Source organism: Streptomyces populi (genome assembly GCF_002911015.1).
Taxonomy (GTDB): domain Bacteria; phylum Actinomycetota; class Actinomycetes; order Streptomycetales; family Streptomycetaceae; genus Streptomyces; species Streptomyces populi.
In genome coordinates this window covers 1-51,233 of the sequence record NZ_KZ626897.1, presented here as the reverse complement: position 1 = coordinate 51,233, position 51,233 = coordinate 1, and the positions used below count along the sequence as shown (strand labels likewise).

At 73.5% G+C, this 51,233-nt stretch carries 50 protein-coding genes and 1 pseudogene; 25 read left to right on the top strand and 26 right to left on the bottom strand.

What is annotated here, in order from left to right:
- Nucleotides 1-126: 126 nt before the first annotated feature.
- Both CW362_RS26335 and CW362_RS26330 read left to right on the top strand, forming a co-directional pair.
- Nucleotides 127-810: a uracil-DNA glycosylase gene (locus CW362_RS26335; protein WP_103552022.1), complete on the top strand. Its 684-nt coding sequence runs from the start codon at nt 127-129 to the stop codon at nt 808-810.
- Nucleotides 811-932: 122 nt separating this feature from the next.
- Entirely contained in the window at nt 933-1,490 is a 558-nt protein-coding gene (locus CW362_RS26330; RefSeq protein WP_103552029.1) for a tetratricopeptide repeat protein, read from the top strand.
- A 62-nt stretch (nt 1,491-1,552) separates the two neighbouring features.
- Here the strand turns inward: CW362_RS26330 and CW362_RS26325 are convergent, their stop codons facing one another.
- A complete protein-coding gene (locus CW362_RS26325) occupies nt 1,553-2,002 on the bottom strand; it encodes a hypothetical protein (protein WP_240658057.1) in 450 nt (149 codons plus the stop codon).
- A 261-nt stretch (nt 2,003-2,263) separates the two neighbouring features.
- On the opposite strand from CW362_RS26325, the gene CW362_RS26320 reads away from it, so the two are divergent.
- Nucleotides 2,264-3,175 (top strand): Gfo/Idh/MocA family protein, encoded by a 912-nt coding sequence (locus CW362_RS26320; RefSeq protein WP_103552020.1) that lies wholly within the window; start codon nt 2,264-2,266, stop codon nt 3,173-3,175.
- On the opposite strand, the gene lnt is transcribed toward CW362_RS26320, so the two are convergent.
- Complete coding sequence (lnt, locus tag CW362_RS26315; RefSeq protein WP_103552019.1) at nt 3,093-4,679, bottom strand: apolipoprotein N-acyltransferase; 1,587 nt, start codon at nt 4,677-4,679, stop codon at nt 3,093-3,095. The two genes, CW362_RS26320 and lnt, sit on opposite strands and share 83 nt — an antisense overlap.
- Nucleotides 4,680-4,868: 189 nt before the next feature.
- Complete coding sequence (locus CW362_RS26310; RefSeq protein ID WP_103552018.1) at nt 4,869-5,354, bottom strand: nuclear transport factor 2 family protein; 486 nt, start codon at nt 5,352-5,354, stop codon at nt 4,869-4,871.
- Between the two features lie 213 nt (nt 5,355-5,567).
- Between CW362_RS26310 and CW362_RS26305 the strand changes: the two genes are divergently transcribed.
- Entirely contained in the window at nt 5,568-6,308 is a 741-nt protein-coding gene (locus CW362_RS26305; protein ID WP_103552017.1) for an SDR family NAD(P)-dependent oxidoreductase, read from the top strand.
- Between the two features lie 29 nt (nt 6,309-6,337).
- Here CW362_RS26305 and CW362_RS26300 read toward each other — a convergent pair whose 3' ends face one another.
- The 4 genes from CW362_RS26300 to CW362_RS26290 all read right to left on the bottom strand — a co-directional run bounded on the left by CW362_RS26300 (nt 6,338) and on the right by CW362_RS26290 (nt 8,815).
- Nucleotides 6,338-6,517: a hypothetical protein gene (locus CW362_RS26300; protein WP_103552016.1), complete on the bottom strand. Its 180-nt coding sequence runs from the start codon at nt 6,515-6,517 to the stop codon at nt 6,338-6,340.
- Between the two features lie 350 nt (nt 6,518-6,867).
- Nucleotides 6,868-7,041 carry a hypothetical protein gene (locus CW362_RS43855; RefSeq protein WP_167455639.1) on the bottom strand — a complete coding sequence of 58 codons (174 nt, stop codon included), beginning with the start codon at nt 7,039-7,041 and terminating at the stop codon, nt 6,868-6,870.
- A gap of 139 nt (nt 7,042-7,180) precedes the next feature.
- A complete protein-coding gene (locus CW362_RS26295; RefSeq protein ID WP_103552015.1) occupies nt 7,181-8,056 on the bottom strand; it encodes an undecaprenyl-diphosphate phosphatase in 876 nt (291 codons plus the stop codon).
- Between the two features lie 297 nt (nt 8,057-8,353).
- On the bottom strand, nt 8,354-8,815 hold the full coding sequence (locus CW362_RS26290; RefSeq protein ID WP_103552014.1) for a winged helix-turn-helix transcriptional regulator: 462 nt from the start codon (nt 8,813-8,815) through the stop codon (nt 8,354-8,356).
- A gap of 159 nt (nt 8,816-8,974) precedes the next feature.
- Here CW362_RS26290 and CW362_RS26285 point away from each other — a divergent pair, with 159 nt between their 5' ends.
- Entirely contained in the window at nt 8,975-10,150 is a 1,176-nt protein-coding gene (locus CW362_RS26285; RefSeq protein ID WP_103552013.1) for a thiolase family protein, read from the top strand.
- Between the two features lie 52 nt (nt 10,151-10,202).
- Here the strand turns inward: CW362_RS26285 and CW362_RS26280 are convergent, their stop codons facing one another.
- Nucleotides 10,203-11,021, bottom strand: a complete 819-nt coding sequence (locus CW362_RS26280) for a TVP38/TMEM64 family protein (RefSeq protein ID WP_103552012.1) — start codon at nt 11,019-11,021, stop codon at nt 10,203-10,205.
- Between the two features lie 49 nt (nt 11,022-11,070).
- Here CW362_RS26280 and CW362_RS26275 point away from each other — a divergent pair, with 49 nt between their 5' ends.
- From CW362_RS26275 to CW362_RS26265, 3 genes are all read left to right on the top strand, one after another.
- Nucleotides 11,071-11,805 (top strand): DNA alkylation repair protein, encoded by a 735-nt coding sequence (locus CW362_RS26275; RefSeq protein ID WP_103552011.1) that lies wholly within the window; start codon nt 11,071-11,073, stop codon nt 11,803-11,805.
- A 464-nt stretch (nt 11,806-12,269) separates the two neighbouring features.
- Nucleotides 12,270-13,439 (top strand): elongation factor Tu, encoded by a 1,170-nt coding sequence (gene tuf / locus CW362_RS26270; protein ID WP_103552010.1) that lies wholly within the window; start codon nt 12,270-12,272, stop codon nt 13,437-13,439.
- A 157-nt stretch (nt 13,440-13,596) separates the two neighbouring features.
- Nucleotides 13,597-14,442 (top strand): spermidine synthase, encoded by an 846-nt coding sequence (locus CW362_RS26265; RefSeq protein ID WP_103552009.1) that lies wholly within the window; start codon nt 13,597-13,599, stop codon nt 14,440-14,442.
- Here the strand turns inward: CW362_RS26265 and CW362_RS26260 are convergent.
- Both CW362_RS26260 and CW362_RS26255 read right to left on the bottom strand, forming a co-directional pair.
- The gene (locus CW362_RS26260; protein ID WP_103552008.1) at nt 14,404-15,726 is read right to left on the bottom strand and encodes an MFS transporter; all 1,323 of its coding nucleotides are present in this window, start codon (nt 15,724-15,726) and stop codon (nt 14,404-14,406) included. The two genes, CW362_RS26265 and CW362_RS26260, sit on opposite strands and share 39 nt — an antisense overlap.
- 268 nt (nt 15,727-15,994) lie before the next feature.
- The gene (locus tag CW362_RS26255; protein WP_103552007.1) at nt 15,995-17,032 is read right to left on the bottom strand and encodes a DUF8017 domain-containing protein; all 1,038 of its coding nucleotides are present in this window, start codon (nt 17,030-17,032) and stop codon (nt 15,995-15,997) included.
- 246 nt (nt 17,033-17,278) lie between these two features.
- Here CW362_RS26255 and CW362_RS26250 point away from each other — a divergent pair, with 246 nt between their 5' ends.
- Nucleotides 17,279-17,809 carry a gamma carbonic anhydrase family protein gene (locus tag CW362_RS26250; protein WP_240658056.1) on the top strand — a complete coding sequence of 177 codons (531 nt, stop codon included), beginning with the start codon at nt 17,279-17,281 and terminating at the stop codon, nt 17,807-17,809.
- 58 nt (nt 17,810-17,867) lie between these two features.
- Here CW362_RS26250 and CW362_RS26245 read toward each other — a convergent pair whose 3' ends face one another.
- Both CW362_RS26245 and CW362_RS26240 read right to left on the bottom strand, forming a co-directional pair.
- Nucleotides 17,868-18,518: a DedA family protein gene (locus CW362_RS26245; RefSeq protein ID WP_103552005.1), complete on the bottom strand. Its 651-nt coding sequence runs from the start codon at nt 18,516-18,518 to the stop codon at nt 17,868-17,870.
- A 136-nt stretch (nt 18,519-18,654) separates the two neighbouring features.
- Entirely contained in the window at nt 18,655-19,707 is a 1,053-nt protein-coding gene (locus CW362_RS26240) for an NAD-dependent epimerase/dehydratase family protein (RefSeq protein WP_103552004.1), read from the bottom strand.
- A gap of 688 nt (nt 19,708-20,395) precedes the next feature.
- On the opposite strand from CW362_RS26240, the gene CW362_RS26235 reads away from it, so the two are divergent.
- Entirely contained in the window at nt 20,396-20,800 is a 405-nt protein-coding gene (locus tag CW362_RS26235) for a PaaI family thioesterase (RefSeq protein ID WP_240658055.1), read from the top strand.
- A 237-nt stretch (nt 20,801-21,037) separates the two neighbouring features.
- On the opposite strand, the gene CW362_RS26230 is transcribed toward CW362_RS26235, so the two are convergent.
- Nucleotides 21,038-21,475, bottom strand: coding sequence for a DUF4442 domain-containing protein (locus CW362_RS26230; RefSeq protein WP_103552027.1), 438 nt, complete (start codon nt 21,473-21,475; stop codon nt 21,038-21,040).
- Nucleotides 21,476-21,792: 317 nt separating this feature from the next.
- On the opposite strand from CW362_RS26230, the gene CW362_RS26225 reads away from it, so the two are divergent.
- The gene (locus CW362_RS26225; RefSeq protein WP_103552003.1) at nt 21,793-22,611 is read left to right on the top strand and encodes an acyltransferase; all 819 of its coding nucleotides are present in this window, start codon (nt 21,793-21,795) and stop codon (nt 22,609-22,611) included.
- 123 nt (nt 22,612-22,734) lie between these two features.
- Here CW362_RS26225 and CW362_RS26220 read toward each other — a convergent pair whose 3' ends face one another.
- Nucleotides 22,735-23,592: a DMT family transporter gene (locus CW362_RS26220; RefSeq protein WP_103552002.1), complete on the bottom strand. Its 858-nt coding sequence runs from the start codon at nt 23,590-23,592 to the stop codon at nt 22,735-22,737.
- Nucleotides 23,593-23,685: 93 nt separating this feature from the next.
- On the opposite strand from CW362_RS26220, the gene CW362_RS26215 reads away from it, so the two are divergent.
- Both CW362_RS26215 and CW362_RS26210 read left to right on the top strand, forming a co-directional pair.
- A complete protein-coding gene (locus CW362_RS26215) occupies nt 23,686-24,258 on the top strand; it encodes a helix-turn-helix domain-containing protein (RefSeq protein WP_103552001.1) in 573 nt (190 codons plus the stop codon).
- Nucleotides 24,259-24,352: 94 nt separating this feature from the next.
- Nucleotides 24,353-24,913 carry a YbaK/EbsC family protein gene (locus tag CW362_RS26210; protein WP_103552000.1) on the top strand — a complete coding sequence of 187 codons (561 nt, stop codon included), beginning with the start codon at nt 24,353-24,355 and terminating at the stop codon, nt 24,911-24,913.
- A gap of 136 nt (nt 24,914-25,049) precedes the next feature.
- Here the strand turns inward: CW362_RS26210 and CW362_RS26205 are convergent, their stop codons facing one another.
- Nucleotides 25,050-26,312: a cation diffusion facilitator family transporter gene (locus CW362_RS26205; protein WP_420856879.1), complete on the bottom strand. Its 1,263-nt coding sequence runs from the start codon at nt 26,310-26,312 to the stop codon at nt 25,050-25,052.
- A gap of 61 nt (nt 26,313-26,373) precedes the next feature.
- Between CW362_RS26205 and CW362_RS26200 the strand changes: the two genes are divergently transcribed.
- Complete coding sequence (locus tag CW362_RS26200; protein ID WP_162684236.1) at nt 26,374-26,733, top strand: ArsR/SmtB family transcription factor; 360 nt, start codon at nt 26,374-26,376, stop codon at nt 26,731-26,733.
- 93 nt (nt 26,734-26,826) lie between these two features.
- Here the strand turns inward: CW362_RS26200 and ppk2 are convergent, their stop codons facing one another.
- The gene (gene ppk2, locus CW362_RS26195; RefSeq protein ID WP_103551998.1) at nt 26,827-27,753 is read right to left on the bottom strand and encodes a polyphosphate kinase 2; all 927 of its coding nucleotides are present in this window, start codon (nt 27,751-27,753) and stop codon (nt 26,827-26,829) included.
- Nucleotides 27,754-28,054: 301 nt separating this feature from the next.
- On the opposite strand from ppk2, the gene CW362_RS26190 reads away from it, so the two are divergent.
- Nucleotides 28,055-28,921: an alpha/beta fold hydrolase gene (locus CW362_RS26190; protein WP_103552024.1), complete on the top strand. Its 867-nt coding sequence runs from the start codon at nt 28,055-28,057 to the stop codon at nt 28,919-28,921.
- Between the two features lie 15 nt (nt 28,922-28,936).
- On the opposite strand, the gene CW362_RS26185 is transcribed toward CW362_RS26190, so the two are convergent.
- Together CW362_RS26185 and CW362_RS26180 are read right to left on the bottom strand one after the other, a co-directional pair.
- Complete coding sequence (locus tag CW362_RS26185) at nt 28,937-29,377, bottom strand: GNAT family N-acetyltransferase (protein WP_240658054.1); 441 nt, start codon at nt 29,375-29,377, stop codon at nt 28,937-28,939.
- Between the two features lie 95 nt (nt 29,378-29,472).
- On the bottom strand, nt 29,473-29,880 hold the full coding sequence (locus tag CW362_RS26180) for a CoA-binding protein (RefSeq protein ID WP_103551997.1): 408 nt from the start codon (nt 29,878-29,880) through the stop codon (nt 29,473-29,475).
- 155 nt (nt 29,881-30,035) lie between these two features.
- Here CW362_RS26180 and CW362_RS26175 point away from each other — a divergent pair, with 155 nt between their 5' ends.
- The 5 genes from CW362_RS26175 (at nt 30,036) to CW362_RS26155 (ending at nt 36,568) form a co-directional block, all read left to right on the top strand.
- Entirely contained in the window at nt 30,036-30,770 is a 735-nt protein-coding gene (locus CW362_RS26175) for a hypothetical protein (protein WP_103551996.1), read from the top strand.
- Entirely contained in the window at nt 30,767-31,309 is a 543-nt protein-coding gene (locus CW362_RS26170) for a SixA phosphatase family protein (protein ID WP_103551995.1), read from the top strand. Before CW362_RS26175 ends, CW362_RS26170 begins: the two co-directional genes overlap by 4 nt.
- A gap of 302 nt (nt 31,310-31,611) precedes the next feature.
- Complete coding sequence (locus CW362_RS26165; RefSeq protein ID WP_103551994.1) at nt 31,612-32,238, top strand: YigZ family protein; 627 nt, start codon at nt 31,612-31,614, stop codon at nt 32,236-32,238.
- A 108-nt stretch (nt 32,239-32,346) separates the two neighbouring features.
- The gene (locus tag CW362_RS26160; protein ID WP_103551993.1) at nt 32,347-33,510 is read left to right on the top strand and encodes an exonuclease SbcCD subunit D; all 1,164 of its coding nucleotides are present in this window, start codon (nt 32,347-32,349) and stop codon (nt 33,508-33,510) included.
- Nucleotides 33,511-33,565: 55 nt separating this feature from the next.
- Nucleotides 33,566-36,568, top strand: a complete 3,003-nt coding sequence (locus tag CW362_RS26155; RefSeq protein WP_103551992.1) for an AAA family ATPase — start codon at nt 33,566-33,568, stop codon at nt 36,566-36,568.
- 19 nt (nt 36,569-36,587) lie between these two features.
- Here the strand turns inward: CW362_RS26155 and CW362_RS26150 are convergent, their stop codons facing one another.
- Nucleotides 36,588-37,034, bottom strand: a complete 447-nt coding sequence (locus CW362_RS26150; protein WP_103551991.1) for an Lrp/AsnC family transcriptional regulator — start codon at nt 37,032-37,034, stop codon at nt 36,588-36,590.
- Between the two features lie 185 nt (nt 37,035-37,219).
- Between CW362_RS26150 and CW362_RS26145 the strand changes: the two genes are divergently transcribed.
- Together CW362_RS26145 and CW362_RS26140 are read left to right on the top strand one after the other, a co-directional pair.
- Nucleotides 37,220-37,738 carry a rhodanese-like domain-containing protein gene (locus CW362_RS26145; protein WP_103551990.1) on the top strand — a complete coding sequence of 173 codons (519 nt, stop codon included), beginning with the start codon at nt 37,220-37,222 and terminating at the stop codon, nt 37,736-37,738.
- 121 nt (nt 37,739-37,859) lie between these two features.
- On the top strand, nt 37,860-38,375 hold the full coding sequence (locus CW362_RS26140; RefSeq protein ID WP_103551989.1) for an immunity 21 family protein: 516 nt from the start codon (nt 37,860-37,862) through the stop codon (nt 38,373-38,375).
- Between the two features lie 72 nt (nt 38,376-38,447).
- Here the strand turns inward: CW362_RS26140 and CW362_RS26135 are convergent, their stop codons facing one another.
- Both CW362_RS26135 and CW362_RS26130 read right to left on the bottom strand, forming a co-directional pair.
- Nucleotides 38,448-40,139 (bottom strand): DUF885 domain-containing protein, encoded by a 1,692-nt coding sequence (locus CW362_RS26135; protein ID WP_103551988.1) that lies wholly within the window; start codon nt 40,137-40,139, stop codon nt 38,448-38,450.
- Nucleotides 40,140-40,201: 62 nt separating this feature from the next.
- Nucleotides 40,202-40,708: an Lrp/AsnC family transcriptional regulator gene (locus tag CW362_RS26130; protein WP_103551987.1), complete on the bottom strand. Its 507-nt coding sequence runs from the start codon at nt 40,706-40,708 to the stop codon at nt 40,202-40,204.
- Between the two features lie 60 nt (nt 40,709-40,768).
- On the opposite strand from CW362_RS26130, the gene CW362_RS26125 reads away from it, so the two are divergent.
- Nucleotides 40,769-41,980 carry a trans-sulfuration enzyme family protein gene (locus CW362_RS26125; protein WP_376453343.1) on the top strand — a complete coding sequence of 404 codons (1,212 nt, stop codon included), beginning with the start codon at nt 40,769-40,771 and terminating at the stop codon, nt 41,978-41,980.
- Nucleotides 41,981-42,096: 116 nt separating this feature from the next.
- On the opposite strand, the gene CW362_RS26120 is transcribed toward CW362_RS26125, so the two are convergent.
- The 3 genes from CW362_RS26120 to pdxR form a co-directional block, all read right to left on the bottom strand.
- Nucleotides 42,097-43,563, bottom strand: coding sequence for a GNAT family N-acetyltransferase (locus tag CW362_RS26120; RefSeq protein ID WP_240658052.1), 1,467 nt, complete (start codon nt 43,561-43,563; stop codon nt 42,097-42,099).
- Between the two features lie 434 nt (nt 43,564-43,997).
- Complete coding sequence (locus CW362_RS26115; protein WP_103551985.1) at nt 43,998-45,593, bottom strand: alkaline phosphatase D family protein; 1,596 nt, start codon at nt 45,591-45,593, stop codon at nt 43,998-44,000.
- A gap of 253 nt (nt 45,594-45,846) precedes the next feature.
- A complete protein-coding gene (gene pdxR / locus CW362_RS26110) occupies nt 45,847-47,331 on the bottom strand; it encodes a MocR-like pyridoxine biosynthesis transcription factor PdxR (RefSeq protein ID WP_103551984.1) in 1,485 nt (494 codons plus the stop codon).
- 47 nt (nt 47,332-47,378) lie between these two features.
- Here pdxR and CW362_RS45695 point away from each other — a divergent pair.
- Nucleotides 47,379-48,473, top strand: a pseudogene (locus CW362_RS45695) (DMT family transporter); the annotation flags it as partial.
- On the opposite strand, the gene CW362_RS26100 reads toward CW362_RS45695, so the two are convergent.
- Entirely contained in the window at nt 48,384-49,214 is an 831-nt protein-coding gene (locus tag CW362_RS26100; RefSeq protein ID WP_103551983.1) for an alpha/beta fold hydrolase, read from the bottom strand. The pseudogene CW362_RS45695 and the gene CW362_RS26100 overlap by 90 nt on opposite strands.
- 254 nt (nt 49,215-49,468) lie before the next feature.
- Entirely contained in the window at nt 49,469-50,122 is a 654-nt protein-coding gene (locus CW362_RS26095) for an NADPH-dependent F420 reductase (RefSeq protein WP_103551982.1), read from the bottom strand.
- 352 nt (nt 50,123-50,474) lie between these two features.
- Here CW362_RS26095 and CW362_RS26090 point away from each other — a divergent pair.
- Nucleotides 50,475-51,233: GntR family transcriptional regulator (locus CW362_RS26090; protein WP_103551981.1), on the top strand; the 759-nt coding region annotated here is incomplete at its 3' end.

Genomic DNA, 51,233 nt, shown 5'->3' with positions numbered 1-51,233 from the left:
GGCTGTGGGGGCTGTGGGGGCGTACCGTAGCCGTCGTACGGCCTCGATGTGGGCCCGGAACCGATTGTCAGTGGGCGACGGTAGGTTCTGTGGTCAGGAAGTCATCGCACATCGAAGGACGTTGACGTGACCGATATCGCCATGCTGCCCGAGTCCTGGCGCGGCGTCCTGGGTGACGAGCTGCAGCAGCCCTACTTCAAGGAACTCACCGAGTTCGTCGAGGAGGAGCGTGCGAAGGGTCCCGTCTACCCTCCGCGGGAGGAGGTCTTCGCCGCGCTCGACGCCACGCCGTACGAGCGGGTGAAGGTACTGATCCTCGGCCAGGACCCCTACCACGGCGAGGGCCAGGGGCACGGCCTGTGCTTCTCGGTCCGTCCCGGGGTCAAGACCCCGCCGTCGCTGCGAAACATCTACAAGGAGATGAAGGAGGAGCTGGGCACCCCGATCCCGGACAACGGCTATCTGATGCCGTGGGCCGAACAGGGCGTGCTGCTGCTCAACGCGGTGCTGACCGTGCGTTCCGGCGAGGCGAACTCGCACAAGGGCAAGGGCTGGGAGAAGTTCACCGACGCGGTCATCCGCGCGGTGGCCGACCGCCCCGACCCGGCCGTCTTCGTCCTGTGGGGCAACTACGCGCAGAAGAAGCTCCCGCTGATCGACGAGGAACGGCACGTGGTGGTGAAGGGAGCGCACCCGTCGCCGCTGTCCGCGAAGAAGTTCTTCGGCTCACGTCCCTTCACGCAGATCAACGAGGCCGTGGCCGCCCAGGGCCACGAGCCGATCGACTGGAGCATCCCCGACCTCGGCTGACGGCCGGGCCGCTGGGCGGGACCGTCACCGGCCTGGCCCAGCGGTGCCCGGGGGCGCCTGAGCGGGATTGTCAGCGGCTCCGGCTAGCGTCGTGAGGGACAGTGACGAGCCTGGAGGACGCGGTGGCGGAGCAACAGGGGCAGGCGGCGCCGGACGCCATGATGACCCGGATCGGACAGGCCGTCATGCTGCACCACGCCGGTGACCGCGAGGAGGCCCGGGGCCGCTTCCTGGACCTGTGGGGGGAGATCGGCGACGACGGCGACGCCCTGCACCGTTGCACGCTGGCGCACTACATGGCCGACACCCAGGACGACCCCGCGGACGAACTCGCCTGGGACCTGCGGGCTCTGTCGGCGGCCGAGGAGCTGACCGACGGCCATGCCGCCGAGCCCCACGGGTCCCTCGCCGTGCGGGCGTTCTACCCCTCGCTGCATCTGAACCTCGCCGCCGACTACGCGAAGCTCGGCCGCTCGGAGGCCGCCCGCACCCATCTGCTCCGGGCCCGCGGCGCGGCCGACGTCCTCGCGGACGACCGGTACGGCGACGGCGTCCGCGCGGCGATCGGCCGCCTCGAACTGAGACTCCAGGGCACCGGCACCTCCGCGGAGGCCGACGGGTCCGACCGCTTCGACGGACCGGGCGGCGAGACCCTGGGACCGCCCAGACGACGGCCCTGAACCGCCCCTACGGGTATGTTCCCGTGGCCCCTGAGCCCCGTTCACCGGGGCCGCGGACGCCGTCAGTTCCCGTACGCCTTCGCGCAGCGGATCGCCTCCCGGCTGTTCGCTTTCCAGCCCCCGTACTGCCTGCCGAGCGCGCACACGTCCAGATCCTTCGGAATGCCGGGAACGCCGGGCGGGACGGCCACCCGGCGCTCCTCGTGCCGTGGCTCGGGACGCGGGGCCGGGTGGGCGTGCCGCGGCGGGGCCGAGGGCGCCACGGTCCGCGGCGGGGGAGTCGTCCGGTCCCGGGCCGTGGCGTCGGGCGAGGGTTCGCGCGAGGGGCCGACGCGCCCCAGTGCCTCCCGGGCCGGTACCTGCGTCGGCCCGGGTCCCCCCTTGCCGTCCGGACGCGGCGCGGTGAGTCCGGACGGAGAGGCGGGAGTGCCGGAGGCGGGCGGCCGCTGGACGGTCACACACCCGGAGAGGGTGGTGGCTGCCGCGGCGACCAGAAGCGTTGCGGTCGTCATCGTTCGGTACACCCGCGCAACTCTGCTGGTTCCGGACCGCTCAGGGGGAGCGGAGAGGCACAGGATGCCCCACACGGGTGATCCTTCCGCTCCTCCGGCGGTCACGGACGTCGGTGAGCTGACACGCCGTCCGGGCGCACACCGCCCGGAACCGGCACGACCGGCCGGCCGCCGTCCGGGGCCCCCGGCTCCCTACGTGCGGCCGCCGCGACGGCCTTATGCTTCCGACGGAACCCGCGTCGGCGACTGAAGGAGACCCTTGTGAAGGTCGGCTGCATCGGACTCGGCGACATCGCGCAGAAGGCGTACCTGCCGGTGCTCGGCGTGCAGCCCGGGATCGAACTGCATCTGCAGACGCGGACGCCCGCCACGCTCGAGCGGGTCGCCGACGGCCTCCACCTGCCGCGGGACCGGCGCCACACCGACCTGGACGCCCTGCTGGCCCAGGACCTCGACGCGGCGTTCGTGCACGCGCCCACCGTCACCCACCCGGAGATCGTCACCCGGTTGCTGGAGGCGGGCGTACCGACGTACGTCGACAAGCCGCTCGCGTACGAGCTGGGCGACTCGGAACGGCTGGTGCGGCTCGCGGAGGAGCGGAACGTCAGCCTCGCCGTCGGTTTCAACCGGCGTCACGCACCGGCGTACGCACAGTGCGCCGAGCACCCCCGCGAGCTGATCCTGATGCAGAAGAACCGCACGGGGCTGCCCGAGGAGCCCCGCACCATGATTCTCGACGACTTCATCCACGTCGTCGACACCCTCCGCTTCCTGGTGCCGGGGCCGGTCGACGACGTGACGGTGCGGGCCCGTGCCGAGGACGGGTTGCTGCACCACGTCGTGCTCCAGCTCGCCGGGGACGGCTTCACGGCCCTCGGGGTGATGAACCGGCTGAGCGGTTCGAGCGAGGAGATCCTCGAGGTCTCGGGCCAGGACACCAAGCGACAGGTGGTCAACCTCGCCGAGGTGATCGACCACAAGGGCCAGCCGACCGTGCGCCGGCGCGGCGACTGGGTACCGGTGGCCCGGCAGCGCGGCATCGAGCAGGTGGTCCTGGCGTTCCTCGACGCCGTGCGCACGGGAAAGGTGCTCAGCGCCCGGGACGCGCTGGCGACTCACGAGTTGTGCGAGCGCGTGGTACGAGCCGTCCAGGAGCGGGCCGCCGCAGCCTGAACGTACGCGCGCCCTCCGTCACGCACAGCGCCGCCAGCACCAGCAGGGCGCCGTGCACCGGCCAGTCGCCGAACCGGACGTACGGGGTGACGCCCCGGGCCAGCGGCACCTCGTAGACCACCGCGCCGCTCGCGTCCGTGCCGAGCCATGAACCGACGCGCTCGCCGCCGGGGCCGTACACGGCGGAGACGCCGGTGAGGGTCGCGTGCACCATCGAGCGGCCGGTCTCGGCGGCACGCAGGGCGGCGAGCGAGGCGTGCTGCCCGGGGGCCCAGCTGTGCTGGAACGTCGACGTCGAGGACTGGGCCACCAGCACCTCGGCGCCGTCCTCGGCGAGGTGGCGGCTCATGTCCGGGAACGCCGTCTCGAAGCAGATCATGGGGCCGACGCGCAGCCCGTGCCCGACGTCCATCACCACCTGCTCGGTACCCCGCCTGCGGTCCTCGCCCGCGGCCTTGCCGACGGAGGTCGCCCAGCCGAGCAGGGAGCGCGCGGGCACGTACTCGCCGAACGGGACCAGCCGCATCTTGTCGTAGCGGTCGCCGGTCGGGCCGTGCGGTCCCACCAGGACCGAGCTCTTGTAGATGCCGGGCCGGTCGGAACGGCGCGCGTCGACGTTCACCAGGATGTCGGCGCCGACCTCGTGGGACAGTTCCGCGACGCGGTGCGCCAGGTCGGGCCGGTCGGCCAGGTCGAAGCCGACGCTGCTCTCGCCCCAGACCACCAGGTCGGCGCCCCGGCCCGCGAGTTCACGGGTCAGCGCCTCCTCGCGCGCGAAGCGTTCGTCGCCGCTCGTGCTCCCGCCCACGACACCGGGCTGCACGACCGCGATCCGCACCCGGCCGTCGACGTCGGGACGCGGTGACCACACCCAGGCCGCCGAGGTCGCGGCGGCCGTGGCGACCAGTCCGGCCACGGCGGGCATGCGGGACTCCCGCACCGACACCAGCACGGCGACGGCGACGTTGACCGCCACCACCAGGAAGCTCAGCAGCCACACGCCGCCCACCGAGGCCAGCCGCAGCGCCGGCTCCACCTGCCACTGGCTCGACCCGAGCAGACCCCAGGGACCGCCCAGGCCCTGCCAGGACCGGACGAGCTCCACCGTCAGCCATCCCGACGGCAGGACGAGGAGCGCGGCGCCGACCCGCCCCGGTGAGGGCACTCCGGCCAGGAACCGCCGGACGAGCCAGCCCCAGGGGGCCCACAGGGCGCCGAGCAGCGCGGCTATGACCACCAGGAAGACGTGCAGGCTCGGCAGCAGCCAGTGGTGCACCGCCAGCAGGAACCCGAACCCGCCGAGCCAGCCGTCGTACGCGGCACGCCTGCCCGTGGGCGCCGAGCGGGTCAGCAGGATCCAGGGCACCAGAGCCACGTACGCGAACCACCACCAGGACGGGGCGGGGAACGCGAACACCGGCAGCGCGCCCGCCAGCACGGCGACGACACCGCGCCGCCAGGGGGAGACCAGCCATGGGCCGAACGCACGGTCGGGCCTTTTCATCCTTCGCCTCCCTGCCCCGGGGTCTCTCCAGTGTGCGCGTCGTCGGCGATCTCCGACAGAGGGCGTGGAGATCGGGAAGGGGCGCGCCGCCGGCCGAGCGCCCCGGGCCGTGGAGGCGGCGCGGAGAGGCTTCGGCAGGTGCCCGGCGGCGGGGCGGAGAGGCTCCGGCGGGGAGCGGGCGGTGACCGCTCAGGTGTCCGCGGGCGCGTTCCGGACCCCGGGCATCCGGCGCCATTTCTCCTGGACGACCACCTGGCGCAGCCGCCAGCCCTCGGCGGTGCGCAGCAGACCGAAGACGTACCGGCCTCCGCACACGAGGTCGGGCGCGGTGGAATCGCCGTCCTGCGCGGCGAACCGCATCGGATTGACGTAGTCGGCCCGCACCTCGGCCGTGTCGCCGGTGTCCTGGTCCAGGACACCGAACCGCACCCGCCGGTTGACTATCAGATGCTGGCGCATCGCGAACAGGTCCAGGCTCTGCGCGAGCCACCTGGCGATCTCGTCGGCGTCGCCCTCGACGCCACCGGCCGAGCGGTAGTCGGCGCGGCCCTTCGGTGCGAACAGCCCCCTGTACGCATCCCAGTCGCCGTCGTCCACGGCCACCGCGTACGCGGTGACGACCTCGTCCACGGAGAACCGGTCCAGCACGGTCGCGAGCTCCACACGCTGCGTCATCGGTTCAGTGTTGGCCACTCCGCCTGCCACGCCAAGAGTCCGTGCGGGGATATTCGGTGGCCGGGACGGTGCCCGCGCGGAGAGCCGGTGTCCGAGGTGCGGGCCCCGTGCCGGGAGCGGCGCGGATCTGCGATCGTCGGTGCTCCATGATCGACCGCGGACGGTCCCCGCCCCGGCGGTCCCCTCGGCGTCGTTCCCCTCCAGGAGGCTCACATGGCACGTCCGGTCACGATCGTCACGGGAGGCAGTCGCGGCATCGGCGCCGCGACCTGTATCCGGCTCGCGGCGGACGGGCACGACCTGGTCGTCGGCTATGTGAGCGACGGCGAGGCCGCGGAGCGGACCGCGGCCGCCGTCCGCGCGGCCGGGGCACGCTGTGTCACCGTGCGGGTGGACACCTCCGACGAGGCCGCTGTCGAGCGGCTCTTCGACACGGCCGCGGACCGGCTGGGACCGGTGACCGGGCTGGTGAACAACGCCGGGGTGACCGGACCGCTCGGACGGCTCGCGGACGCCGACACCGCCGATCTGCGCCGTGTGGTCGAGGTCAACCTGCTCGGCACGCTGCTGTGTTCGCGTCGTGCCGCCCGCTCCATGGCCGCCCTGGGCGGCGGTGCCATCGTGAACGTGTCCTCGGCCGCCGCCACGCTCGGCAGTCCCGGCGAATTCGTGCACTACGCGGCGAGCAAGGCGGCCGTGGACGCGCTGACCACGGGCCTCGCCAAGGAGCTGGGCCCCGACGGCATCCGTGTCAACGCGGTCGCGCCCGGCATGATCGACACCGAGATGCACGCGGCCATGGGCGATCCGGGCCGCGCCGGACGCGCCGCCGCCTCGATTCCGCTGCGCCGCGTCGGCACGGCGGAGGAGATCGCCGCCGCCGTCGCGTGGTTGATGTCGCCCGACGCGTCGTACACGACGGGGGCGGTGCTACGGGTGTCCGGCGGGAGGTGAGCCCTTGCGTGGGGGAAGCGCGGGCGGGCCTACGCCGCTTCGATGATCTCGCCGCGTATCGCCTCGGCCCACTTCACGATCAACAGCTCGTACTCCGCCCGCTCCTGCGCGGACAGGGAGCCGCCCGTCCGCGTCCACAGGGCGCGGATCTGTTCGTTCAACGCGGCGGCAGAGCGCACGGAACCAGGCGGAGTGGCATCGGGGGACATGCGGACCAGCCTAGGCGCAAGGACTGACGCTGCGCTACCGGGCGGCTACTCGAGCCGTATGTGCTGCGTCACGGCGTTCACCGCCGGCTCCGCTCCGGCGGCCGGGTCCCTCGCCCGCCGGAGCGGAGCGGTCGTGCGGGACCCGGCCCCGGGGCGGGACGGAACGGCCGGGGGCCGCGCGTGCCCGCCTCCGGTCACGGCCGGGCAGGACGCCGGGGCGGGGCGGAGCGGATGCGGCGGGCACGGCCGAGCGGCGGGCACGGCCGGAGCTGCGGATATGACCGATACGGGTGAACGGGGGCGGAGATCCCGCCCGGGTGATCCGCGGGATCCGCGTGGACTCGACGGCTTCAACCGCGCGGCCCGCCCGCATCCGGCCGTTCCGTCCAGATCCGCGCCGCGAGTTCGTCCGCCTCGTCCTGCGGGATGCCCGCCCTCACCAGGATCACCCCGCGGCTGCCGTCGGGGAACTTCACACAGCGCGCTTCCGTGCCCAGTCGGCCGGGCGCGGGATCCTTCAGCATGCTCCACCTCCAGTCGGGGAGGCCACGCTAGAACGCCGCAACCCGGTCCGCAGAAGTGTTCGGCCAGACGGCCTACCGCCCCGGTCGGCGCCCGGAACCCGGCGGCTCCGCGCCGAGGGAGCCCCGGGGCGCGGCCGGCTCAGCCGGAGGACTCGGCCGCGTGAGGGCTGAGGACGTCGGTGCCGACCAGTCCGATGATGACGAATCCGAGGACGATCCGGTACCAGACGAACGGCATGAAGCTCTTGTGCGAGATGAACTTCATGAACCACGCGATGACGGCGTATCCGACCGCGAAGGCGATGATCGTCGCGAAGGCGGTCGGCCCCCAGGAGACGTGGCCCTCCGCGGCAGCGTCCTTGAGCTCGAAGGCGCCGGAGGCGAGGACGGCCGGCATGGCGAGGAGGAAGGAGTAACGGGCCGCCGCCGCGCGGCTGTAGCCCATGAACAGACCGCCGCTGATGGTCGCGCCGGAGCGGGACACGCCGGGGATCAGGGCCATCGCCTGGCATATGCCGAACAGGAGGCCGTCCTTGGTGTTCAGGTCCTCGAGCACCTTGCGCTGCTTGGCCGCCCGGTGCCTGCCGCCCGCTTCGTCGCGGGCCGCGAGCCGGTCGGCGACGCCCAGGACGATGCCCATCACGATCAGCATGGTGGCGGTGACCCGCAGATCGCGGAACGGCCCCTCGATCTGGTCCTTGAGCGTGACGCCCAGCACCCCGATCGGGATCGAGCCGACGATCACCAGCCATCCCATCCGGGCGTCGTGGTTGCCGCGCATCGCCTTGTCGGTGAGCGAGCGGAACCACGCCGACAGGATGTTCCCCACGTCCTTGCGGAAGTAGATCAGCACCGCGGCCTCCGTGCCGAGCTGCGTGATCGCGGTGAACGCCGCACCGGGATCGTCCCAGCCCGAGAAGGCCGCGGTCAGCCGCAGGTGTGCGCTGGAGGAGACGGGGAGGAATTCGGTCAGCCCCTGGACGAGTCCGAGGACGAGGGATTGAAACCAAGACATGGAGTTACGTGGTCCAAGTGCTGATCGTGGAACGGGAGATGGGCACGCCGGATCGCGGTACGGGGCGGTCACGGGCGCTGAGGGAAGCCTAACCGGCGCGGATCACGGCCCGGCCACGGGGGTTTCGGGACTTCAGGGGGGAGCCTTCCGCCGTGCCCGGGGAAGCTCCGGCCTCGAGGGGCGCCGGACGGTGTCGTCCCCGGTGACCGAGGTGCCGGGCCGGCCGGGGGCGGGTCCCGGTGGGACGCGGCGGCGTGAGGGCCGGGGTGTCACCGCCCGCCGCTTCCGTGACGGCGGTCACTCCGTCACGGGCCCCGTCACCGTCCAGCCCGGGACCTGGGGGTGGGGCGTGAGGGATTCGTGTTCGACCCGCTCCCCGCATTCCCGACAGACGACCTGGGGGACCAGTTCGTGGCCGCAGGTGTGCTCCAGGACCATGGGCCGGAAGCCGCCCTCCTGGAGGTACCGGTCGCCCCAGGACATCAGCATCAGCAGAACGGGTCCCAGTTCGAGGCCCGCCCGGGTGGGCCGGTACTCGTAGCGCTTGGGGCGGTCGCTGTACTCCGCCTTCTCCAGCAGTCCCGCGTCGACGAGGCGCTTCAGCCTGGTCGTCAGCACGTCGCGGGGGGCGCCGGTGTTGCGCGCCAGCTGGTCGAAGCGCGTGGCGCCGAGCGACACCTCGCGCAGGACCAGCAGGGAGTACTTCTCGCCGACGAGGGCGAGCGTCTCGGCGATCGAGCAGGGGCGGGGGTCCTTCATGCGGTCAGTCTACGAAGGTGGGTTGGATGTTCCAACTCACTAGGTTACTGTTGGGTCACTTAGTGGGTTTGGAATTCCAACTCACTCGGCTCGGCGGCTGGGCCCGCCCGGTCGCCGTTTCTTCCGACCTCAGAGACCTGACAGACCTGAGAGGTATCCATGCGTGACGCCGTGATCGTCGAAGCCGTACGCACCCCCGTGGGCAAGGGCAAGCCGGGCGGTTCGCTCGCCCACGTCCACCCGGTGGAACTCCTCGCCCACACCCTCCGCGCGCTCGTCGAGCGTTCCGGGATCGACCCGGCGCTGATCGACGACGTCATCGGCGGCACCGTCGACCAGGTCGGCGAGCAGGCCATGAACACCACCCGGTACGCCGTGCTCTCCGCGGGATTCCCCGAGACGGTCCCCGCGACCACCGTGGACCGCCAGTGCGGCTCCTCGCAGCAGGCCGTGCACTTCGCCGCGCAGGGCGTCATGTCGGGGGCGTACGACATGGCCGTGGCCTGCGGCGTGGAGTCGATGAGCCGGGTGCCGATGTGGTCCAACGTGCCGGCGGGTGCGGACCCCTTCGGCCCCGGGGTCGCGGGGCGCTACCCCGAGGGCCTGGTGCCCCAGGGCATCAGCGCCGAGCTCATCGCCGCCAAGTGGGGCATCACCCGCGAGCGGATGGACGTCTTCGCGGTCGGATCGCACCGTAAGGCGGCACGGGCGTGGGACGGCGGTCTGTTCGACGCCGAGACCGCGTCCCTGGAAGGCCTCACCCGGGACGAGTGCGTCCGCCCCGGCAGCACCCCCGAGATACTCGCCGGGCTGAAGCCCGCGTACCACGACCCCGCCTTCGCCGAGCGCTTCCCCCAGATCGACTGGTCCGTGACGGCCGGGAACGCGAGCCCGGTCAACGACGGCGCGTCCGCCGTGCTCATCACGTCGAGCGAGACCGCCGCCCGCCTCGGCCTGCGGCCCCTCGCCCGGTTGCACAGCTTCGCCGTCACCGGTTCCGACCCGCTGCTGATGCTCACCGGCGTCGTCCCGGCCACCGAGAAGGTGCTGCGCAAGGCCGGTCTCGACCTCGGCGACATCGACCTCTTCGAGGTGAACGAGGCCTTCGCCTCCGTCGTTCTCGCCTGGCAGCAGGAGACGGGCGCCGATCTGTCCAAGGTCAACGTGCACGGCGGAGCCATCGCGATCGGCCACCCGCTCGGCGCGAGCGGCACCCGCCTCACCACGACCCTCGTCCACGCGATGCGCGCCCGGGGCGCCCGCTACGCGCTCCAGACGATGTGCGAGGCGGGCGGACTGGCGAACGCGATGATCCTGGAAGCCGTGCGCCCGTAGCGGTCGTGGACCGGGGCGCGGGCCACGCCCGCGTACCGGTGCCGCGCGTGCCTCAGCGGCCGCGCAGGTGGTGGCGCTTGCGCCAGGCCACCACCGTTCCGGCCAGGGCGGGGAGCGTGATCAGGGCCATCGCGATCAGGAACGCCGGGGAGGTCGGTGACGACGCGCGGGCGCCGGCGACGGCGTACGCGGCGGTGTTCGGGACCGACCCGAGCGCCGTCGCGACCAGGAAGGGGATCCAGCCCATGCGGGAGACGGCCGCGCAGTAGTTCGCGGCCCAGAACGGCACACCGGGGAACAGTCGGGCCACCATCATCGAGCGGAAACCGTGCCGGCTGAGCTGACCGTCCGCCGCCTTCAGCCAGCGGGCCCGCAGCAGCGGCCGCAGCGCGTCCTGTCCGAGGACGCGGCCGAGCCCGAAGGCGGCACCGGCGCCGAGCACCGTGCCCACCAGCGCGGTCCCCAGGCCCAGTTGGGAGCCGAACACGGCGCCGGCGGCCAGGTTGAGCAGCGGCCGGGGCACGAAGGCGACCGTGCACAGCCCGTACGCCACGGCGAACGCGACGGCCGCCGTGGCGCCGCCGAGCTGGGGCGGCCAGCCGTCGGCGAGCAGTTGCTGCGGGTCGAAGAGGAGCACGCTCGACGCGGCCGCCGCGAGCAGCACGGCCAGCAGGGAGAGCCGCGCCCAGGGGGAGAGCAGCGCTCTCAGGAGGCGCGCGGCAGGGGTGGTGCGCGGGACGGTCGGGACCGCGGGTGCGGCGACGGCGGTCTCCGGGCCGACGGCGAGGCCGAGGGCGGCGGCGAGCTCCGTGGCGGCAGCCTGGGGAGTGGCCGTGGCGGTGCCCCCAGAGCGGGTGGTGGCATCGAGCATCCGGTGACACTAACCGACGGATGTGTGTGATCGCCGTATGGTTCGTCTCATGGGCGTCACAGCTTCCGGAACGTCAGGTGCCCGGTTCGAGGTGCCGGAGAGCGTCCTCGCGGACACCGTCCTGGAGCGGCTCACGACCCTCTACCCGGCGGCCGCCGACCCCGGCCGGGCCGCGTCGATGCGCGCGTACATGAAGGACGTCGCCCCCTTCCTCGGGCTGACGACACCCGAGCGCCGTGCCCTGTCCCGCACCGTGCTCCTGGGCGCCCCCCGGCCCGACGAGGCGGACTGCACCGCGCTCGCCCTGCGCTGCTGGCGGCTGCCGGAACGCGAGTACCGGTACTTCGCCGTCGACTATCTGCGCCGCCACGTGAAGCGTCTGTCGTCCGGTTTCCTGCCGGTGGCCCGGCACCTCGTCTCCACGGACTCCTGGTGGGACACCGTCGACCTGCTCGCCGCGCACGTGGTGGGTGGCCTGGTGGCCGCGGACCCGCGCCTGCGCACCGACATGGACGCCTGGATCGAGGACGACGACCTGTGGGTCGCCCGCACGGCGCTGCTCCACCAGCTCCGGTACAAGGAGGCCACCGACACCGGGCGCCTCTTCGCGTACTGCGTCCGGCGGTCGGGCCACCCCGACTTCTTCGTCCGCAAGGCCATCGGATGGTGCCTGCGCGAGTACGCCAAGACCGACCCGCGCGCCGTACGGGACTTCGTCGAGGCGGAGCGGGCGAGGCTCGCGCCGCTGTCCGTGCGTGAGGCGCTCAAGAACATCGGCCCCTGAGACCGCACGGCCCGGACGCCCCGGCACCCCGCCCGGGACGGTCCCGGGACGCCCGTCCGACGGACCGTGGCGTGACCGCCGGCGTCCGCCCGACCGGCTCGGGCGTCTCCGGGCGTCCCCAAGCGTCCGCCCGACGAACCCCACGGCCCCCGGAACACCACCCGCACCCCACCTGTCCCCGGGGCACCGAAAATCGTTCGACGCGGTGAGACGCGTCGGAGATGATCTCCTCATGTTCCGGTACGCCTTCCTCCTCGCAGCATCCGCAGTCGCGGATGCGCCGAAGGCTGCCGTCCAGATCATCACGGCAGCCGTCGACGGCGCCCGAAGCTGACCCTTCCCGGATCGTCCGGCGGACCCCGCAGGGGGAGGGTCGGTAACTCCTGGGGGTCCCCGTCCCGGCCCGCACGCGCCGGGGCCACCACTCGGCTCCGCCGACATCGAAGAGGCTTCGAGGAACAGTCATGTCCAAGACGGCTTACGTACGCACCAAACCGCACCTGAACATCGGCACCATGGGTCACGTCGACCACGGCAAGACCACCCTGACCGCCGCCATCACCAAGGTCCTCGCCGAGCGCGGCTCCGGCACCTTCGTCCCGTTCGACCGGATCGACCGGGCCCCGGAGGAGGCCGCGCGCGGCATCACCATCAACATCGCGCACGTCGAGTACGAGACCGACACCCGGCACTACGCGCACGTGGACATGCCGGGCCACGCCGACTACGTCAAGAACATGGTCACCGGCGCGGCCCAGCTCGACGGGGCGATCCTCGTCGTGTCCGCGCTCGACGGGATCATGCCGCAGACCGCCGAGCACGTCCTGCTCGCCCGGCAGGTGGGTGTCGACCACATCGTCGTCGCCCTCAACAAGGCCGACGCGGGCGACGAGGAACTCACGGACCTGGTCGAGCTGGAGGTCCGCGAACTGCTCTCCGCGCAGGGCTACGGGGGCGACTCGGTGCCCGTCGTACGGGTGTCCGGCCTCAAGGCCCTCGAGGGGGACCCCCGGTGGACGGCCGCGATCGACGCGCTGCTCGACGCCGTGGACACCTACGTGCCGATGCCCGAGCGCTATCTCGACGCGCCGTTCCTGATGCCGGTCGAGAACGTGCTCACCATCACCGGACGCGGGACGGTCGTCACCGGTGCCGTGGAGCGCGGCACGGTCCGCGTCGGCGACCGGGTCGAGGTGCTCGGCGCGGGCGTCGACACGGTGGTCACCGGCCTGGAGACCTTCGGCAAGCCCATGGAGGAGGCGCAGGCCGGCGACAACGTGGCACTGCTGCTGCGCGGTGTGCCCCGCGACGCGGTCCGCCGCGGACACGTCGTCGCCGCGCCCGGCAGCGTCGTGCCCAGCAGTCGTTTCACGGCGCGGGTGTACGTCCTGTCGACGCGCGAGGGAGGCCGTACGACAGCGGTCTCCACCGGGTACCGGCCGCAGTTCTACATCCGCACCGCGGACGTGGTCGGCGACGTCGACCTCGGCGAGGCGGCCGTCGCCCGGCCCGGCGACACCGTCGTCATGACGGTCGAGCTCGGCCGCGAGGTCCCGCTGGAGCCCGGCCTCGGCTTCGCGATCCGTGAGGGCGGCCGCACGGTCGGCGCCGGGACGGTGACGACGGTCGGCTGACACCCGGGCCGGAAGACGGGGACACGGGGTCCGCCGCACCACGGCGGACCCCGTTCCCGTCGTCGTGGCCGGTCCCGTCCGCGCCGTCGCGGAAGACCCTGTTCGCGGCGCCGCGGCCGTCCCGTCCGCGCCGTCACGGGTACCGCACAATGGACCCGTGGACGAGCCGATACCCGTGACGCGGGCCGTGGATCACGGGACCGCCAAGCTGATGCCCGACGTGGACCGCGAGCGGGCGTGGCTGCTCACCGTGGACGGCGCGCCCCAGTCGTACGTCGACCTGGACGAACCGACGCACCTGGAGTTCGAGTACACCCGGCGCCTCGGACACGTGCTGGACACGGTGACGCAGCCGGGGCGCGCCCTGGACGTGCTGCACCTCGGCGGCGGTGCGCTCACCCTGCCCCGCTACGTCGCGGCCACCCGGCCCGGTTCGCGGCAGGACGTGGTCGAGGCGGACAAGGGCCTGCTGGAGATGATCGAGGAGTGTCTGCCGGTGCCCGGCGGCACGGGCATCGAGCTGCACCGCGCCGACGCCCGCGCCTGGATCGAAGCCGCCGCCCCCGGGTCCGCGGACGCCCTGATCGCGGACGTCTTCGGTGGCTCGCGGGTACCGGCGCACCTGACGTCCACCGCCTACGCGAGCGCCGCCGAGCGCGTGCTGCGTCCCGGCGGCGTCTACCTCGCCAACCTCGCCGACGCGGCGCCCTTCGCCTTCCTCCGCTCCCAGCTCGCCACGTTCTCCACCGTGTTCGAGGAGATCGCCCTCATCGCCGAACCCGGCGTGCTGCGCGGCCGGCGCTTCGGCAACGCCGTGCTCGTCGCCTCCCACCACCCGCTCGACACGGCCGCGCTGGCCCGCCGTACCGCCGCCGACGCCTTTCCGGCACGCGTCGAACACGGCCCCGCGCTGCGGGACTTCATCGGCGCGGCCGCTCCGGTGCGCGACGAGGACGCGGTTCCCTCACCCGAGCCGCCCGGCGGGTCCTTCGGCATCGGCTGACGCCTGCTCCGCGGCCGACTCCGCGGCGGGAGCGCCCTGCGCCACCGGCCGGGTCCGCCGCGTCAGGTTCCGGACGTCCGGGACGCACAGCACCGCCGCCGTGACCACCACGACCAGCGTCGCGCAGCCCCACAGCGCGGGCGTCCGGCCGAAGGCCTGCTCCGCGGGGCCCGCCAGCGCCGTGGCCAGCGGGACCATCGCGATCGAGCCGAACCAGTCGTACGCCGACACCCGCGAGAGTTTGTCCTCGGGTATCTCCTGGTGGAGCGCCGTCATCCACGACACGCCGAACACCTCGATCGCCAGACCGCTGACGAACATCACGGCGTACAGCGGTCCCACCGGCAGCGGGACCGCGAGCGCGGCGGAGGGCGCCGCGAGCGGGAAGACGCACAGGGTGCCCGCGAGCAGCAGGCGGCGGGGCTTCCAGCGGGTCATGAGCAGCGCGCCGCCCACGGTCCCGGCGCCGAACGCGCCGAGCGCCAGGCCCCACGGGCCCGCCCCGCCGAGACTGTCCCGGGCGACCAACGGACCGTAGACCGCGTCCGCGGCGGAGACGACCGCGACGACCACGGAGAACTGCGCGACGATCGTCCACAGCCAGGGCCGTCCGACGAATTCGTGCCAGCCGTCGCGCAGGTCGGCGAGCAGGCCGCCGCCCTGCTCCCGCGGCGGTATGTGGCTCACGTCGAGGAAGGAACGCAGCGCACCGGCGACCGCGAAGGCCACCGCGTCCACGGCGAGCACCCAGCCCGGGCCGATGACCGCCACCAGCGCGCCGCCCAGGGCCGCGCCGCCGAGTCCCGCGCCCTGCATCGCCATCCGGAACATCGCGAACGCGCGGCTCGCCTGCTCACCGCGGACGGAGGACATCAGCATGCCCTCGGCGGCCGGGTTGAAGAACGCCTGCCCGGTGCCGCCGAGCGCCGACAGCAGCATCATCTGCCACAGCCGGGCCTCACCGGAGAGGACCAGGAAGGCGAAGACCGCCTGCGACACACAGTTGAGGGCGTTGGCCGCGACCATCACCCGGTGCCGGGGCAGCCGGTCCGCGACCGCCCCGCCGATCAGCAGGAACAGCACCAGCGGCAGGGTCCGCGCGGCGGCCACCAGACCCACGTCGCCGCCGTCGCCGCCCGCTTCGAGCACCGCGAACGCCGAGGCGATCAGCGCGCCCTGGCCGCCCAGGTTGGTGACGACCGCGGCGGCGGTCAGAAGGGTGTAGTTCCGGCCCGCCCAGGAGGGGCGGCGGGAGCGTCGGGGAAGGTCGGCGGCTGAGGTCACCGGGAGACTATCGCCGCCCGGTGCCCGTCTTGCCAAACCCGTGATCCGCACGCTCGCCGGCGCTCACCCCGCCCGGCGCCGGCAGCGCCCGCCCGGGTGCTCGTGCCCGCCCGGCGGCCGTCGTGTCCGCACGCGGCAGCGCCGGAGGCGTACGTTCCGTTCCGTCGGGCCTCCCGCTCCCGCCCGGAGCGGAGGAGCCGGTGCGGCCGGCGTCGCGCGAGGACGCCGGGGACCGGGCCGGCCGGGGCCGTGCGCCTCGGCCGGGGAGTCAGGAACCGGTCGGGTCGCCGTGCAGCCGTACGGTGCTGAGGATCTTCCGCACGGTCGCGTCCGGGATCTCTTCCTTCACGCCCTTGGCGCCGTAGAGCGTCCAGGACACGAAGTCGCCCGCCGAGTTCTTGAAGGCGAAGGTGGTCGCCTTGCCGTCGGAGTCGCACTTGCCCTTCTTGGCGACGCCCTTGGAGTACGTCGTCGCGACGCTGCCCTCGATGCCCGCCGCGGTGGTGTACGCCTCGGGCTTGCCGATCTTCAGCAGCTTCTTCGAGGCGTCCTTCTGATCGGTGTAGCCGCCGAACACCCACCACGCGGAGTCATTGCGCGCCACGTCGTCGGTGTTCTTGGCACCGCTCTGGCCCTTGGTGCCCGCGGCGGCGAGCGAGGTGTCCTCGGTGCGGCCGTCCTTGTCCGAGTCGGACGTGCACCACTTCTCCTTGAGGAACGCGGGCGCGGACATGCCGATGAGCAGGGACCCGTCGCCCTTCTTGTCGTCCTCGAAGCCTATGAAGGTGCCGGACGTGCTGACGTTCCAGTCCGGCGGCACGTCGAAGGCGGTGCCCCACTTCGGGTTCACCACGACCTTCCAGCCGTCGATCGTCGCCTTCTCGTCGTCGCCGCCACGCGGGTTGGCAGTGCTCGCGCTGGCGCTCGCCGACGTGGAGGCCGACGCCTTCGGGGACTCGGACGAGTCGCCTCCGGCCTTGTCGTCCTTGTCGTCACCGCCCAGGACGAGGAATCCGGTGACTCCGGCCGCGATCACGACCGCCAGGGCCGCGACGATCGCGGTGATCTTCGTCTTGTTGCCGCCGCCACCGCCGCCCCCGGACGCCTGGGGCATGCCGAGGGGATCCGACGGCGCTCCCCACTGCGGCTGCCCCGGCTGCTGTCCGTACGGACCGGGCTGCGGATACCCCGACTGCTGGTATCCGGGCTGCTGGTACGGATTCGGCTGCTGGTAACCCGGCTGCTGGTACGGGTTCTGGTCCTGCGGATTCTGCTCGCCCCCGGGCGGCTGCTGTCCTGGCCACATGGCTGGTAACGATAGAGGGGCCCTCGGCACGGGTGCCACGGCGGTCCCCGAAACGACCGCACCGTCATACCACTTGTCCCATTGATCCCGGCTCGGAACCCCATGTGGTCCCGGCCGGGACCTCCGTCCCGTCCCGGAGTGCCGGCCGATCCCGGCCCGGGAACCCGTCGGGTCACAGGGGTGATGGCATACGGTGCCCGGTGTACCCAGAGGGACCGGACCACGAGACGACGAGACGGTGACACGGTGACGACGCAGCAGGCGCTGATCAAGGGGATCGGCGGTAAGGACCCGCGGGTGGACCAGGAGGCGTTCGTCTCCCCCACCTCCGTGGTCATCGGAGACGTCACGCTGGAGGCGGGTGCGAGCGTCTGGTACGGCGCGGTGCTGCGCGCCGACTGCGGCCCGATCGTCATCGGCGCCGGCAGCAACGTGCAGGACAACTGCAGCCTGCACGTGGACCCCGGGTTCTCCGTCACCGTCGGGGAGCGGGTCTCGATCGGCCACAACGCCGTGGTGCACGGCGCCACCGTGGAGGACGGCTGTCTGATCGGCATGGGCGCCACGGTGCTCAACGGGGCCGTGATCGGCGCCGGCTCGCTGGTGGCCGCGCAGGCGCTGGTGCCGCAGGGGATGCGGGTCCCGCCGGGCTCGCTCGTCGCGGGCGTCCCCGCGAAGGTCAAGCGCCCGCTGACCGACGAGGAGCGCGAGGGCCTCTCGCTGAACGGCGTCTTCTACGTGGAGCTGGCGAAGGCGCACCGCGAGATCCACGCGTAGGCCCGCGGCCCGGCGTCACGCGTCCGGCGCCCGTGCCACGGGACCGTACGGGCGACCGCTACTCGGCGGCGGGGACGGGCTCCGTCTCCGCCGTGCCGTGCTCCGCCGCCGTCTTCCTGGCCTTGCGGCGGACGATCAGCATCGAGGCGAGACCGACGAGCACCGCGGCGACCAGGCCGAGCCAGGAGAAGCGCTTCAGCCAGTCCTCGGCGACGACACCGACGTAGTAGATGACGGCGGTGGTGCCGCCGGCCCAGATGATGCCGCCGAGGACGTTGGCGATCAGGAACTTCCAGTACGGCATCCGCAGCACACCGGCGAGCGGTCCCGCGAAGATCCGCAGCAGGGCGATGAAGCGGCCGAAGAAGACGGCCCACATGCCCCACTTCTGGAAGGAACGCTCGGCCGTGGCGACATGGGCCTCACCGAAGTGTCTGGGGAACTTCGCGCCGAGCCAGGCGAGCAGCGGGCGTCCGCCCTTGCGCCCGATGGCGTAGCCGATGGAGTCGCCGACGATCGCGCCGAGGGTGGCGCAGACGCCGAGGATCACGGGGTTGATGCCGCCGTGCTGCGAGGAGAGCAGCGCCGCCGAGACCAGGACGATCTCCCCGGGCAGGGGGATGCCCAGGCTCTCCAGTCCGATGACCAGGGCCACGAGCGCGTAGATACTGACCGCGGGCACCGTCTCGAGCCAGTCCTGGACGTGCAACGCCGGTTCCTCCCGTTTCGGTGTACGTGACCCGGGCGACCGCGTTTCACATGATCAGCGAGGTACGTTTCCCCGCGGCGCCCGCCGGGAAGCCTACCCGGTCGTCCTGAACAGCGGCCCGGACGTGTGGGGCTCGTCACGTCCTCCGGTGCCTCCAGCTCTCGTAGTGGTCCAGCAGGGTCTCCTCGACCGGACGGTAGGTGATCCCCAGTTCCCGCACGCTCCGGCCGTTGTCCACGCGGAACCGGATGCCGAGGTGTTTGCGGATGTAGTCCTGGGTCAGTCCGAACGCAGGGCCGAGGACGCGGACCGGCCAGTGCGGGAGCGCGGTGCGGGGCAGCCGGAGGGAGCGGGGGTACCGGCCGCGGATGACGCGCGCCATGTCGTGGAAGGACGTCATCGTCTCGGCCGCGACGATGTAGCGGCCCTCGGCGCCGTCGTGTTCCGCCGCCGCGATGTGCGCGTCCGCGACCTCGCGGACGTCCGCCGTGGTGAAGCTGAAATCGGGGGCGCCGTAGAAGAAGTACCCCTTGAACAGTTCGTCCAGCAGGAACAGACTGCCGGACCGCGACGCGGGGGTGAAGGACGGGCCGAGGACCAGGCCCGGGTTGACGGACACCAGGCGCCAGCGGTCCTGGGCCGCCTCGGCCGCCCACGCCTCGCGCTCCGCGAGCGTCTTCGCGTAGTGGTACGGGTTGTTCTCGACCGTGCTGGTGGTGTTGAAGTACTTCTCCGACAGGACACCGCCGTCCATGCTCCGGACGTCGACGTAGTCGCCGAAGATCGCGCCGACGGTGGAGGTGAGGACGAGCCTGCCGACCGTCGGCGTCCGTTCCACGGCTCCCAGCACGTTGCGTGTGCCGAGCAGGGCCGGATCGACCATGTCCCGGCGGCCGTCCTTGATCTTCTCCGGCATCAGGAACGGCGACGCCACGTGGAAGACCACGTGGCAGCCGCTCATCGCCGCGTCGAAGGACCCGTCGGCCAGCAGATCCGCCTCGAACAGCTCCAGCCTGCCGGGAAAGGCCTCCCGCATCTCCCGCAGCGGCGCCACCTTCGCCGTGTCCGCGGCACTCCGTACGGTGGTGCGGACCCGGTGGCCCCGCTCCAGCAGCCGCCTCACCAGATGGCTTCCGACGAACCCGCTGCCGCCGGTCACCAGAACGGCGTCCCACCCGCCCACACCCACGCTCGCACTCCTCGGTCCGCTGCCCGGCGCGTCGCCCGGCCCCGGCCCGCGGGCGGTGCGCGCATCGCTCGTGGGCCAGGGTCGGGCATGGAGGGCCGGAAGGGAACAGGTGTCCAGGGGAACGGTGCGAGGAAGTCCCGCACGGGCAGGGCGTGGCCGACGATGCGGGTGTCTAAGTCGACACGCAGGCCGAACCGGTCGACAGGGCCCGTCGGTTCGACCGTCTCGGCCTCCGCTTCCCCGGGTCCCGGGCGAGGGACCAGGGCGTGAACGTCTCGACGTCGATGACGCCCCGGGCCAGGTCGAAGGAGTGCGTGCGGATCATCCCGGCGCGGCCCCTTGTCCGGCACCCGTCAGTCCAGGGCGAGCACCAGCCGCTCCCGGCCGCCGGCGCGCAGCAGCGTTCGTCTGTCCGGCCCGTTCCGCTGTCCTGCCGTGCCCAGGTGTCCTCCGGACGAGCGGGATCGGGGTCAGGTGGCACGGTGGCGACCGGCCATGGCCGGGCGATGGCAGCCGGTCGAACGACGCCTCGTGTTCGCCGCACGACCGGTGACCGGCGCGGCGGCGGGACGGCACGGCGGGCGACCGGATCGCCCACGTACTCCGCACCGCAGGAACACCCCTGGATGGCAAGGGAGTTGATAGAAAGGATCACCGACTTCCGTCCCGCCCCCACAAGGAGTCCGCTGTGACCGTCACCGCCGAAGACATCTACGCGATGGCCCCCTACGCCAGGACCCTGGGTGTCCGCTTCACCGCCCTGTCGGCCGAGGGCGTGGACGCCGAACTCGACTTCGTACCCGAACTGTCCACGGTGGGAGGCGGGTTGCACGGGGGTGCGCTCATGGGCCTGGCCGACGTCGCCTCGGCGGTGTGTGCCGCGCTGAACGGTCCCGCGGGCGCCGTTCCCGCCACCACCACCTCCACCACGCACTTCCTGCGGCCCGTGCGCGAGGGAGCCGCGTACGCGAAGGCCCGGGTGCTGCGGGTGGGCCGCGAGACGGCGGTCGTGGAGTGCGACATCGAGGACGACCGGCGGCAGCTCTGCACCCGGGTCACCCAGACGGTGAGCATACGGGTGCCGCGCGGCTGAACGGGCGGCGCGGGCCTGCGTCGGAGTCCGTGCCCGGGTCTCGGTACGGGGCTGCGACGGAGTCCGCGCGGGCCGGTACGGCGCATCCGTGGACACGCGTCGGCGTCCGGGGCCGCGCGGACCGGTCCCCGGTCCGGCACCGCGGCGGTCCCGCCACCCGCGTGAACGCTCGCGCGACGGCCCAGGGCCCCGATCGGCTCGTACTCCCCGATCAGGGCCCTGCGGGCGGAGCGGGACTCAGCCGTTCGGGCGGAGCGTCCAGATCACCGTCATCTCGCCGGTCACCGCGCCGTCGCCGCGCTGGATGGCGATGGCGACGGGGAACTCGGGGCGCTGACCGGCGTCGAGCTCGGCGACGACGTCGGCGGCGGGCCGGCCGAGCGTGGCGGTGGCCGTGACGGGGCCCATCGCGAGCTTCTTGTACGCGATCTCGGCGCTGACCGCGAGTGGCACGGCGCGGGAGAGCTGGTCCCCGAAGGCGGCGAGCACGATCGCCCCGCTCGCCGACTCCCCCAGCGTGAACATGGCTCCGGCGTGCGGTCCGCCGACGTGGTTGTGGAAGTCGCCCTGGTCCGGGAGCGCCACGACGGCTTTCTCCGGGGTGGTTTCCACGAACTCGAGGTTCAGGGTCCGGGCCATCGGCACGGTCGCGGCGAGCATCTCGCCGATCGTCATCTGGTCTGCGCTCATGCCGCTATGTTACCCATCGGTAGCAATCCTTGACCAGCCCCGCGGTTCGGCGCGGAAGTCGATCGGTGCGGCAGGCGGAGTCGCATGCCGGTACAGGCTTGACGGGACGCGGTGACAGGAACGTTTCGTGGGCGCCCTCGACGTGACTGCCCGCGCGGCCGGGACGGCGGCCGTCCGGAGGTGGGCGGAACCCGCAGGGACAGAACCCGCACCGGCGGCCGAACCCCCGCGTACCTCCGGTGGGGCGAAGATCACAGCCGTGTGATCGCATCGGGGTGCCCCGCCCTGAGTACCGTGAACGCGTGTCCAGGAGCAAGAACACGTTCTCATCATGGCGGCGACGCCTCGCGCAGCGCGCCGTCCACGCGGGCTGGGCCTGGATGCGGCGCGCGGGTACGGTCTCGGCCGAGCGGCCGGGCCGGTTCCGTTTCGGCGCCATCGGCGAGAACACCAAGCTGGCCTTCCCGCTGGGCACGGTCTTCGGCGAACCCTGGATCCACCTCGGCTCGTACTGCATCGTCGCCGAGCAGGTCACGCTGACCGCGGGCCTGATGCCCGACCTGGACCTCGGCCCCGATCCGATCCTGCGCATCGGGAACGGCGTCGTGCTCGGCCGCGGCAGCCATGTCATCGCCGACACGACGGTCACGATCGGCGACGACTGCTACTTCGGGCCCTATGTGTACGTGACCTCCACGAACCACTCGTACGACGATCCGCACGAGCCCATCGGCAAGCAGTGGCCGCGGATGGAGCCCGTGGAGATCGGGCCCGGCTGCTGGATCGGGACCAACGCCGTGATCCTTCCCGGCGCGCGGATCGGACGGAACGTCGTGGTCGCCGCGGGCGCGGTGGTCCGTGGTCAGGTGCCCGACCACTCCGTCGTCGCCGGTGCTCCCGCGAAGGTCGTCCGCCGCTGGGACCCGGTGGCCGGGTGGCAGCCACCGCTGCGCACGCCGCCGCCGGTGCCGATTCCCGACGGAGTGACTTCCGAGCAGCTCCACGCGCTCGCGGAACTGGACGAGGAGACCGTCGCCCGGCTCGCGGAGCTGGACCTCGAGGTGCGGGACGTGGCCGAGGACGTGCACGCGCAGTCCGGGGACGTCCGCGCCGAGCCCTGAGCCGGAGACGGTCCGCGCCGGGTCCTGGCCCAGGAGGGGCGGGCGGGCCGGGGTCCGGCGGGGCGCCCCGGCGTGCGTCCCGTCGAGCGGGCCGGTTCGGCCGGCCGCCGGGCCGGAGCCGGCTCAGCCGGTCGCCAGCAGGACCGTGCCGACCAGCGCCAGTGCCGCTCCGGTGGCCTGCACCGCCCGCAGCCGCTCCCTGAGGACGCCGCGCGCGGCCAGTGCCGTGACCACCGGGTAGAGCGAGGCGAGGACGGCGGCGACGGTGACCGGGCCGTGCTGGGCCGCGACCGAGTACGTGCCGTTGGCCGCGACGTCGGCGAGGCCCACGAAGGCGAGCGCGGGCAGCGAGGCCCAGGGGAAGCCCCCCTCGGGAAGGGCCCGTCCGCCGTGCCGGACGGAGACGGCCAGCGCCGCGCCGCCGGTGACGACATTGGTCACGCGCTGCACGAACAGCGCCAGGAAGAGCCCGGTGACCGACGACGACGCCTCCGCGATCAGCACGAACACCGTGCCGAAACCGGCGGCCGCGATCAGGGTCAGGAGGATCGCCTGCCGCTGCACGGGCGCGCCCCGCAGCTGGGGTCCGCCCGCGAGGACGACACCCGCCACGGCGACCGCGATGCCCGCGATCTGCACCAGACCCGGACGCTCTCCGAGGAGCAGGCCGACGCCGATGGGGACGGCCACGGCCAGCGAACCGAGCGGCGAGACCACGCCCATCGGCCCGAGCGCGAGCGCCTTGTAGAAGGAGAGCAGCGCGACCGGCCCGACCAGGCCCGCGGCGACCGCGAACCAGAGCTGCGGTCCCGCCGCGCTCCAGCCGCCGGTGGCCAGCACGATCGCCCCGAGGACCACCGCGGCGATCGACTGGGAGGCGACGACCACCGTGAGGGCGGGCGTGCGCCGGGTCAGCAGGCCTCCGCCGAAGTCGGCCAGGCCCCACAGGAGGCTGGTGGCCAGGGCGAAGAACGCTGTCACGGGGAGCCTCGCAGTACAGTTCGGTGAACGATCGGGTGCACCACACGATAGTCCACCTGATTGAACTCTGTCATTCAAAATATTGGACGGAATGTGTCGGATCTCGATCTGCTGACTCAATCCCTGGCGCGCAACGTGAAGCGCTGGCGCACCGAGCGCGGCTTCACCCTGGAGGCGCTCGCCGCCCGCGCCGGAGTCAGCCGCGGCATGCTCATCCAGATCGAGCAGGCCAGGACCAATCCCAGCCTGGGTACCGTCGTCAAGATCGGTGACGCGCTCGGCGTCAGCATCACCACCCTGCTCGACTACGAGCAGGGGCCCAAGGTCCGGATCGTCCCCGCCGACCAGGCCGTACGGCTGTGGCACACCGAGACGGGCAGCTACAACCGGCTGCTGGCCGGCACCGAGGCGCCCGGCCCGCTGGAGATGTGGGACTGGCGGCTCATGCCGGGCGAGGGCAGTCCGTCCGACCCGCACCCCGGTGGCACCGTCGAACTCGTCCATGTCCTCGCGGGCGACATGACCCTCACCGTCGACGGCGTCGAGCACCACGTCCCCGAGGGGGCGAGCGTCTCGTTCGAGGCCGACACCCCCCACACGTACGCCAACAAGGGCGAGGTCCCGGTCGAGATGGTCATGGCCGTGTCGGTCCCGCTCGTGCGCTGAGGTCCCGCGCGGCTCCGTCCGCCCCGCACGGCCGGTCCCGTCGGCCGTGGCGGGCTCCCGCCGGGCGGGTCCGCGGGGCTGTTAGCGTGCCGTCATGCGCGCGCCCATCGGACACTTCGACCACGCCTTCCCGGCCCCCGACCGGCTGGACGAACTCGTCGGCCCCGTCGCCGACGCGGTGCGCGGATGGCGCGGCGGCACCTCCGCCGAGCGGATCGTCTACGTCGACACGAACCCGGAGTGGGCCGACACCGCCGTCTTCGTCGAGCACTACGGCGAGGAACTGCTCCACACGTCCGCCAACTGCGTGGTCGTCGCGGGCAGACGGGGCGCCGGGACCACGCTCGCCGCGTGTGTCGTCCTGTCCACCACCCGCGTCGACGTCAACGGCGCCGTACGGCGTCAACTGGGCGCCCGGAAGGCCTCGTTCGCCTCGATGGACGTCGCGACGGGCGAGACCGGCATGGAGTACGGGGGCATCACCCCCGTCGGACTCCCGGAGAGCTGGCCGGTGCTGGTCGACCCGGCCGTCGTGGAGCTGCCGTACGTCCTGGTGGGCAGCGGCCGCCGGCGCGGCAAACTCCTGGTGCCGGGCGAGGTGTTCGCGGAACTGCCGAACGCGGTGGTGCTGGAGGGCCTGGGCGTCGCCGGTTGACGTCCTCCCGTCCGTGAGGCGCGAACGCCCGGCGGGCCCGGTCCTCGCCGGCGGGCCGGTGCCCGGCCGCGGCTCCCGCCCGCCGACGGGCCGATGCCCGACGGGTGCTCGTTCCCGCCGGGCATCGGCGCCCCGTTCACGCGGCGGTGTGATGCGCCAGTGTCCGGTGCGGGTCCGCCTCGCCGGGTGCCGGTGCCGGATCGGCGTGCACCAGGACGGCGGCCAGCCTCGGGACGGCGTGCAGCAGGGCGTGTTCGGCGTCCACGGCGATGTCGTGGGCGTGCCGCACGGTCGCCTCGCCGTCCACCACGACCGCCACCTCGGCACGCAGTCTGTGCCCGATCCAGCGCAGTCGCAGTTCACCCACGTCACGCACCCCCGCGACCTGCCGCAGGGTCCGCTCGGCCCGGTCCACCAGCTCCGGCTCCACGGCGTCCATCACACGCCGGAAGACCTCCCTGGCCGCGTCCCGCAGCACCAGCAGGATCGCGGCGGTGATCGCCAGTCCCACCAGCGGGTCGGCGAGCCGCCACCCGAGGGCCGCGCCGCCCGCCCCCGCCAGCACCGCGAGCGAGGCGAATCCGTCGGTACGGGCGTGGAGTCCGTCCGCGACCAGGGCGGCCGAGCCGATCTCGTGCCCGACGCGGACGCGGTACCGGGCGACCCACTCGTTGCCGGCGAAGCCGATGAGCGCGGCGACCGCGACCGCCGGAAGGTGCCGGACGGGCTGTGGATCGAGCAGCCGGCCGACCGCCTCCCAGGCCGCGAAGGCGCCGGAGGCGGCGATCGTCAGCACGATCGTGAGGCCCGCCAGGTCCTCCGCCCTCCCGTAGCCGTAGGTGAAGCGCCGTGTCGCCGCCCGGCGGCCCAGCGTGAAGGCGACCGCGAGCGGCAGGGCGGTCAGTGCGTCGGCCGTGTTGTGCACGGTGTCGCCGAGCAGCGCGACCGACCCCGACAGCGCGACGACGACCGCCTGCGCCAGGGCCGTCGCGCCGAGGACGGCCAGGGAGACCCACAACGCCCGCATGCCCCGGGCCGACGCCTCCAGCGCGGAGTCGAGCTTGTCGGCCGTTTCGTGGGAGTGCGGGGTGAGGAGATGGCGCAGCCGGCTCCCGGGGCCGTGCGGGTGGCCGTGGCCGCCCGTACGTGGGTGGGGGCGGGGGTGCGGGCGGCCGGGGGAGTGGGGGTGGGGGTGGCCGTGGCCGCCCTCGTCCCCGTGGGCGGGCCCCTTCCGGTCCGTGTGCCCGTACCCGTGCCCATGGCCGTGCTCCGGCCGGTCGGTGTCCTCGTGTCCGTGGCCGGGGCCGAGCCCGTCGTCGTGGCTGTGGGGCTGTCCGCCGCCGTCCTCGCCTCCGTGGCCGTTCCCCTGGCGACGGTCGTGGTCGTGCCGGTCGTTCACGTGCGTCCCCTTCCGTGAGCGGGAGTGGACGCGCTGGTGTCCACGACGCCATTATGTGCGTATGAGCGCACGCATGCACCTGTCACCTGCGCACGACGAGCATCCGCGCACCCCCGGCGAGGAGCAGTTCGAGCTCGCCGCCGAACTCCTCGCCCTCCTCGGCGATCGCACCCGCCTCGCGCTGCTGCACGCCCTGACCGGCGGCGAGGCCGATGTCACGACGCTGACCGAGACGTGCGGGGCGGCCCGTCCGGCCGTCAGCCAGCATCTCGCCCGGCTTCGTCTCGCCGGGCTCGTGAACACGAGGAAGGAAGGGCGCAGGGTGATCTACTCGCTCGGGGACGGCCATCTGCGCCGGGTGGTCGACGAGGCGCTGAGCCTTGCCGACCACCGGCTCTCCGGCCGCCCGGCACACGACTGAGGCCGGCCCGCGGGGCCCGGGCCGGAGCCGCGGTGCGGGCGGGTCCGCGCATCCGGGGTGATGCGGGGCCGGCTCCCCGTGCGGGCGCGACGGTCAGCGCGTGAGCGTGCCGTCGGCCGTGAACGCGCGGTCACCCGTGGACGGGGTGTCGTCCTCGCCCTCCTCCAGCAGGTTCGCCGCCGCGCCCACGATGCTCGGGTCGGGGCTGCCGACGACCTCCTCGTCCTTGTCGGTGTAGGCGAAGCGGGCCAGGACGCTGCGCATGGCCTCGACGCGGGCCCGTTTCTTGTCGTTGCTCTTCACCACGGTCCAGGGCGCCTGCGCGGTGTCCGTCTCGCGGAACATGGCGACCTTGGCCGCCGTGTAGTCGTCCCACAGCTCCAGCGAGGCCAGGTCCATGGGGCTCAGTTTCCACTGCCGCACCGGGTCGACCTGACGGATCGTGAAGCGGGTGCGCTGCTCGCTCCGGGAGACCGAGAACCAGAACTTGACCAGGTCCACGCCGTCGTCGACGAGCATCCGCTCGAAGGCGGGAGCCTGCCGCATGAAGCGCCGGTACTCGTCGTCGGTGCAGAAGCCCATCACGCGCTCCACCCCCGCCCGGTTGTACCAGGACCGGTCGAACATCACGATCTCGCCCGCGGTCGGCAGGTGCTCCACGTACCGCTGGAAGTACCACTGCCCGCGCTCCCGCTCGGTCGGCCTCTCCAGCGCCACCACCCGGGCGCCGCGCGGATTGAGGTGCTCGGTGAACCGCTTGATCGTGCCGCCCTTGCCCGCCGCGTCGCGCCCCTCGAAGACGATGACGAGCCGACGGCCGGCCTCCTTGATCCAGCTTTGTAGCTTCAGCAGCTCGATCTGCTGGAGCCGCTTGTGCCACTCGTACTCCTTGCGCTCCATGCGCCGCTCGTACGGATAGTTCTCCCGCCAGGTGTCCACCGGGCTGCCGTCCGGCCGGACCAGTACGGGGTCGTCGTGGTCGGTGTGGTCCACCCGCATCCCCGCCGGCAGTTCTGTCATCCCGCCCTCCTCTTCCCGTGCTCCGATTGTCCGCCGATCACCCCGTTCCCGCCGGTCCGGTGGAATCGCGACGCGATCGCACGGATCCCGTACGCCACCACGAGGAACGCGATGCGGTCCGTCCTCGATGGAAGCAATCGGAGGCGTACGGAGGGAGAACCGGAGGCGAAGGCGGCGCGAGCCGGATCCGGGACGCGCGCACGCGTGCGGCCTCGACGGGCGACATCCCCGTGGGGCAAGGAAATCGACGGTCCGTCAAATCGCTTGCCCGTACAGTGCCGTGCGGATGAGGATGACCGGCGTGCCGACCTTCATCGCGCCCGACGGAACCCGACTCGCCCATCACGTGAGGGGCGAGGGCGAACCACTGCTCTGTCTGCCCGGCGGGCCGATGCGGGCCTCCGCCTATCTCGGTGACCTCGGCGGACTCACACGGCACCGCCGGCTGCACGTGCTCGATCTGCGGGGCACCGGCGACTCGGCGCTCCCGGCCGACCCGGCGACGTACCGCTGCGACCGGCAGGTCGACGACGTCGAGGCCTTCCGGGCGCACCTCGGACTCGACCGGGTCGATCTGCTCGCCCACTCGGCGGGCTGCGACCTCGCGCTCCTCTACGCCGTCCGCCATCCGCGGCGCGTCCGCACCCTCACCATGATCACCGGACGGGCGCGGGCCCTGGGCGTCGACTTCACCCCGGAGCACCGTGCGGAGGGCGCGGCGCTGCGCACGGCGGAACCCTGGTTCGAGGGCGCGCACGACGCGTACACACGGCTCTGGGACGGTACCGGGACGGAGGCCGACGAGGACACGGCCCTCCCGTTCTTCTACGGCCGCTGGGACGCGGCGGCGAGGGCGCACGCCGCGAGCGGGGCCGAGCAGTACAACGACGAGGCCGCCGAGCGCTACGCCGGTCCCGGGGCCTTCCGGCCCGCCGAGGCCCGCGCCGTCGCGGCCGCCTGGGACGTGCGCGTGCTGCTCGTCGCGGGCGAGCTGGACAGCGGCCCGCTGCCGCGCGTGGCCGCCGCGGTCGCGGAGCTGTTCCCCCGGGCCGAACTCACCGTCCTGCCGGGCGCTGGCCACTTCCCGTGGCTCGACGCCCCCGACGCCCTGCGCGAGACGGTCGCGGGGTTCCTCGACCGGGCGGCCGACCGCCACGACGGCCGATAGGACGGTCCGGCGGACTCAGCCCAGCCTCAGGTCGATCCATTCCGCGCTCTCCCCGGGGAGGACGTAGCGCTCGGTCTCCGCGAAGCCGTGTCGCAGGGCGAAGCGCAGTCCGTCCTCGTTGGCCGCGAGGACGACGGTCTCGATCACCCGGGCCCCCAGCGCGCGAGCCTGCTCCAGACCGCGTGCGTACAGCTCTTCGCCGAAGCCCCGCCCGCGGTGCTCGGCCAGCACGCGCGCGATCACGGTCGCCGTCGCGCCGCCGTCGGCGGGCGGACGCACGGTGGTGCAGCCCACGAGGACGTCGCCGAGGTAGGCGACCTCCAGACGGTAGCGCCGGGCGCGCCCGCGCACCTCGTCGAGCGACATGGCGGCGGGCGGGACGATCACGTTGTGGACATGCCGCCAGTCCGCGAGGCGGGCCTCGTCGTCCGGCGTTTCGACGCGAAGTGTGGGCACCCGAGCAGGAAACCGGCGCGGGCCGCATGACGTCAACAGCCTTTCCCCGGTCTTTTCCGGGGCGGTTCGCCGGGCGGTGGAGCCGCCCCGTCGGGTCAGCCCAGCCGCGGGATCTCGATGGCCGGGCAGCGGTCCATCACCATGTCGAGTCCGGCGGCCCGCGCCCGCTCGTACGCGGCCTCGTCGATCACGTCGAGCTGGAACCAGACGGCCTTGGCGCCGACGGCGACCGCCTCGTCCGCGACGGGCCCCGCGAGGTCGCTGTTCACGAAGACGTCGACGACGTCGACCTCGAAGGGGATGTCCGCGAGCGAGGCGTACCCCTGCTCCCCGTGGACGGTCTCGGCCTTCGGGTGCACGGGCACGATCCGCTTGCCGTAGCGCTGGAGGACGTCGGCGACGCCGTAGGCCGCGCGGCGCTGGTTGGACGAGAGCCCGACGACCGCCCAGGTGTCGCCCCGCTCGGTGAGGATCTTACGGATCGTCTCTGCGTCGCCGTACACGCTCGGCCTCCATGGAATCGGTCGGTGTCCGCTCTTCTCCTCAACGGTGTGCGGAGCGCGATGATTCCTCGTGCCGGGCGGCCGTGGTGCGGGCGCGTGTCCGGAACGGTCCCCACCTCCCCGCGCCCGCCCGCACGTCCGCCTAGGCTCGCCCCGTGCTCCGTATCCTCGACGCCCGCACGGGCGAACCCGTCGACGCAGCCCTCTCCCGCCACGGTCTGGTCCGCGTCCACGCGCGCCCGCCCGGGTCCGGCATCACGGGTCTGCGCGTGCTCCTGGTCGCCGACGTCCTGGTGCGGGCCCTGGAGATCGGCGGCAACACCGTCTGGGCGACGCTGACTTCGGCCCCGGACCCGGCGGCCTCCCGGGGCGGGGCGGGACTCCGGGCGCACGCCGCCGAACTCGGGATCCGGCCGTTCGAGGACCACCGGGACACGGAGGAGGGGCCGACGGCGGCGTGGACCGTCGACGTCGTGGCTCAGGGGGCCGCCACGACGGACGGACCACGCGTCGAGGTGGCGCCCGTCGACAGCGGCTCCGCCCCCGTCCCCGGGGATCCCACCGCGCTGCGGCTGGCGCTGCTCGCGCGGCGACGGGATCTCCCGCTGAGCCTCGACGCCGGGGTCCTCGCGGAGGCCGAGGACACGCTCGGGCGCTGGCGCGCCGCCGTCGCCGGCTGGGCGGCACGGCCTTCCAGGCCGGTTCCCGAGGACGTGCGCCTGCGGTTGCGCGCCGCGTGGGAGGGCGACCTGGACGTGCCCGCCGTGCTGGACGTGCTGCGGTCGGTGGAGGACTCCGACATCCCGGAGGGCGCCCGGTTCGAGACGTACGCCTACGCCGACCGGCTGCTCGGCCTCGAACTCACCCGCGAGATCGGGGCGGCGCTGTGAACGCGCGCGCGGCCTCGGGCCCGAGGCGAAGACTGGTCGTCCTGCGGCACGCCAAGTCCGCCTGGCCCGACCGGGTACCCGACCACGAGCGGCCGCTCGCCGCGCGCGGCCGCCGCGACGCCCCCGCCGCCGGACGCGCCCTGGCGGAAGCCGACCTGATGCCGGACCTCGCGTTGTGCTCGACCGCCGTACGCGCCCGGGAGACCTGGGAGCTGGCGGCGCGGCAGTGGGCCACTCCGCCGCCCGTCCGGCTCGACGGGCGGCTGTACGGGGCGGAGGTGCCGGAGCTGCTGGAAGCTGTCGGCGAAGTGCCCGAGCACGTACGGACCTTGCTGCTGATCGGGCACAACCCGGGCCTCGAGGAGCTGGTCCTCGAACTGGCCGGGGACGGCTTCGACGACACGCTGGACCGGGTCCGGACGAAGTTCCCGACCTCGGCCGTCGCGGTCCTGGTCTGGCACGGCAGCGCCTGGAGCGAACTCGGGCCCGGCGACGCGCTGTTGACGGACGTCGTCGTACCGAGGGGGAAAAAGGAGTGAGTCCCGGCCGACGCGCGCCCGGGTGACGGCTCCGCGGACCCGGGTCCCTTCCGGTCCGGTGGCACGTCGGCCACGCGCGTGATCGCGTGCTCAGGGGCGGGGCCCCGGCCCCGCCGTGGCGGCCGTGCGCGGGCACGGCGTGTGACCGTGGGCCGGGTGTCGTCCTCGTACCGGCTCACGGGCCGTGCGCGCGGACCCGGTCCCGGCTCCCGGCCCGTGCGTGCGGAACGTGAGCGCGGCCCCGCGCAGGGTCGCCGTCCGGCCCGTCGGGCGGACGCGCGCGCAGCGCATACGCTGGCGTGATGCAGGACGAGTACCGCACAGTGGCCCGCACGGGCGTGCACGAGACCGAGGTCAACCGTTCCCGTTTCCTGTGCGCCCTCGCCCCGGCCGCCACCGAGCGGGAGGCCCAGGACTTCGTCGCGGCCGTCAGGAAGGAACACGCGGACGCCACGCACAACTGCTTCGCGTACGTCATCGGAGCCGACGGCGCCGTGCAGAAGGCGAGCGACGACGGCGAACCGGGGGGCACCGCGGGCGTCCCCATGCTCCAGATGCTGCTGCGCCGGGACATGCGGTACGTCGTCGCCGTCGTCACCCGCTACTACGGCGGGGTCAAACTGGGCGCCGGCGGGTTGATCAGGGCGTACGGCGGCTCGGTGGGCGAGGCGCTGGACGCGATGGGCACGATCACCCGCCGCCGGTTCCGGCTGGCCACGGTGACCGTCGACCACCAGCGGGCCGGCAAGGTGCAGAACGACCTGCGGTCCACCGGCCGCGAGGTGCGTGATGTGCGTTACGGCGAGGCCGTCACCATCGAGATCGGACTGCCGGACGCCGATGTGGAGGCCTTCCGGGCCTGGTTGGCGGACGCGACCGCGGGAACGGCGGGCTTCGAGCTGGGCGGGGAGGCCTACGGAGACGTGTGACGATCCGGACGATCGTGACCAAAGGCCGCTTTCCGGCGATGGTCACGGCGGGCTGATACGGGAGTAACCGCCCGTGATGTCGGACCCGGCCGTTACTCTTCGGGGATCATGAGGCTCCTGCACACTTCCGACTGGCACCTGGGCCGGGCGTTCCACCGGGTGAACATGCTCGACGCCCAGTCCCGCTTCATCGGCCATCTCGTCACGACCGCGCGCGAGCGCGAGGTGGACGCGGTGGTCGTCTCGGGAGACGTGTACGACCGTGCCGTCCCGCCCCTGGCCGCGGTCCAGCTCTTCGACGACGCCCTGCACCGGCTGGCCGATCTCGGTGTGCCCACCGTGATGATCTCGGGGAACCACGACTCGGCGCGCCGGCTCGGCGTCGGCGCCGGACTCATCGGGCGCGCGGGCATCCACCTGCGGACCGATCCCGCGGCGTGCGGCACCCCCGTGGTGCTGGCCGACTCCCACGGCGACGTCGCCTTCTACGGCCTCCCCTACCTCGAACCCGCCCTGGTGAAGGACGAGTTCGGGGTGGAGCGAGCGGGCCACGAGACGGTGCTGGCCGCCGCCATGGACCGGGTCCGCGCCGACCTCGCCGGCCGTGCGCCGGGCACCCGCTCCGTCGTCCTCGCCCACGCCTTCGTCACCGGCGGCGAGGCGAGCGACAGCGAGCGGGACATCACCGTCGGCGGCGTCGCCTCCGTGCCCGCCGGAGTCTTCGACGGCGTCGACTACACCGCGCTCGGCCACCTGCACGGCAGCCAGACCATCGCCGAGCGCGTGCGCTACTCGGGATCCCCGCTGCCGTACTCCTTCTCGGAGGCCGACCACCGCAAGAGCATGTGGCTCGTGGACCTCGGCCCCGACGGCTTCCTGTCCGCCGAGCGGATCGACTGTCCGGTGCCCCGCCCGCTCGCCCGCCTCCGCGGACACCTGGAGGACCTGCTCGCCGCCCCGGAGCTGGAGCGCCACACGGACGCCTGGGTCGAGGCGACCCTCACCGACCCGGTGCGGCCCGCCGACCCCATGGCGCGGCTGGCCGAGCGCTTCCCGCACACGCTCAGCCTCGTCTTCGACCCCGAACGCCCGCCGCAGGCCCCGGACGTCTCGTACGCCCGCCGGATCGCGGGCCGCAGCGAGGAGCAGATCGCCGAGGACTTCGTGGCCCACGTGCGCGGCGCGGGCCCCGACACCCGGGAACAGACCGTGCTCCGGGACGCGTTCGACGCCGTCCGGGCCGACGAGACCGCACGGGAGAGCGCCCGGTGACACCACGCCCGCCGCACACCCAGGGGGCCGCCCGCCCCGAGACCGGGGGAGACCGATGAGGCTGCACCGCCTGGACATCACCGCCTTCGGCCCGTTCGGCGGTGCCCAGCGGGTCGACTTCGACGAGCTGTCCGCCGCCGGGCTCTTCCTGCTGCACGGCCCGACGGGCGCGGGCAAGACCTCCGTCCTCGACGCCGTCTGCTACGCGCTGTACGGGGCGGTTCCCGGTGCCCGGCAGAGCGGCCAGGGCCTGGGCCTGCGCAGCGACCACGCGGCGCCGGAGACCCGCACCGAGATCCGCCTCGAACTCAGCGTCGCCGGACGCCGGCTGGAGGTCACCCGGCAGCCGCCCTGGGAGCGCCCCAAGAAGCGCGGCACGGGCACGACCACCGAGAAGGCCCAGAGCTGGCTGCGCGAGTACGACTCCGCGGCCGGCTCCTGGAAGGACCTCAGCCGCTCCCACCAGGAGATCGGCGAGGAGATCACCCAGCTCCTCGGCATGAGCCGCGAGCAGTTCTGCCAGGTCGTGCTGCTGCCCCAGGGCGACTTCGCGCGCTTCCTGCGGGCCGACGCCGAGGCCCGCGGCAAACTGCTGGGCCGGCTCTTCGACACCCGCCGCTTCGCCGAGGTCGAGAAGCGCCTCGCCGAGCGCCGGCGTGCCGCCGAGGCCGAAGTGCGGGCCGGTGACACCGCGTTGCTGGCGCACGCGCACCGGATGCACCAGGCGGCCGGGCCCACCGCCGAGGAGCCGCTGCCCGACCTCGCGCCCGGCGATCCGGGCCTCGCGGAGTCGGTGCTCGCCTGGGCCGCGGTGGCCCGCAGCACGGCCCGCGAGACGCTGGCCGTCGCCCACTGCGCCCGTCAGGCCGCGGAATCGGCGCAGGCCGCGGCCGGCCGCGCGCTCGACGACGTACGCGAGGTGGACCGGCTGCAGCGCCGGTTCGCCGAGGCGCAGGAGCGCGCCGCACGTCTGGAGCGGCGCGCCGACGCCCACCGGGACGCCCGGACGCGCATGGAGCGGGCCCGCAAGGCCGAGGCGGTGGCTCCCGCGCTCGATCTGCGCGATGCCGCCGAGGCGGAGCACCGGCGCGCGGTCGCCGAGGAGGCACGCGCGCGTGCCGCCCTGCCGGAGACGTTCGCCGGTGCCGGGGCGGCCGGTCTCGCGGCCGCCGCGCGGAAGGCCGCCGAGGAACTGGGCGGTCTGGGGTCGGCACGGCGCGCCGAGCGGCGCCTCGGGGAACTCGGCGCGGAGCGGGCCTCCTTGGACCGCCAGGAACGCGCCGACGAGGACGTCCTCCAGGACGCCGAGAGCTGGCTCGCCGACTGGGAGGAGACCCGCGCCGGTGTCGAGGCGCGGATCGACACCGCGCAGGAGGCCGCGGCGCGCGCCGAACAGCTCGCCGTCCAGCGCGAACCGGCGTTCAAGCGACTCGCCGCGGCCCGGCTGCGCGACGAGCTGGCCCGGGACACCGAGACCGCCCACGCCCGGAGCCTGGCCGCGCGCGAGCACGCGACACGGACGCACGCCCACTGGCTCGACCTGAAGGAACAGCGTCTGCGGGGCATCGCCGCCGAACTCGCCGCCCGTCTGGTGGACGGCGAGTCCTGCGCCGTGTGCGGTGCCACCGAACATCCGGCGCCCGCCCGGAAGGCCGTCGGCCATGTCGACCGCGAGACCGAGGAGCGGGCCCTCGCCGCCCACCGGAGCGCCGAGGAGGAGCGGGCCGAGGCCGAGCGCCGGCTCGGTGTCGTACGCGAGGCACTGGCCGCCGCGAGCGCCGAGGGGGGCGACACGCCTGTCTCGCAACTCGCCGAGCAGGCACAGGAGTTGGACCGGCTGCACGCCGAGGCCCGGACGGTCGCCTCCGGACTGCACGCCGCGCGCGAGGCCCGCGAGCAGGCCGAGCGGGAACACGAGCGGCGGCTGGCCGCCCGGCAGGAGGCCGCACGGAGGGTCGCCGCACGCGCCTCGCACCGGGATTCCCTCGATCGCGAGAAGGCTTCGCTGGAGGGCGAGCTGGAACAGGCCCGGGGGGCCGCCGGGAGCGTGACCGAGCGGGCCACGCAACTGGAGCGGCAGGTCGCGCTGCTCACCGAGGCCGCGGACGGTGTCCGGGCGGCGGAGGACGTCGCGCGACGCCTCAAGGACGCCGACGCGCGTCTCGCCGACGCGGCCTTCCGCGCCGGCTTCGAGACCCCGCGGGCCGCGGCCGCCGCGCTGCTCGACGCCGCCGCCCACCGTGATCTCCAACGGCAGCTCGACGAGTGGCAGTCGGAGGAGTCCTCGGTGCGTGCCGTACTCGCCGAGGCCGACACCGCGGCCGCGGCGCGGCGCCCGGCCGTCGACCTGCGGGCCGCCGAGCGGGCCGCCGAGTCCGCCGCCCGGCGGCTGCGGGACACCGCGTCGGCGCGGGACGCGGCGGCCCGGCGCTGCGAGGAGCTGGACGCGCTCTCCGCCCGCGCCGCCGGAGAAGGCCGCCGGCTCGCCCCGCTGCGCGACGAGTACGACCGTGTGGCCCGCCTCGCGGGTCTGGCGGCGGGCACGTCGGCGGACAACGAACGCAAGATGCGCCTGGAGGCGTACGTCCTCGCCGCGCGTCTGGAACAGGTCGCCGCCGCCGCGACCGTCCGCCTCCAGCGGATGTCCTCGGGGCGTTACACCCTGGTGCACTCCGACGACCGGGCGGGCCGCGGGCGCAGCGGGCTCGGACTGCACGTCGTGGACGCCTGGACCGGACGGGAGCGCGACACGGCGACGCTCTCCGGCGGCGAGACCTTCTTCGCCTCCCTCGCCCTGGCCCTCGGTCTCGCGGACGTGGTCACCGACGAGGCCGGCGGGGTACGGCTCGACACGCTCTTCATCGACGAGGGCTTCGGAAGCCTCGACGACCAGACCCTCGACGAGGTGCTCGACGTCCTCGACTCGCTGCGGGAACGCGACCGCAGCGTCGGCATCGTCAGCCACGTCGGGGACCTGCGCCGCCGCGTCCACGCCCAGTTGGAGGTCGTGAAGGGGAGAACGGGGTCGGTCGTACGGCAGCGGGGCGCGCGGGAGTGAGCGGGGCGCCGGGGCGGTCTCAGCGACCCAGCGGCCGGCGTGGCAGGGGCGAGGAGTAGACGACGCTCGTCGTCACCGACCCGAGCGCGCCGATCTTGCCCGACACCGTCTCCAGGTGGCCCATCGACCGTGCCGCCACCTTGATGACGAAGCAGTCGTCACCCGTGACGTGGTGTGCCTCCAGGATCTCGGGTGTGACCTCCACGAGGTCGTGGAACGGCTTGTAGTTGCCGTTCGGGTACCTGAGCCGGACGAACGCCAGGATCGGCAGTCCGAGGCTCTCGGGGTCGACGACGGCCGAGTACCCCCGTATGACGCCCGCCTCCTCCAGGCGGCGCACCCGCTCGGTGACCGCGCTCGGTGACATGGAGACGGCCCGTGCCAGCTCGGCGAAGCTGGACCTGCCCTCGCGCTGGAGGACGTCGAGGATGCGCCAGTCGGTGGCGTCCGGGGAATACGCGGTCATCCTCGATGCATACCAGGAGAATCCCCGGCCGATCAACCGTACTGCCGTGGATCGTCACTTCAGGGCGGAGACCGGAAGACATAGATTTCTGGTCGGGAAGTCCCGCGGGGTGAGGTGCGGAGGAAGCACCGGGGTGGCAAGGGCGGCATCCGTCCGGCGGGGCCAGGGACCGAGAAAGGCCGATCATGACTACGACTGCCGAGGGCACCACGAACGCCACGTCGACCGGTTCCACGCCGACGACGAACGCCGTCCTGCGGGTGCCGCCGGCGTCCCCGGCCGCGGCCGCCGCCTACTTCGGCGCGAGCCTCGCCTTCCACGCGGACGTGTCCGACGTGGCCGCGGCCCTCGCGGCCGGCGGCGACCCCGGGTTCGTCGTCGTCGACTCCCGCTCCACCGCCTCGTGGGACCAGGGCCACGTCCCCGGAGCGGTCCATCTGCCCACCGCGCTCGTCCCCGAGCAGGCCGAGCGGCTTCTGGACAAGTCGGTGCCGGTCGTCACCTATTGCTGGGGGCCCGGATGCAACGGCGCGACCCGCGCCGCCCTCGCCCTCGCCGAACTCGGCTTCCAGGTCAAGGAGATGCTCGGCGGCTTCGAGTACTGGGCGCGCGAGGGCTTCGAGTTCGAGACCTGGCAGGGGCTCGAGCGCCGCGCCGCGGACCCGCTGACGGCGCCCGTGGACGCGGCGGACTGCGGCTGCTGACCTCGGGGAAAGGGGGCCGTGCCGACGGTCTCGGCCCCCGCGTCCGGGCCGGTGTCCGGATCCGGTTTCCCGGGAGCGGGCTGCCGTACGGGGGCGGACGCGTGCCGTGTAACTTCTGCGCATGCCAAGATACGCGGACCCCGGTGCGGTCCAGTGGGTGGAGTCGGGCGGCGGGCCGCTCATAGCGATTCCGGAGACGGTGCTCCCGTTCTGGGCGGGGGCCGACGGCGACGACATGTCCTGCGACTACGACCGGGCCTGTGACGTCGAAGGGTTCATCGGCCTCCTGCCCGTGGGCGACACCAGGGCCCTGGTCCTCGGCGACGACCCCGCCTCGACCACCTACCTCCCCGAGCACGGCGTCTTCGTGCGCTGGTGCGCCGCCGACTCCGAGGACGAACTGCTCGCCGTCGTCCCGGCGGCGCTGGCGCAGGCCGCCTGGGAGCCGGAGACGGAATGGACGGTTCCCGGCCCCGTCGTCCTCTTCGACGCCGCCTGGCCGGGAACCGCCTCCGAGAGCACCGATCACCTGAGGGTGGTGCTCGAACCGGGCCGGTACGGGGTCCGCGCGGCCCGCGTCGAACCGGGACCCGAGACCTGGGTGGGACTCGTACAGCTGCGTCGGCTGACGCCCTGACGCCTGATACCTGACGCCGGGGTGCTCCGGGTGACATCGCGCGGCGGCCGGAGCGGCCGCCGCGCGGGGCCGTCAGAGCCGGGAGAGCTCGTCCACCAGGTCGTCCAGACCCAGGGAACCCTGGGACAGGGCGGCCATGTGCCAGGCCTTGGCGTCGAAGGCGTCACCGTGGCGCCGCTTCGCGTTCTCACGGCCCAGCAGCCAGGCGCGCTCGCCGAGCTTGTAGCCGATGGCCTGGCCGGGCATCGTGAGATAGCGGGTCAGCTCGCTCTCCACGAAGTCGGCCGGCCGGCTGCTGTGCGCGCCGAAGAACTCCTGCGCCAGCTCCGGGGTCCACCGCTCGCCCGGGTGGAAGGGCGAGTCGGCCGGGATCTCCAGCTCCAGGTGCATGCCGATGTCGACGATGACCCGGGCGGCCCGCATCATCTGCGCGTCGAGATAGCCGAGCCGCTGCTCCGCGTCGGTGAGGAAGCCGAGTTCGTCCATCAGCCGCTCCGCGTACAGCGCCCAGCCCTCGCAGTTGGCGCTGACCTGGCCGACGGTGGCCTGGTAGCGGGACAGGTCGTCCACGACGTACGCCCACTGCGCGAGCTGGAGGTGATGGCCGGGCACCCCCTCGTGGTACCAGGTGGAGACGAGGTCGTAGACGGGGAAGCGGGTCTGCCCCATCGTGGGCAGCCAGGTCCGGCCCGGCCGCGAGAAGTCCTGCGACGGGGCGGTGTAGTAGGGGGCCGCCGCGCCGCCGGGCGGGGCGATGCGGGACTCCACCCTCCGTACCGGTTCGGCGAGTTCGAAGTGCGTGCCGTCCAGGGCCGCGATCGCCTCGTCCATCAGTCCCTGGAGCCACTGCCGGACCTCGTCGACCCCCTCGATGTGGCGGCCGTGCTCGTCGAGGTGCGCGAGGGCCACCCAGGGGGTCGCCGCGCCGGGCAGGATCTTCTCGGCCTCGGTCCTCATCTCGGCCAGGAGGCGGTGGTACTCGGCCCAGCCGTAGGCGTACGCCTCGTCGAGGTCGAGATCCGTACCGTTGAAGTAGCGCGCCAGCCGCGCGTACCGCTCCTGGCCCACGGTGTCCGGCGCACCCTCGATCGTGGGCGCGTACACGTCGCGCATCCAGTCCCGCAGGGCGGCCACGGCCTCCGTCGCGGTACGCGCCGCCGTGTCCAGCTCCTCGCGCACGGTGTCGGGGCCCGCCGAGACGAAGTCCTCGAACCAGCCGCGGCCCTGTCCGTCGGTGTCCGACCACTCCGTGAGCTGTTCGACGAAGGTCGCGGTCGGGCGCGGCCCGGCGTACAGCTTGCGGTCGAGTCCGAGCGTGAGGGACTCCCGGTAGCCCGCGAGCGCGGCCGGCACCGCGCGCAGCCGCTCCGCGACCGTGGCCCAGTCCTCGTCGGTCTCCGTCGGCGTCAGGGTGAAGATCTCCCGGACCGAGTGCACCGGTGTGTGCAGGTTGCCCACCGTCCGCAGGCCCTCGCCGGCCTCGTGGACCGCGAGCGCGGCGGTGAGCCGCTCACGCAGCAGCCGGGCGCAACGGCGCTCGATGTCGCGTTCCGCGCCGGGAAGCCGTTCGGCCTCCTCCAGCCGCGCGAGGGTCACCCGCGCCAGCTCGGCGACGGCCTCCTGGCCGGCGGGCGAGGTGTCGGGAAGCCTGCCGTGGCTCTCCTTCACCCCGAGGTAGGTGCCGAGAACCGGGTCGAGGGCGATGAGCTCGTCGACGTACGCGTCGGCGAGCTCACGGGGCAGCTGGTTCTTCGTCTCTGACATGCGCACATACTCATACGCGCACGGGCGCCGCGTCAGCACGCCCAACCGGGCTTTTCACCGCATCAGCCGGATTTGGCCGGAGACGACGGTCCCGGCGCGGCGGGTGGCAGCAGGGGGCCGCAGTCCCACTGCTGGAATATCAACCGCGTCTCGACCCGCGCCACCTCACGCTGCGAGGTGAACTCGTCGAGCACCAGCCGCTGCAGATCCGCCATGTCCGCGACCGCGACATGGACGAGGTAGTCGTCGGGGCCGGTCAGATGGAAGACGGTCCGCGACTCCGGCAGCAGCCGGATCCGGTCGACGAAGGGCCCCACCAGCTCCCGGCGGTGCGGGCGGACCTGCACGGACAGCAGCGCCTCCAGACCCCGCCCGAGCTTCGCCGGGTCCAGCCGCAGCTGATGGCCGAGAATCACCCCCGCCCGCCGCAGCCTGGTCACCCGGTCGAGGCAGGTCGACGGAGCGACGCCGACCTGCGCCGCGAGATCGCGGTAGGTCGTCCGTGCGTCGTTCTGCAACAGTCGCAGCAGATGAAGATCCACCGGATCGAGTACGACAGAATCGGCCATGGCGCGAACGTAACACGGGATGTGGCGCCGAAGCCCCGCCCGGTGTTCAGGCTTCGCCGCATGGACTCCCTTGTGCACGACAGGCAGGGCGCGCTCGGCGCGCAGGACGATCTGAGCGGCGACGGCCGGGGCATCGCGACCCCGGCCAGGGCACTGGCCACGGAGGCCGTGCACGCCGGCCGGGAGGACCTGGCCGCTCTGGGGCTGCACGCGGCCCCGATCGACCTGTCCACCACCTACCCCTCGTACGACAGCCGCGGTGAGGCGGCCCGGATCGACGCCTTCGCGGCCGACGGCGCCGAACCCGAGGGCCCGCCGGTCTACGCCCGCCTGGGCAATCCGACCGTCGCCCGCTTCGAGACCGCCCTCGCGCGCCTCGAGGGCACCGAGAGCGCGGTCGCCTTCGCGAGCGGCATGGCCGCGCTGAGCGCCGTCCTCCTCGTCCGCAACGCGATGGGCCTGCGCCACGTCGTCGCCGTACGTCCGCTGTACGGCTGCAGCGACCACCTGCTGACCGCCGGGCTGCTCGGCTCCGAGGTCACCTGGGTCGACCCGGCCGGCATCGCCGACGCCCTGCGGCCCGACACCGGGCTCGTGATGGTGGAGTCCCCGGCCAACCCGACGCTCGCCGAACTGGACCTCCGGGCCGTGGCGCACGCCTGCGGGTCCGTCCCGCTCCTCGCCGACAACACCTTCGCCACCCCGGTGCTCCAGCGCCCCGCCGAGAGCGGCGCGCGGCTCGTCCTGCACAGCGCAACCAAGTACCTGGGCGGGCACGGGGACGTCATGGCGGGAGTGGTCGCCTGTGACGAGGAGTTCGCCCGCAAGCTGCGCCAGGTGCGGTTCGCGACGGGAGGCGTCCTGCACCCGCTGGCCGGCTATCTGCTGCTGCGCGGCCTGTCCACTCTGCCCGTCCGGGTCCGGGCCGCCTCCGCGAACGCCGCGGAACTCGCCCGCCGGCTCGCCGCCGACCCGCGCGTTTCCCGGGTCCACTACCCGCGCATCGGCGGGGCCATGATCGCGTTCGAGGTGCACGGCGACCCGCACGAGGTGATCGCCGGAGTCCGGCTGGTCACCCCCGCCGTGAGCCTCGGCAGCGTCGACAGCCTCATCCAGCACCCGGCCTCCATAAGCCACCGCATCGTCCCCACGGCGGACCGCCACGACGCGGGCGTCAGCGACAAGCTGCTGCGCCTGTCGGTCGGCCTGGAGGACGTGGATGACCTGTGGACCGACCTGGACGCGGCCCTCGGGGGCCCCGGCGGGCGGTGACAGGACGGGGGGAGGACGGGCCCCGGCACCACCCGGTGCCGGGGCCCGTCCTTCACGTCTGCCGTGTCCGCGGCGCGTACGGTGGCCGTCGTGCCCGCGGTGCCCGGTTCTCGGCACTAGTCCCGGTGCGACCCGTCCCCGGGCGTCGTCCTGGCGCCCGTCCCGTGCTGGGCGTGACCGTGGGCGTAGGGCAGCGGCGGGGCGGCCGGCGCCGGGTCCAGGCGGGCGGTGATGACCAGGGTGCCCTCCTCGATCTGGTAGTCGAGGGGGAGACCGAGGCCACGCATGGCGGCGACCATGCCGGTGTTCGACGCCTGCGTGACGGCGTACACGCTCTCGCAGCCGGCCTCGGCCGCCATCGCCACCAGACGGCCGAGCAGTTCGACGCCGATTCCGCGCCGCTGCCAGTCGTCCTCGACGAGGAGCGCGACCTCCGTCTCGTCCCCGTCCCACAGGAGATGACCGAGCCCGACGATCCTGCCGGACGCCGTCCGGACGGCGAGGGTGCGCCCGAAACGGGGGCTGAGCAGGTGGTTGAGGTACCGGTCCGCGTCCCCGACGGGGCCGTGGTACCGCATGCTCAGGGTGCGCGGCGAGCAGCGCTCGTGCATCGCCTTGGCGGCCTCGACGTCGGAGACGTCGGCGCGCTGCACCGTGATCGGGTTGCCCTCGGGCAGGGTCAGCACGTCCTGTCCGCGCGGGACGCGCGGGCCGAGTCGCGCGTCCAGTTCGACCAGGGCCCGCGCCCGGGCGAACTCGGTCGGCGTGAACGGCAGGTACGGCCGCTCCACCGTGATCGTCCCGCCCTCCGGCACGCGCAGCCGCATCACCGTGTCCTCGAGCGCCCCCTCCACGGGAGCCCCCTCCGCCGCCAGGCCGGAGACGGGAGAGGCGGCGGGCAGCGAACGGATCGTGCACCGGCCGAGCAACTGCCTGAGGGCGAGCGGCAGTTCGGAAGCGTCGAGGGCCGTGCGGGTGGCCAGGCCGAGCACCCGGGTCGGCGCGTCCACCAGGTCGTGGGCGTCGGCCCGCTCGATCCAGGTCGCGCTGCCGCCGGCCCGCGCCACACCGCGGGTGATCTCGGACGTGGCCAGCTCCGCGGGCGCGCGCAGCAGGAACTCGTCGACCGTTCCGTCCGCCAGCGGATGCGTCTGGAGGCTGAGGATGTCGACCTGGTGCTCTGCGAGCGCGGTGCACAGCGCGGCGAGCGAGCCCGGCGCGTCCTCGACCGTCGTGCGCATCCGCAGCAGCACGGTCGCCCCGGCGTCGGTCAGGGGCGCGGAGGCCGCGGTCTCCTGCCCGGAGTGTCCGCCCGTTCGCCCGTCCGAGGGCGGCCGGGCGCCGGTATCGCTCGTCGGCGGCGCGTGACCGTGGCGCCGTGCCCACCATGTGTGGAAGCCGGCCGTGGCGATCAGGAGCACCGCCGAGATCACCAGCAGCGCGGGGCCGTCCGGCCCGTGCCCGATCAGGTTGGCCACCCCGTCCGCGACCGCCACGGCCGTGAACAGCGCGGCGAGTTCGACGAGGTCCCGTCGCCAGTGGTGAACGGGCCGTCCGTGCTTCGCACGCGTCACATCAGACATGTCTGGAGTCATACAGTCACTGTGAAGGAATGGTGTTGCGTGATCACGAACGGCTTGTGACTGATCGGTTAAGCGTCGTTCTGTCCTTTTTGCAGTTCTTTTTACGGGTCTTTTGCCTCGAATGCGGGAGCCGGCTGCCCACCTGGTCAGGACGGCCGGCTCCTCGGCCGCCCTGCGCCACGAGTGCGGCGGCCCGCGCCGGGCGGTGTCCTCCAGCGTCAGCCGGTGGCCTCCCGCGTCAGCGCGGTCCGCAGCCGCCGGGCCTGGGTCACCACCTTGGACGAGCCGTGCCGCTCGGCGACGACGGCGAGATGTGCGAGATCACCGCGCGCCCCGGACCGCTCGGCGCAGTCGGCGGCGACGGCCGGCAGCTCACCCAGCCCCCGTACCGCGCCGCCGCCCGCCCCGTCGACGGCGAGGTCGGCCCCGCGGCCTCACTGCCCCACGCGCCCCGGCTGGAGCACCTGCGTGAACAGCACGGACCCGTCCTGTTCGCGCAGCCGTACCGTCAGCTCGCCGCTGTCGCCGTCGATGTCGACCTCGCCGAAGAACTGGTAACCGCCGGCGGGCGAGACGTTCGAGGCGGTGGGTGCCTTCACGAACACCCGCTCCGGACCGAAGGTGCCGTCCAGCGCGCTCGCCGGGAACGCCCCGGCGTTGAGCGGACCGGAGACGAACTCCCAGAACGGCTCGAAGTCGGTGAACGCGGCCCGCGACGGCTGGTAGTGCTGTGCCGAGGTGTGGTGCACGTCGGCGGTGAGCCACACGGTGCCCGTGATCCGCCGGTGCTTGATGAACCGCAGCAGTTCGGCCACCTGGAGTTCGCGTCCGAGCGGCAGGCCGGGGTCGCCCTGCGCCACGGCCTCGAAGTTCGGCTTTCCCTCGGTCGTGTCCGGCACGACGAGCCCGAGCGGCATGTCCGCGGCGATCACCTTCCACACGGCCCGCGAGCGCGACAGCTCGCGCTTCAGCCACTCCAACTGCCTGGAGCCGAGGATGCCCTGAAGATCCGTCGCCTGGTCGTCCGGGGAGTTGGCGTTGCGGTAGGTGCGCATGTCGAGGACGAAGACGTCCAGGAGCGGACCGTGGCGCATCACCCGGTACACGCGACCGTCCTTGTCGCCCGGCCGCAGGGTCGACACCGGGAAGTACTCGCCGAACGCGCGCCGGGCCCGCGCCGCCAGGACGTCGACGCTCTTCTCCGCGTAGCGCGTGTCCGTGGTGGCGATCACCTCACCGGGGTACCAGTTGTTGCGCACCTCGTGGTCGTCCCACTGGATGACGGAGGGCACCTGGGCGTTGAACCGCCTGAGGTTCTCGTCGAGCAGGTTGTAGCGGAAATTGCCGCGGAACTCCGCCAGCGACTCGGCGACCTTGGACTTCTCCTCGGTCGTGACGTTCCGCCAGGTGGTGCCGTCGGGGAGCGCCGCCGTCGCCGCGATCGGGCCGTCCGCGTAGACGTTGTCACCGCTGCACAGGAAGAAGTCCGGGTCGAGCCGGGCCATCGCGTCGAAGATGCGGTAGCCGCCGATGTCCGGGTTGATGCCCCAGCCCTGTCCCGCCAGGTCGCCCGACCACAGGAAGCGCACGCCGCCCCGCCGCCCGCGCGGAGCCGTACGGAACGTCCCGCTCACCGGCTCGCCGGTGCGCCGGGGATCGTCGGGGTCGGCGAGCAGGACGCGGTAGTGGATCTGCTCGCCGGACGGCAGCCCGTGCAGCCGGGTCGTCCCCGTGAAGTCCGTGTCCGCGCCCAGCAGCGGACCGTGCCATCTGCGCGGGTCGCGGAACGAGGCGGTCGCCGAGGTCTCGACGACCATCCGGGCGGGGCGGTCGGAACGGACCCACACCAGGCCGGAGTCGGCGGTCACGTCACCGGCCTGGACGCCCCAGCCCGCCTTCGGCCGGCCGGACAGGGCGAACGCCGGTGCCGTGCCGAGGGCGGTGGGCAGGGCCAGTGCCGCCGACGCGGCCAGGGAGCCGCGCAGCACGCTGCGGCGGCCGGGGAACGAGCTGAGCGGACGGTGCGCCATGGATACGCCTCCGGGGACGGATTCGGCCAGTGTGCACAGCCACAACTACTGGTGCGCCGCAGCGCGCACGGAAACCACGGGTGAACAACCGGTCCCGGGAAGCACGGGACCGACACGGCCGCCGCGGGGCCGGACCGGTTTCCGGCGCGCGGGACAGACCCGGGACCGGGCCGGGCCGCCCGGCTCGGTGAACCCGGCGGGGCGGTCCGGCCCGGTCCCGGAGGCCCCCGTCCCGAGCCGGGGCGCGGGTGCCTCAGAGCGCCGGGGACCCGTCACGGACCCCCTGGCTGCGCACGGCCTCCGCCATCAGCCGCACGCCGTCCCGTATCCGCGCGGGCGGCAGATGGGCGTACCCCAGCACGAGCCGTACACCGTCCGCGGCCGTCGCCCCGTAGTGCGCCGAGGGCCGGACCACGACCCCGGCCGCCGCGGCCCGTGCGAGGAAGCGGTCCTGTGGTCCGTACCGGCCGGGCAGGGCGGCGACCGCGTGCAGACCGGCCGCGACGCCCGACACCTCCGTGCCCGGAAAGTGCTCCTCCAGGGCCGCGACCAGGACGTCGCGCCGCTCCCGGTAGGCGCGCTGGCAGCGGCGCAACTGGCGGTCGTAGTCGCCGCGCTCGACGAAACGGGCCAGGAGCGCCTGGTCGAGGACCGGGTTGCCGAGGTCCATGGTGCGTTTGCGCTCGACGACCTCCTCCAGGTGGGAGGCGGGGACGAGGAGCCAGCCGAGCCGGAGCCCCGGGGCGAGCGACTTGCTGACCGAGCCCGTGTACGCGACACGCTCGGGGTCGAGGCCCTGGAGGGCGCCCACCGGGGCGCGGTCGTAGCGGAAGTCGCCGTCGTAGTCGTCCTCGATCACCAGCCCGTCCACGGACCGGGCCCAGTCGAGGAGTTCACCGCGGCGCCGCGCCGAGTACGCGATCCCCGTCGGGAACTGGTGGGCGGGCGTCGTCACCACGGCTCGTACGCCGGAGGCCTCGAGCGCGGCGACGGCCAGTCCCTCGTCGTCGAGCGGCAGCGGTACGGTGCCGACGCCGGCCGAGGCGAACAGCGAGCCGTGTTCCGGACTGCCCGGATCCTCGACGCCCACACGGGACGTCCCGCGCGCGTGGAGCACGGATCCGAGCAGTGTCATCGCCTGGGCGACGCCGGAGACCACGACGACGCGTTCCGGGTCCGCGGCCACGCCCCGGCGGCGCACGAGCAGTTCGGCGAGGGCGGTCCGCAGCTCCGGCAGACCGCGCGGATCCGGGTAGCCCAGTGCCCGGTGGGGCAGTTCGGCCAGCACTCCGCGGTGCGCGGCGGCCCAGGCGGAGCGCGGGAAGAGGGACAGGTCGGGGGTTCCCGCGACGAAGTCGGCCCGCACCCCGGCCGCCCGCGGGGCGCGGTCCCGCGCGCGCGGACCGACCGCGCGGACCGCGCCGCCGACCCAGGTGCCGGCACCACGGCCGCTGCGCAGGTACCCCTCCGCCGTCAACTGCTCGTACGCCTCGGTGACCAGCCCCCGCGACACGCCGAGATCGCCGGCCAGCTCACGGCTGGACGGCAGCCGGGTGCCGGGAGCGAGCCGCCCGGAGCGGACCGCCTCGCGCAGCGCGGCCTGCAGCGTGCGTCCACGCGCGCGTGGCGGAGCCGCCGCGGCCGGCAGGAGCAGTTCCCACGCGGCCGACCCGGAGGGCCCCGGCCTGTCCGGAGCGGGATGCGGCGGTCCGCCGCGATTGGTCCCCGATGACGTCATGGAAGTGGACCTTAAACCGGACCACCTCCGTTCATAGCGTCGAGGACATGAACGCCACCACCACCCGGGGCGCACTGCTCGCCGCCCTCGCCTGTGTCCTCGTCGGAGGTTCCTTCACCGCCAACAGCGTCCTGGGCCACTACCCGTACGCGGGCGGCCAGTTCCTGCGCTACGGCCTCGCCTGCGTCCTGCTGCTGCCCCTCGTCGGGCGGGGCGGTGCCGCCCCGCTGCGGCGGCTCGCGCCCCGCCAGTGGGGGCGCCTCGGGCTGATCGCGGCCGTCGGCATGGTCGGTTTCAACCTCGCGGTGCTCGCCGCCGAGCGCACGGCCGAACCCGCGGTCCCCGGTGTCTTCGTGGGCTGCGCCCCGGTCGTCGTGGCGGTGCTCGTACCGCTCCGGGAGGGCCGGCGGCCACGACGCCGGGTGCTGTACGGGGCGTCGCTCGTCGCGCTGGGCGCCTTCGCCGTCCAGGGATGGGGCCGCACGGACGCGGCCGGGATCGCGTACTCCCTGGGCGCGCTGACCGGGGAAGTCGGCTTCGCGGTACTGGCGGTGCCGGTGCTGCGCCCGCTCGGGCCACGGCTGCTGTCGGCCACCGTGTGCGGTGTGGCCGCGGCCGAGTCGGCCCTGGCCGGGACGGTCACCGGCCGCGGAGCGTGGCTGCGGTTGCCGGACGCCGCCGAGGCGACCGCGCTGCTGTGGCAGGCGGCGGTCGTCACGGTCGTCGGCTTCGTCTGCTGGTACATGGGCGTGCAGCGCATCGGCGCGGAGCGCGCCACGCTCTTCTCCGGCCTCATCCCGGTCTCCGCGGCCTGCACCGCGCCGCTCGTGGGCGCGGGTGCCTACGGGGTCGCGCAGGCCGCCGGAAGCGCCCTCGTGGGCACCGGAGTCGCCCTCGGATCAGGCGCGTTGGGCCTCGTCGCCGGACGCGGCTCACGGGCCGCCGCGGGGGCCCGCACGGCCACCGCCCCTCGGGACGGCTCGCCCGCCGCCGCCCACGGCCGCCCCGCCGTCGCAGCCCGGGACGGCCGGGCGGACGCCGCCGAGGACGGATCAGCGGCTGCCGTCGAGGATGACGCGGGCGACGAGCGCCGGGTCGTCGTTCATCGGGACGTGGCCGCAGCCGGGCAGCCGCACCAGCCGCGCCCGCGGAATGATCTGCTTGGCCCGGACGCCCTGGCGGCGTATCAGCAACCGGTCGCGGGTGCCCCAGGCCACGGTGACGGGAAGCGTCGGGATGTCGTCCGTGAACTGGACGTTCGTGCCCGCCCGGAGGGTCTCGGCGAATCCCTCGGCACGGGCCAGCGCGAGGGTCTCGGCGACGACCGCGTCGGGTGAACGCCGGCCGGGCCGGGCGTAGATGGTGCTGGTCAGCACCGTCCGCCCGGCCGCCGAGCGGGAGAGCCGTTCGACGACCGGGAGGGGTATGCGCCGGGCCGTCTGCCGCATGGCGATCAGCAGGCCGAAGGCGTAGCGCCGCTCCACCGGGGACCAGAAACCGGCGGGCGAGAGCGCGGTGACGGACCGCACGAGCTTCTCGCGCCCCAGCTCCAGGGCCAGCAGTCCGCCGAGCGAGTTGCCGGCGACGTGCGGCCGCTCGATCTCCAGTGCCTCGCACAGCGCGCCGAGCAGGGGCACCACCGTCGGCAGGTCGTGGGTGAGCCCTTCGGGCAGCGCCGGGGACGCGCCGAAGCCGGGCAGGTCGACGGCTATGACGTCGCGTTCGGCCGCGAGGATGGGGATGACCGGGTCCCAGGCCTGCCGGTGGTGCCCGATCCCGTGCAGCAGGAGCAGCGGTTCGCCGGTGCCCACGCGCGCGTAGGACACGGTGACCGCCTTCGGGCCGCGCGGTGTGGGGAGGCTGACGGTGACCGTGTCGGACATGGGACTGCTCCTCGTCTGGACGCCGTGACGGACCATCTTGTAGACAGCTTGTCAGCAAGTGCTACCGACGGGTAGCCCCGGACCGTCACGAACCGTACATCAGTCACCGCGGAGCGGGACCGCCGTTCGGGCGTTCCTCGGTACGGACCACTCCGTACGGGCCGTGCGGTACGGGCCGCGCGGTGCGGCCGGCGCGGTGCGGCCCGGGCCGCATCAGTACGGCCCGGGCCGCTCGTGCCCCGCTACCGGCGGCCCTAGCGCGCCCTGCGGACCTCCACGTTGAAGTCCGCGTGCCCCATGCCCTGCATGAGGTTCACCCACAGCGGGAGGTACATCTCCGTGGCCCGTGCGGTCCGGATGCCCCCGAGGTCGAACACGCGCCGCTCGGGCCAGCCGAACTCGCCCAGCAGCGCCGTCACCTGCTCCTTGGCGCCCTCGTCGTCACCGGAGACGAAGATCTGGTGCTCGCCCGGCACCCTGGAAGGGTCCACCATCACCTGGCAGTTGACGGTGTTGAGGCTCTTCACCACGCGGGCCCCCGGGAACTCCCGCTGGATCTGCTCGCCCACGCTGTCCGACTCGACGGGAGACAGCCGCAGCTCGCCCTCCTCGATCGCCAGAGGATTGGAGACGTCCAGCAGCACCTTGCCGTCCAGGTGGTCCTCCCCGGCCGATCGCAGCACGGTGAGCGCGACCCGCCCGCCCACCGCGTTCACGACCACCTCGCCGAACGCCGCCGCGTCCGCGAAGGTGCCGTGATGCGCCGTGGGACCCGCGGCGTCGGCCCACTCGACGGCCGCCGCGTTGTCCTTGGTGCGCGACCCCAAAGTGACCTCGTGGCCCAGTTCGACCAGCTTGCCGGCGAGGGCGCGCCCCACGTCGCCCGTGCCCAGTACCCCGTATCGCATCGTCGTTCCTCCCGTTGTCGGGACCACCGGTCACCGGCGGCCCGCGGTCATTGTGCTGCCGGGGCGGCCGTTTCGCCGGGACACCGGGAAATGTGTCGGGCCGGAGGGTCCGCCGCGGGACCGCGGAAGCCCCGTTCTTGTACGGGGGCTTTCGGCGTCGTGTCACGGACGTCGCCCGGCGAGAACACCCCGTGAACGCTCCACGGCCGGGCCCCTGCGCGATCGGTGAGGGATCGAGGATTGGTATTGACCAAGGGTGGGGGCGGCCCTATGGTCGCAGGGATAGTGCAGGAACCTTTAATAAACAAGGGCGTTAAAACGCCCCCGGGCCACGGCGATTGCGGAGGACAGGGTGGGGACCACGCAGTTGGAATCGGTGCCGGAACCGAAGTACTGGCACCTCAGGACCGTGCTCAGCGAAGCGCTGGACTCCGAGTTCGCCGTGGGCGAGATCCTGCCCAACGAACGTGACCTGGCGGCCCGCTTCGGTGTCGCCCGGGCGACCCTGCGCCAGGCGCTCGAACAGCTCGAGCTGGAAGGCCGTCTACAGCGCCGTCGCGGTGTGGGCACCACCGTCGCGCCGCCGCGCGTGGGTGTCGCCGTCGGAACCGAACAGCACGTGTGGCCGGGGGCGGCCGGTGACGCCTGGCACGCGGCGGACTGCACCGTGGCCGTGCCGCCCGCGGCGGTCGCGGGCATGCTGGAGACCGCCGACGGCGAGTCGGTGCACACCGTACGCCGGTCCCTGGTGACGCACGGACAGCCCGTCGCCGCCGAACTCCTGTACATCCCGGCGTCGTCGGTGCCGGACCTGTCGGCGATCGACGCGCCCTCGGGCGCCGCACGCGCGCGTGCCGTGCTGCGGGAGCTCCAGCGTCTGGAACTGGAGGGCCAGGACCGTGCCGTAGAGCTGGGCTCGGCCCGCGCGGACGACGCCAAGGAGCTCGACCGCCTTCCCGGGGCGCCGGTTCTCGTCGTCACGACCCGTTTCGTCACCGAGGGGCGCACCACGGCGGTGTCCGTGGCCACGTACCGCGCGGACACCTGCCGGCTCACGTTCGGCGACTCCGGCGGCGTGGAGATCCACCACGACCCGGAGCGTCGCGCCTCC

Coding starts and splice junctions, on each gene's coding strand:
- CW362_RS26325 (WP_240658057.1), bottom strand. CDS start 2,002: ATGACGACCGCAACGCTTCTGGTCGCCGCGGCAGCCACCACCCTCTCC.
- lnt (WP_103552019.1), bottom strand. CDS start 4,679: ATGAAAAGGCCCGACCGTGCGTTCGGCCCATGGCTGGTCTCCCCCTGG.
- CW362_RS26310 (WP_103552018.1), bottom strand. CDS start 5,354: ATGACGCAGCGTGTGGAGCTCGCGACCGTGCTGGACCGGTTCTCCGTG.
- CW362_RS26305 (WP_103552017.1), top strand. CDS start 5,568: ATGGCACGTCCGGTCACGATCGTCACGGGAGGCAGTCGCGGCATCGGC.
- CW362_RS26300 (WP_103552016.1), bottom strand. CDS start 6,517: ATGTCCCCCGATGCCACTCCGCCTGGTTCCGTGCGCTCTGCCGCCGCG.
- CW362_RS43855 (WP_167455639.1), bottom strand. CDS start 7,041: ATGCTGAAGGATCCCGCGCCCGGCCGACTGGGCACGGAAGCGCGCTGT.
- CW362_RS26295 (WP_103552015.1), bottom strand. CDS start 8,056: ATGTCTTGGTTTCAATCCCTCGTCCTCGGACTCGTCCAGGGGCTGACC.
- CW362_RS26290 (WP_103552014.1), bottom strand. CDS start 8,815: ATGAAGGACCCCCGCCCCTGCTCGATCGCCGAGACGCTCGCCCTCGTC.
- CW362_RS26285 (WP_103552013.1), top strand. CDS start 8,975: ATGCGTGACGCCGTGATCGTCGAAGCCGTACGCACCCCCGTGGGCAAG.
- CW362_RS26280 (WP_103552012.1), bottom strand. CDS start 11,021: ATGCTCGATGCCACCACCCGCTCTGGGGGCACCGCCACGGCCACTCCC.
- CW362_RS26275 (WP_103552011.1), top strand. CDS start 11,071: ATGGGCGTCACAGCTTCCGGAACGTCAGGTGCCCGGTTCGAGGTGCCG.
- tuf (WP_103552010.1), top strand. CDS start 12,270: ATGTCCAAGACGGCTTACGTACGCACCAAACCGCACCTGAACATCGGC.
- CW362_RS26255 (WP_103552007.1), bottom strand. CDS start 17,032: ATGTGGCCAGGACAGCAGCCGCCCGGGGGCGAGCAGAATCCGCAGGAC.
- CW362_RS26230 (WP_103552027.1), bottom strand. CDS start 21,475: ATGACGATCGGCGAGATGCTCGCCGCGACCGTGCCGATGGCCCGGACC.
- CW362_RS26210 (WP_103552000.1), top strand. CDS start 24,353: ATGCGCGCGCCCATCGGACACTTCGACCACGCCTTCCCGGCCCCCGAC.
- CW362_RS26200 (WP_162684236.1), top strand. CDS start 26,374: ATGAGCGCACGCATGCACCTGTCACCTGCGCACGACGAGCATCCGCGC.
- ppk2 (WP_103551998.1), bottom strand. CDS start 27,753: ATGACAGAACTGCCGGCGGGGATGCGGGTGGACCACACCGACCACGAC.
- CW362_RS26165 (WP_103551994.1), top strand. CDS start 31,612: ATGCAGGACGAGTACCGCACAGTGGCCCGCACGGGCGTGCACGAGACC.
- CW362_RS26160 (WP_103551993.1), top strand. CDS start 32,347: ATGAGGCTCCTGCACACTTCCGACTGGCACCTGGGCCGGGCGTTCCAC.
- CW362_RS26155 (WP_103551992.1), top strand. CDS start 33,566: ATGAGGCTGCACCGCCTGGACATCACCGCCTTCGGCCCGTTCGGCGGT.
- CW362_RS26150 (WP_103551991.1), bottom strand. CDS start 37,034: ATGACCGCGTATTCCCCGGACGCCACCGACTGGCGCATCCTCGACGTC.
- CW362_RS26145 (WP_103551990.1), top strand. CDS start 37,220: ATGACTACGACTGCCGAGGGCACCACGAACGCCACGTCGACCGGTTCC.
- CW362_RS26140 (WP_103551989.1), top strand. CDS start 37,860: ATGCCAAGATACGCGGACCCCGGTGCGGTCCAGTGGGTGGAGTCGGGC.
- CW362_RS26135 (WP_103551988.1), bottom strand. CDS start 40,139: ATGTCAGAGACGAAGAACCAGCTGCCCCGTGAGCTCGCCGACGCGTAC.
- CW362_RS26130 (WP_103551987.1), bottom strand. CDS start 40,708: ATGGCCGATTCTGTCGTACTCGATCCGGTGGATCTTCATCTGCTGCGA.
- CW362_RS26125 (WP_376453343.1), top strand. CDS start 40,769: ATGGACTCCCTTGTGCACGACAGGCAGGGCGCGCTCGGCGCGCAGGAC.
- CW362_RS26120 (WP_240658052.1), bottom strand. CDS start 43,563: ATGTCTGATGTGACGCGTGCGAAGCACGGACGGCCCGTTCACCACTGG.
- CW362_RS26115 (WP_103551985.1), bottom strand. CDS start 45,593: ATGGCGCACCGTCCGCTCAGCTCGTTCCCCGGCCGCCGCAGCGTGCTG.
- pdxR (WP_103551984.1), bottom strand. CDS start 47,331: ATGACGTCATCGGGGACCAATCGCGGCGGACCGCCGCATCCCGCTCCG.
- CW362_RS26100 (WP_103551983.1), bottom strand. CDS start 49,214: ATGTCCGACACGGTCACCGTCAGCCTCCCCACACCGCGCGGCCCGAAG.
- CW362_RS26095 (WP_103551982.1), bottom strand. CDS start 50,122: ATGCGATACGGGGTACTGGGCACGGGCGACGTGGGGCGCGCCCTCGCC.